55 protein-coding genes, 1 tRNA gene, 3 pseudogenes and 1 riboswitch (1 of these 60 cut by a window edge) are annotated in these 54838 nt (G+C 71.8%); of the genes and pseudogenes, 30 read left to right on the top strand and 29 right to left on the bottom strand.

Annotated elements, in window-relative coordinates; genetic code table 11:
* Positions 1-654, top strand: the end of a protein-coding gene (locus AB0N17_RS12240; RefSeq protein WP_366011142.1) for a UvrD-helicase domain-containing protein. Its footprint begins 1410 nt before the window's first position; only the last 654 of its 2064 coding nucleotides appear in the window; the start codon falls outside the window, past its left edge; the stop codon is at positions 652-654.
* 389 nt (positions 655-1043) lie between these two features.
* Complete coding sequence (locus AB0N17_RS12235; protein WP_366011141.1) at positions 1044-1628, top strand: hypothetical protein; 585 nt, start codon at positions 1044-1046, stop codon at positions 1626-1628.
* 43 nt (positions 1629-1671) lie between these two features.
* Here AB0N17_RS12235 and AB0N17_RS12230 read toward each other — a convergent pair whose 3' ends face one another.
* The gene (locus tag AB0N17_RS12230) at positions 1672-2370 is read right to left on the bottom strand and encodes a copper homeostasis protein CutC (RefSeq protein ID WP_366011140.1); all 699 of its coding nucleotides are present in this window, start codon (positions 2368-2370) and stop codon (positions 1672-1674) included.
* Between the two features lie 131 nt (positions 2371-2501).
* On the opposite strand from AB0N17_RS12230, the gene AB0N17_RS12225 reads away from it, so the two are divergent.
* The 4 genes from AB0N17_RS12225 to AB0N17_RS12210 all read left to right on the top strand — a co-directional run bounded on the left by AB0N17_RS12225 (position 2502) and on the right by AB0N17_RS12210 (position 6104).
* Positions 2502-3623, top strand: coding sequence for a hypothetical protein (locus AB0N17_RS12225; RefSeq protein ID WP_366011139.1), 1122 nt, complete (start codon positions 2502-2504; stop codon positions 3621-3623).
* Between the two features lie 5 nt (positions 3624-3628).
* Positions 3629-4246 carry a hypothetical protein gene (locus tag AB0N17_RS12220; RefSeq protein WP_366011138.1) on the top strand — a complete coding sequence of 206 codons (618 nt, stop codon included), beginning with the start codon at positions 3629-3631 and terminating at the stop codon, positions 4244-4246.
* Between the two features lie 119 nt (positions 4247-4365).
* A complete protein-coding gene (locus AB0N17_RS12215) occupies positions 4366-5010 on the top strand; it encodes a hypothetical protein (protein WP_366011137.1) in 645 nt (214 codons plus the stop codon).
* Positions 5011-5036: 26 nt separating this feature from the next.
* A complete protein-coding gene (locus AB0N17_RS12210; RefSeq protein ID WP_366011135.1) occupies positions 5037-6104 on the top strand; it encodes a GNAT family N-acetyltransferase in 1068 nt (355 codons plus the stop codon).
* Here the strand turns inward: AB0N17_RS12210 and AB0N17_RS12205 are convergent.
* On the bottom strand, positions 6086-6364 hold the full coding sequence (locus tag AB0N17_RS12205) for a DUF4031 domain-containing protein (RefSeq protein ID WP_366011134.1): 279 nt from the start codon (positions 6362-6364) through the stop codon (positions 6086-6088). The two genes, AB0N17_RS12210 and AB0N17_RS12205, sit on opposite strands and share 19 nt — an antisense overlap.
* A gap of 10 nt (positions 6365-6374) precedes the next feature.
* On the bottom strand, positions 6375-6758 hold the full coding sequence (locus AB0N17_RS12200; RefSeq protein ID WP_366011133.1) for a hypothetical protein: 384 nt from the start codon (positions 6756-6758) through the stop codon (positions 6375-6377).
* A 56-nt stretch (positions 6759-6814) separates the two neighbouring features.
* Between AB0N17_RS12200 and AB0N17_RS12195 the strand changes: the two genes are divergently transcribed.
* From AB0N17_RS12195 to AB0N17_RS12185, 3 genes are all read left to right on the top strand, one after another.
* On the top strand, positions 6815-7720 hold the full coding sequence (locus AB0N17_RS12195; RefSeq protein WP_366011132.1) for a MurR/RpiR family transcriptional regulator: 906 nt from the start codon (positions 6815-6817) through the stop codon (positions 7718-7720).
* 46 nt (positions 7721-7766) lie between these two features.
* Positions 7767-8690, top strand: coding sequence for an N-acetylmuramic acid 6-phosphate etherase (gene murQ, locus AB0N17_RS12190; RefSeq protein ID WP_366011131.1), 924 nt, complete (start codon positions 7767-7769; stop codon positions 8688-8690).
* A 102-nt stretch (positions 8691-8792) separates the two neighbouring features.
* Positions 8793-9020, top strand: coding sequence for a hypothetical protein (locus AB0N17_RS12185; protein WP_366011129.1), 228 nt, complete (start codon positions 8793-8795; stop codon positions 9018-9020).
* Here AB0N17_RS12185 and AB0N17_RS12180 read toward each other — a convergent pair.
* Positions 9001-9683: pseudogene (locus tag AB0N17_RS12180) on the bottom strand (class I SAM-dependent methyltransferase). The gene AB0N17_RS12185 and the pseudogene AB0N17_RS12180 overlap by 20 nt on opposite strands.
* A 38-nt stretch (positions 9684-9721) precedes the next feature.
* Here AB0N17_RS12180 and AB0N17_RS12175 point away from each other — a divergent pair.
* The gene (locus AB0N17_RS12175) at positions 9722-10291 is read left to right on the top strand and encodes a hypothetical protein (protein ID WP_366011127.1); all 570 of its coding nucleotides are present in this window, start codon (positions 9722-9724) and stop codon (positions 10289-10291) included.
* On the opposite strand, the gene AB0N17_RS12170 is transcribed toward AB0N17_RS12175, so the two are convergent.
* Positions 10288-11847, bottom strand: a complete 1560-nt coding sequence (locus AB0N17_RS12170) for a carboxylesterase family protein (protein WP_366011126.1) — start codon at positions 11845-11847, stop codon at positions 10288-10290. The two genes, AB0N17_RS12175 and AB0N17_RS12170, sit on opposite strands and share 4 nt — an antisense overlap.
* A gap of 71 nt (positions 11848-11918) precedes the next feature.
* The gene (locus tag AB0N17_RS12165; RefSeq protein WP_366011125.1) at positions 11919-13046 is read right to left on the bottom strand and encodes an NADH:flavin oxidoreductase; all 1128 of its coding nucleotides are present in this window, start codon (positions 13044-13046) and stop codon (positions 11919-11921) included.
* Positions 13047-13372: 326 nt separating this feature from the next.
* Here AB0N17_RS12165 and AB0N17_RS12160 point away from each other — a divergent pair, with 326 nt between their 5' ends.
* On the top strand, positions 13373-14041 hold the full coding sequence (locus tag AB0N17_RS12160; RefSeq protein WP_366011124.1) for a hypothetical protein: 669 nt from the start codon (positions 13373-13375) through the stop codon (positions 14039-14041).
* Positions 14042-14100: 59 nt separating this feature from the next.
* Positions 14101-14780 (top strand): annotated as a pseudogene (locus tag AB0N17_RS12155) (Uma2 family endonuclease).
* A gap of 89 nt (positions 14781-14869) precedes the next feature.
* On the opposite strand, the gene groL reads toward AB0N17_RS12155, so the two are convergent.
* From groL to thrC, 4 genes are all read right to left on the bottom strand, one after another.
* On the bottom strand, positions 14870-16492 hold the full coding sequence (gene groL, locus AB0N17_RS12150) for a chaperonin GroEL (protein ID WP_366011123.1): 1623 nt from the start codon (positions 16490-16492) through the stop codon (positions 14870-14872).
* Positions 16493-16801: 309 nt separating this feature from the next.
* Positions 16802-17005: a cold-shock protein gene (locus AB0N17_RS12145; protein ID WP_004929928.1), complete on the bottom strand. Its 204-nt coding sequence runs from the start codon at positions 17003-17005 to the stop codon at positions 16802-16804.
* Positions 17006-17436: 431 nt separating this feature from the next.
* Positions 17437-17712 carry a MoaD/ThiS family protein gene (locus AB0N17_RS12140; RefSeq protein ID WP_366011122.1) on the bottom strand — a complete coding sequence of 92 codons (276 nt, stop codon included), beginning with the start codon at positions 17710-17712 and terminating at the stop codon, positions 17437-17439.
* Entirely contained in the window at positions 17709-18992 is a 1284-nt protein-coding gene (gene thrC, locus AB0N17_RS12135) for a threonine synthase (protein ID WP_366011121.1), read from the bottom strand. Before thrC ends, AB0N17_RS12140 begins: the two co-directional genes overlap by 4 nt.
* 17 nt (positions 18993-19009) lie before the next feature.
* A riboswitch (SAM riboswitch) is annotated at positions 19010-19151 on the bottom strand.
* 129 nt (positions 19152-19280) lie between these two features.
* Between thrC and AB0N17_RS12130 the strand changes: the two genes are divergently transcribed.
* Positions 19281-20225: a glucosyl-3-phosphoglycerate synthase gene (locus tag AB0N17_RS12130; RefSeq protein WP_366011120.1), complete on the top strand. Its 945-nt coding sequence runs from the start codon at positions 19281-19283 to the stop codon at positions 20223-20225.
* An 84-nt stretch (positions 20226-20309) separates the two neighbouring features.
* Positions 20310-21737 carry a trehalose-6-phosphate synthase gene (locus AB0N17_RS12125; protein ID WP_366011119.1) on the top strand — a complete coding sequence of 476 codons (1428 nt, stop codon included), beginning with the start codon at positions 20310-20312 and terminating at the stop codon, positions 21735-21737.
* Here AB0N17_RS12125 and otsB read toward each other — a convergent pair.
* Genes otsB through AB0N17_RS12110 form a run of 3 tightly spaced genes read right to left on the bottom strand, consistent with a single transcriptional unit; the run spans position 21725 to position 24110 of the window.
* The gene (gene otsB / locus AB0N17_RS12120; RefSeq protein ID WP_366011118.1) at positions 21725-22558 is read right to left on the bottom strand and encodes a trehalose-phosphatase; all 834 of its coding nucleotides are present in this window, start codon (positions 22556-22558) and stop codon (positions 21725-21727) included. The two genes, AB0N17_RS12125 and otsB, sit on opposite strands and share 13 nt — an antisense overlap.
* 47 nt (positions 22559-22605) lie before the next feature.
* Positions 22606-22830: a DUF3263 domain-containing protein gene (locus tag AB0N17_RS12115; protein ID WP_366011117.1), complete on the bottom strand. Its 225-nt coding sequence runs from the start codon at positions 22828-22830 to the stop codon at positions 22606-22608.
* A gap of 35 nt (positions 22831-22865) precedes the next feature.
* Complete coding sequence (locus tag AB0N17_RS12110) at positions 22866-24110, bottom strand: extracellular solute-binding protein (protein ID WP_366011116.1); 1245 nt, start codon at positions 24108-24110, stop codon at positions 22866-22868.
* A gap of 142 nt (positions 24111-24252) precedes the next feature.
* Here AB0N17_RS12110 and AB0N17_RS12105 point away from each other — a divergent pair, with 142 nt between their 5' ends.
* From AB0N17_RS12105 to AB0N17_RS12095, 3 genes are all read left to right on the top strand, one after another.
* Complete coding sequence (locus AB0N17_RS12105) at positions 24253-25239, top strand: ROK family protein (RefSeq protein ID WP_366011278.1); 987 nt, start codon at positions 24253-24255, stop codon at positions 25237-25239.
* Positions 25239-26381, top strand: a complete 1143-nt coding sequence (nagA, locus tag AB0N17_RS12100) for an N-acetylglucosamine-6-phosphate deacetylase (RefSeq protein ID WP_366011115.1) — start codon at positions 25239-25241, stop codon at positions 26379-26381. Before AB0N17_RS12105 ends, nagA begins: the two co-directional genes overlap by 1 nt.
* A gap of 122 nt (positions 26382-26503) precedes the next feature.
* Positions 26504-27433, top strand: coding sequence for a 1-phosphofructokinase family hexose kinase (locus AB0N17_RS12095; protein ID WP_366011114.1), 930 nt, complete (start codon positions 26504-26506; stop codon positions 27431-27433).
* A 19-nt stretch (positions 27434-27452) separates the two neighbouring features.
* Here the strand turns inward: AB0N17_RS12095 and AB0N17_RS12090 are convergent, their stop codons facing one another.
* Together AB0N17_RS12090 and cdgB are read right to left on the bottom strand one after the other, a co-directional pair.
* Positions 27453-28406, bottom strand: coding sequence for a CBM35 domain-containing protein (locus AB0N17_RS12090; protein WP_366011113.1), 954 nt, complete (start codon positions 28404-28406; stop codon positions 27453-27455).
* Positions 28407-28523: 117 nt separating this feature from the next.
* Positions 28524-30182, bottom strand: a complete 1659-nt coding sequence (gene cdgB, locus AB0N17_RS12085; protein WP_366011112.1) for a diguanylate cyclase CdgB — start codon at positions 30180-30182, stop codon at positions 28524-28526.
* Positions 30183-30574: 392 nt separating this feature from the next.
* On the opposite strand from cdgB, the gene AB0N17_RS12080 reads away from it, so the two are divergent.
* Entirely contained in the window at positions 30575-31093 is a 519-nt protein-coding gene (locus AB0N17_RS12080) for a flavin reductase family protein (protein ID WP_366011111.1), read from the top strand.
* A gap of 82 nt (positions 31094-31175) precedes the next feature.
* Positions 31176-31634, top strand: a complete 459-nt coding sequence (locus AB0N17_RS12075; protein ID WP_366011109.1) for a GNAT family N-acetyltransferase — start codon at positions 31176-31178, stop codon at positions 31632-31634.
* Positions 31635-31741: 107 nt separating this feature from the next.
* Here AB0N17_RS12075 and AB0N17_RS12070 read toward each other — a convergent pair whose 3' ends face one another.
* The gene (locus AB0N17_RS12070) at positions 31742-32581 is read right to left on the bottom strand and encodes a sigma-70 family RNA polymerase sigma factor (RefSeq protein ID WP_366011108.1); all 840 of its coding nucleotides are present in this window, start codon (positions 32579-32581) and stop codon (positions 31742-31744) included.
* A gap of 107 nt (positions 32582-32688) precedes the next feature.
* On the bottom strand, positions 32689-33126 hold the full coding sequence (gene arfB / locus AB0N17_RS12065; protein WP_366011107.1) for an alternative ribosome rescue aminoacyl-tRNA hydrolase ArfB: 438 nt from the start codon (positions 33124-33126) through the stop codon (positions 32689-32691).
* Between the two features lie 172 nt (positions 33127-33298).
* Here arfB and AB0N17_RS12060 point away from each other — a divergent pair, with 172 nt between their 5' ends.
* Both AB0N17_RS12060 and AB0N17_RS12055 read left to right on the top strand, forming a co-directional pair.
* Positions 33299-33874, top strand: coding sequence for a TerD family protein (locus tag AB0N17_RS12060; protein WP_366011106.1), 576 nt, complete (start codon positions 33299-33301; stop codon positions 33872-33874).
* A 111-nt stretch (positions 33875-33985) separates the two neighbouring features.
* Entirely contained in the window at positions 33986-34516 is a 531-nt protein-coding gene (locus AB0N17_RS12055) for a GNAT family N-acetyltransferase (RefSeq protein ID WP_366011105.1), read from the top strand.
* Positions 34517-34596: 80 nt separating this feature from the next.
* Here the strand turns inward: AB0N17_RS12055 and AB0N17_RS12050 are convergent, their stop codons facing one another.
* A complete protein-coding gene (locus AB0N17_RS12050) occupies positions 34597-35982 on the bottom strand; it encodes a M1 family metallopeptidase (RefSeq protein ID WP_366011104.1) in 1386 nt (461 codons plus the stop codon).
* 53 nt (positions 35983-36035) lie between these two features.
* Here AB0N17_RS12050 and AB0N17_RS12045 point away from each other — a divergent pair, with 53 nt between their 5' ends.
* On the top strand, positions 36036-36536 hold the full coding sequence (locus AB0N17_RS12045) for a hypothetical protein (RefSeq protein ID WP_366011103.1): 501 nt from the start codon (positions 36036-36038) through the stop codon (positions 36534-36536).
* A 3-nt stretch (positions 36537-36539) separates the two neighbouring features.
* On the opposite strand, the gene AB0N17_RS12040 is transcribed toward AB0N17_RS12045, so the two are convergent.
* Complete coding sequence (locus tag AB0N17_RS12040; protein ID WP_366011101.1) at positions 36540-37262, bottom strand: pentapeptide repeat-containing protein; 723 nt, start codon at positions 37260-37262, stop codon at positions 36540-36542.
* A gap of 148 nt (positions 37263-37410) precedes the next feature.
* Here AB0N17_RS12040 and AB0N17_RS12035 point away from each other — a divergent pair, with 148 nt between their 5' ends.
* Positions 37411-38382 (top strand): zinc-binding dehydrogenase, encoded by a 972-nt coding sequence (locus AB0N17_RS12035; RefSeq protein ID WP_366011100.1) that lies wholly within the window; start codon positions 37411-37413, stop codon positions 38380-38382.
* Between the two features lie 71 nt (positions 38383-38453).
* Here the strand turns inward: AB0N17_RS12035 and AB0N17_RS12030 are convergent, their stop codons facing one another.
* Positions 38454-39860, bottom strand: coding sequence for an FAD-binding oxidoreductase (locus tag AB0N17_RS12030; RefSeq protein ID WP_366011099.1), 1407 nt, complete (start codon positions 39858-39860; stop codon positions 38454-38456).
* 10 nt (positions 39861-39870) lie between these two features.
* Positions 39871-40524 carry a rhomboid-like protein gene (locus AB0N17_RS12025; RefSeq protein WP_366011098.1) on the bottom strand — a complete coding sequence of 218 codons (654 nt, stop codon included), beginning with the start codon at positions 40522-40524 and terminating at the stop codon, positions 39871-39873.
* Here AB0N17_RS12025 and AB0N17_RS12020 point away from each other — a divergent pair.
* Entirely contained in the window at positions 40523-41434 is a 912-nt protein-coding gene (locus AB0N17_RS12020) for an aminoglycoside phosphotransferase family protein (RefSeq protein WP_366011097.1), read from the top strand. The genes AB0N17_RS12025 and AB0N17_RS12020 overlap by 2 nt on opposite strands.
* 34 nt (positions 41435-41468) lie before the next feature.
* On the opposite strand, the gene AB0N17_RS12015 is transcribed toward AB0N17_RS12020, so the two are convergent.
* A tRNA-Thr gene (locus tag AB0N17_RS12015) sits at positions 41469-41547 on the bottom strand.
* 175 nt (positions 41548-41722) lie between these two features.
* Here AB0N17_RS12015 and AB0N17_RS12010 point away from each other — a divergent pair.
* The 5 genes and pseudogenes from AB0N17_RS12010 to AB0N17_RS11990 all read left to right on the top strand — a co-directional run.
* Positions 41723-41947: pseudogene (locus AB0N17_RS12010) on the top strand (helix-turn-helix domain-containing protein); the annotation flags it as partial.
* A gap of 397 nt (positions 41948-42344) precedes the next feature.
* Complete coding sequence (locus AB0N17_RS12005) at positions 42345-43055, top strand: RNA-guided endonuclease TnpB family protein (protein WP_366011096.1); 711 nt, start codon at positions 42345-42347, stop codon at positions 43053-43055.
* A gap of 353 nt (positions 43056-43408) precedes the next feature.
* Positions 43409-44545: a sn-glycerol-3-phosphate ABC transporter ATP-binding protein UgpC gene (gene ugpC / locus AB0N17_RS12000; RefSeq protein WP_366011095.1), complete on the top strand. Its 1137-nt coding sequence runs from the start codon at positions 43409-43411 to the stop codon at positions 44543-44545.
* A 213-nt stretch (positions 44546-44758) separates the two neighbouring features.
* A complete protein-coding gene (locus tag AB0N17_RS11995; protein WP_366011094.1) occupies positions 44759-45220 on the top strand; it encodes a hypothetical protein in 462 nt (153 codons plus the stop codon).
* A gap of 106 nt (positions 45221-45326) precedes the next feature.
* Complete coding sequence (locus tag AB0N17_RS11990) at positions 45327-46058, top strand: nucleotidyltransferase family protein (RefSeq protein WP_366011093.1); 732 nt, start codon at positions 45327-45329, stop codon at positions 46056-46058.
* Positions 46059-46230: 172 nt separating this feature from the next.
* Here AB0N17_RS11990 and AB0N17_RS11985 read toward each other — a convergent pair whose 3' ends face one another.
* From AB0N17_RS11985 to AB0N17_RS11955, 7 genes are all read right to left on the bottom strand, one after another.
* A complete protein-coding gene (locus tag AB0N17_RS11985) occupies positions 46231-47922 on the bottom strand; it encodes a DoxX family membrane protein (protein WP_366011092.1) in 1692 nt (563 codons plus the stop codon).
* Between the two features lie 128 nt (positions 47923-48050).
* Positions 48051-48992, bottom strand: a complete 942-nt coding sequence (rlmB, locus tag AB0N17_RS11980) for a 23S rRNA (guanosine(2251)-2'-O)-methyltransferase RlmB (protein ID WP_366011091.1) — start codon at positions 48990-48992, stop codon at positions 48051-48053.
* A gap of 87 nt (positions 48993-49079) precedes the next feature.
* On the bottom strand, positions 49080-50495 hold the full coding sequence (gene cysS / locus AB0N17_RS11975) for a cysteine--tRNA ligase (RefSeq protein ID WP_366011090.1): 1416 nt from the start codon (positions 50493-50495) through the stop codon (positions 49080-49082).
* Between the two features lie 294 nt (positions 50496-50789).
* Positions 50790-51194, bottom strand: a complete 405-nt coding sequence (locus AB0N17_RS11970) for a PPOX class F420-dependent oxidoreductase (RefSeq protein WP_366011089.1) — start codon at positions 51192-51194, stop codon at positions 50790-50792.
* Between the two features lie 127 nt (positions 51195-51321).
* A complete protein-coding gene (gene ispF, locus AB0N17_RS11965) occupies positions 51322-51816 on the bottom strand; it encodes a 2-C-methyl-D-erythritol 2,4-cyclodiphosphate synthase (protein WP_366011087.1) in 495 nt (164 codons plus the stop codon).
* Positions 51806-52558, bottom strand: coding sequence for a 2-C-methyl-D-erythritol 4-phosphate cytidylyltransferase (gene ispD / locus AB0N17_RS11960; RefSeq protein ID WP_366011086.1), 753 nt, complete (start codon positions 52556-52558; stop codon positions 51806-51808). Before ispD ends, ispF begins: the two co-directional genes overlap by 11 nt.
* 285 nt (positions 52559-52843) lie before the next feature.
* Complete coding sequence (locus tag AB0N17_RS11955) at positions 52844-53326, bottom strand: CarD family transcriptional regulator (protein WP_003953493.1); 483 nt, start codon at positions 53324-53326, stop codon at positions 52844-52846.
* A 709-nt stretch (positions 53327-54035) separates the two neighbouring features.
* On the opposite strand from AB0N17_RS11955, the gene AB0N17_RS11950 reads away from it, so the two are divergent.
* Positions 54036-54713 (top strand): DUF461 domain-containing protein, encoded by a 678-nt coding sequence (locus tag AB0N17_RS11950; RefSeq protein WP_366011085.1) that lies wholly within the window; start codon positions 54036-54038, stop codon positions 54711-54713.
* The last annotated feature ends 125 nt before the right edge of the window (positions 54714-54838 follow it).

The raw sequence follows: 54838 nt of genomic DNA, 5'->3' as shown, positions 1-54838 counted from the left end.
GCCCAGGATCTGTCGCCGATGCAGTACCGGGCCGTGGGCCGCCGGTGCACGACGGGCAGCGCGACCGTCCTCGGCGACCTGGCGCAGGGTACGACGCCGTGGGCGACCCGCAGCTGGGCCGAGGCCCTCGCCCACCTCGGCAAGCAGGACGGGATCATCGAGGAACTGACGGCCGGTTTCCGTGTCCCCACGGACGTCATCACGTACGCCTCGCGCCTCCTGCCGCACATCGCGCCCGGCCTCACGCCGGTCGCGTCCGTCCGTGAGAACCCCGGCTTCTTCGAGGTCCGTACGGTCTCCGAGCCGGCCGACGTGATCACCGCCTGCGAGGAGTTGCTGCGCAACGAGGGCTCGACCGGCCTGATCGCCGCGGACGCGCGCGTGCCCGAGCTGGCCGAGGCGCTGACGGCGGCGGGGATCCCGTATCTCGCGCCCGGCGAGGAGACCACCCGCGAGACCCGCCTCACCCTGGTCCCGGCCTCCCTCGCCAAGGGTCTGGAGTACGACTACGTGGTCCTGGACGAGCCGCAGGCCGTGGTGGACGGCGAACCGGACGAGCGCACGGGGCTGCGCCGCCTGTACGTGGCGCTGACCCGAGCGGTGTCCGGCCTGATCGTGACGCACACGGCCCCGCTGCCGCAGCAGTTGAGCTGAGCGGGGACAGCCGCCGGGGTGGGTGAGCAGGGGCGCGCCTGAGCGGGGGTCCGGGTGAGTAGGGTGCTGTGCCGTTCTGTCATGTCCGCTTGGAAAGGCCGTCGTTGAGCACCCCGCCGCCCCCGCACCCCCAGTACCCACACCCTCAATACCCGCAGGCCCCGTACCCGCAGGCCCCGTACCCGCAGGCCCCGTACCCGCAGCCCCCCGCGCCGTACCAGCGGGCATCCGCTCCGGGACCGTACGCACAGGCCCCCCATCCGCAGGCCCCTCACCCGCAGGCCACCCACCCCCAGGCCCCCGCCCCGTACGCGTCCGCTCCCGCGCCCGGGTGCGAGGTGTGCGGGGCCTCGCCGGCCGGCCCGGTGACCGTCCGGGGGCATCAGGGCATGATCGTGATGATGCGCTTCCTGCGGCGCCGGGGCGTGCTGTGCCGCACCTGCGGTCTGGCGATCTTCCGCAAGATGCAGGCCGACACCCTGCTGCAGGGCTGGTGGGGTGCGATGTCGGTGGTGATCACGCCCATCACCCTGCTGATCAACCTCGGCGCGCTCTCCCGGATCCGGAAGCTCCCCGCACCCGTGACGGCCGCCCGGCGTCCGCCGCTGGATCCGGGACGGCCGGTGTTCAAGCGCCCGGCGGGGCTGTTCGGGCTCCTGCCGATCGCCGCGTTCGCGGGAATGCTGCTGGTCGCCCTTCCCGTCCTCGTCTTCGTCGGCGCGACGTCCGACGACAGCGGCTCCGACGGTGCGACCGGTTTCGCCCCGACGAAGGCCGCGGCGCCGGTGTCGGCAGGGGACTGTGCCCGCAACGACGGCACCCTGACCCACTGGGATCTCAAGAAGGTGCCCTGTGCCGCGGCCGACGCGCAGTTCCGCGTCAAGGCCCCGAAGGACGGTCTGTGCACGTCCGGCGAGTACGTCGCCGACGTCGGCACGGACCTGATCACGGTGTGCCTGCAGCCGGTGAAGTGAGAAGACGCGGTGCGAGAAGACGCGGTGCGAGAAGACGCGGACGCTAGGCGGCCGGGCCGTCCAGCGTCGCGCGCCACTCGGCGACCGCCTCCACCGAGACCGGCCCCCGCCAGCCCTCGGGGCGGGCCGCGCCGCCGATGTGGAAGCCGTCGATCCCGGCGGAACGGAGCTTCGGGACGTGTTCGAGGCGCAGTCCGCCGCCCACCAGGATCCGCTGCCCGTAGCCGGGCTCCCCGCCGTGCCCCGCCTCCGCGACGAGCGTGGGCAGGCCGGCGTCCACGCCGGTGGCGGAGCCCGCGGTGAGGTAGGTGTCCAGGCCGGGCAGGTCGGCGAGCTGCTTGCGCAGGGCGTGCCGGTCGGCGGCGCGGTCGATCGCCCGGTGGAAGGTCCACGGGCAGCCGTCGAGTGCCGCGACGACCTGTTCCACCGCGGCCAGGTCCACCGTGCCGTCCGCGTCGAGGAACCCGAGCACGAACTGGTCCGCGCCGGCCGCCCGCAGCTCCCCGGCCACGCGGACCAGCCGCTGGACGTCACCGGCCGCGAACCCGTCCGCCAGGCGGAGCATCACGCGCAGGTCGATGTCGACGGCGGCGCGGATCCGGGCGACCGTGGCGGGCGACGGGGTGAGCCCGTCGGCCGCCATCTCCGTGACCAGCTCCAGACGGTCCGCACCTCCGGCCTGGGCGGCGACCGCGTCCTCGGCGTCGAGGGCGATCACCTCCAGGACTGCACGCTTGCTCATGGCACCCCATTCGTCGGCACTCGTCGGTGGCGGTCGGTCGTACGGACCTACCCATAGAGGTCTAGTCCAATCCAAGACTACGCCCACACCGGACCGGCCCGGGCCGCCACGCGTGGCCATTGGGCTCGGTGATGAGCGCCGCGGCCGCCTGGGGAGCGGGCCGCGCCTTCCGCCACCGCACCCGGGGCTGGGCCGACACCGCCGCCAGGAACGGATGGTCGCAGGCGCTCCTGCTGTGGCTCTCCGCCTGGCTGTGGTCCCTGTGCGCGTACGCCGTGTTCATCGCCGTCGCGTTCTCCCGCACCGCCGCGGTGAGCGACGTCACCCGGCCCACGTGGACCCCGCTGCTGCTCGGCGCGAGCATGATGGGCCTGGAGATCGCCCTCGGGATCGCCATCGGCTCGGCCCTGCCCTCACGGGTGGTCGCGCCGTTCGCCGGCCTCCTGTGGTACGGCCTCTTCGTCTTCGTCGCGTTCGTCCCGGACACCCCGCTCGACAAGCTGTTCCCGGCGATAGACGAGTTCTGGAGCTCGGAGTTCGAGCCGAACACGACGCGCATGCTGATCGCCGTCGCCTGGTGTCTGTCCCTCGGCCTGGTCCTGACCGCGCTGCCCGCGCTACGGCGCCGCGCCGCGCTCGCGCCCCGGCCGGTGGCCCTGGGCGCGCTCACCCTGGTGGCGCTGGCCGCGGGCAGCACCCTGGTGGCCTTCCGCACGCCCGTGCCCGACTCCTACTGGGCGGTGCGCAAGGAGCAGCCCGCACACCCGCTGTGCGCCGTCAGCGGTCGCACCACGGTGTGCCTGTGGCCCGAGGACCGCCATCTCCTGCCGCAGGCCCGCGCCGCCGCACAGACCGTCGACTCGGCGCTCGGCCCCCTGACCGGGTTCAACCGCGCGTTCTACGCGAGCGGTCTGCACCGCCCGGCGGGCGACACCGCCGAGCTGTCCGTGATGTCGCCCGCGGAGAGCCAGGCCGATCTGACCGACGCCCTGTTCTCGGCGGCCCTGCCACAGCCCACGTCGCCGGACTGCCCGCCTCACCTGCTCCGGGAAACCGGCGGCTACCCGGACACGTTCCTCTTCGAAGCCGTCGTCCGCGCCCGCATCGGCGTACCCGGCGAGTACTACGGCGAGAAGTTCGGCCGCGCCATGACCCGGGTCACCAGCGCCCCGCGCGCGCAACGGGACGGCTGGATCCAGCAGGCGGCGGGGCGGATCCGCGCCTGCCGGCCCCTGCCCGCGCTCCCCAGGTGAACCCCGTGCCCACCGTCCTCGCCTTCGTCCGCTGCCGGGGCCTGCCCCGGGCCGCCGGGCTCGCCCTGCTCGTCGCCCTGGTGGCCACCGCCTTCGCGGGACAGCGTCTGGCGGTGCCCGAGTTCCGGTACCTGGTCGACTTCAGCGTGCCGGTGGCCGAAGTCGTCCCGCTCGCCCACGCGGTGATCCTGGCGACCACGATGTTCTCGCCCATGGCGGACCTGGAGCGGACGGCGGCCCAGCCGATGAGCCGCCACCGGGGCATCTACCTGGTGGCACTGCTGCTGCTGGCCCTCGGGCTGAGCGCGCTGCCGCTGCTCGCCGGTGCCACGGGACAGGTGATCGCGTCGGCCGCCCGCAACGTCGTCGGCTACCTCGGGCTCGCCATGATCGGCGCCCGTCTCTTCGGCAGCGGCCTCGCCTGGCTGCTGCCGCTGGGCATGTTCGGACCCACGCTGCTGCTGGGCGTACGCAGCGACAACACCCCCGAGCCGTGGGCATGGTCGCTGCACCCGTCGTCCAGCGCCTCGGCCGCCGCCCTGGCCGTGGCGCTGTGGGTGGTCGGCGTGTGCGTGGCCGCGACGGGACAGCCTCGGCAGACGGAGCGGGCCGAACAGAGCTAGCGTTTTACCGTTCGGATCAGGCCGGGGCCACGGAAGTGCCCTCGGACCGGACCGGACCGGGCCGAGGGAAAAATGTCGTGAGCAGGCCGGAGCAGCCCCGTCACGGAAGAATGGCCCCCATGGCCGACCCAGACGCCCTCCGCCTCCGTTTCGTCCGCGCCCTGGAAGCGGCCCGTGGCCCGGGCGGTGGTCCCGACCCGGCGCCCTACGCCGACAACCTGCTCGCCCGCTGGCAGGAGCCGCAGCGCCGTTACCACACGCTCGCCCACCTCACCGCCGTCCTCGACCGCGTCGACGTGCTGCAGGAGTACGCGGCCGACCCGGACGTCGTCCGGCTGGCCGCCTGGTTCCACGACGCCGTCTACCTCCCCGAGCGGTCCGAGAACGAGGAGCGCTCCGCACGGCTGGCCGAGCGCGCCCTGCCGGAGGCCGGCCTGCCGGACGCGAAGACGGCCGAGGTCGCCCGGCTGGTCCGGCTCACCGTCGGCCACGACCCGGCCGGCGACGACCGCGACGGCCAGGTGCTGTGCGACGCGGACCTCGCGATCCTGGCCGCGCCCCCGTCGGCGTACGCCGGCTACACCGCCGAGGTCCGCGAGGAGTACCACTTCGTCCCGAGCGACGCCTTCCGCGCGGGCCGCTCGGCGATCCTGCGCCAACTCCTCGCCCTGCCCCGCCTGTTCCGCACCCCGTACGGGCAGGAGCACTGGGAGGCCACGGCCCGCTACAACCTCACCTCGGAGCTGGAAATGCTGTCGCCCTGAGCGGACCGTCCCCCTAGGGTGCGGCCATGCGACCGATAAACGGGGATGACGTGAACAAGGCCGTCGCGGAGTGCCTGACGGCACTGCGACCGGCGGTGGAGCGGGACTGGACGGCGACCGGGGCCGGGCAGGTGGAGTGGAACTGCCATGTGACGGCCTTCCACGTCGCCGAAGCCCTCGTCTCGTACGCCGGCCAACTCGCCGGACGCGCCGAGGACTCGTACGTGCCCTTCGAGATCACCCTCGACGAGGGCACCGACAACGCGGGGCTGCTGCACGTGATCGAGACGGCCGGGGCCCTGCTCGCCGCCACCGTGCGCACCGCCCCGCCCGGCGCCCGCGCCTTCCACCCCTACCCCTTCGGCAGCGCCGACCGCGAGGGCTTCGCGGCGATGGGCGTCACCGAAATACTGCTGCACACCCACGACATCGCCGAGGGGCTCGGCCTCACCTTCGAGCCCTGCGCCGACCTCGCCGAGTCCGTCCTGGCCTGGCTCTTCCCGCACGTGCAGCCCGGCCCCGCGCCCTGGCCGACCCTACTGTGGGCCACCGGCCGCGGCGAACTGCCCGGCCGCGCCCCGGTCACCGACTGGCGCTGGCGCAACAACCTGGTCATCCCCGCCGGACGTGTCACCCTCACCGGCGTCCGCCCGGCCGCCGCCCGCGATCTGAGCCTCGGCGGCGACGGCGGCTTCGACTGGATCGACGGCGGCCCGTACCAGGGCACGCGCGATGCCTCCGGGATGCTCCTCAAGGCCTACGAAGCGGGCGTCCACCGGCCGGAGTTCGGGGTCTTCGCGCTCGTACGCGCGGAGGACGGCCGGGCGCTCGGCGCCATGGGCTTCCACGGCCCCCCGGACGAGGACGGCCTCGTGGAGATCGGCTACGACCTCGCCGAGGGCGCCCGGGGCCAGGGGTACGCCACGGAGGCGCTGCGCGGGCTCTCCGCCTGGGCGCTGGCCCGTGACGACGTGCGGATCCTGCTCGCGAAGATCGACCTGGACAACGGCGCGTCCCGGGCCGTGGTCGCCCGCGCCGGCTTCCGTCAGGTCGGCGCGGACGACAAGCTCGCCGCCTACGAACTGCGTCGCTGAGCGAGCCCCTTGGGCCGGCGCAGGCCGGACGCCCGCAGCAGCCGCACCACCTCGCGGCTGTCGACCTGCACCGCCCCGGCGGCCACCGCGTCCGCGTACCGGTGCGACGGAACGTCGTAGTGGTCGCGCTCGAAGGCCCGCCGGGGCACTCCCAACCCTGCGGCGAACCCGTGCAGTTCGTCGTACGACACATCGCTGACCAGGTGCGACCACATGCGCCCGTGCCCCGGCCAGGTGGGCGGGTCGATGTACACCGTCACGCGCGCCCCCTCACGAGGACGCCGTCCCGCCCGTGGCCGCGCCCAGCGAGCCCACCGCCGCGACCTTCACGCCCGCCTTGACGCACACCCAGTACGGGTCGGGCCCCAGTTCCGGCTCCACGTCCAGGGCGTGCGGGTCGCCCGAGCCGCACACCGGGCACAGCGGCCAGCGGCCGTACCGCTCCAGCAGCGCGTCCTGCACGTCCTGGGCGACCAGCCCGGCGACGAAGGCCGCGCCGTCCGGCCACTGCTCCACCCACCAGCGGCGCTGGGAGACGGACTCCTCGACCAACGAGACGACGTCCGCCTCGGCGACCTGGCCCGCGACGAGGTCGGCGAGCACCAGGGCGCGGGCGGCATGCAAGGCCTGCTCAAGGGGACTGACGGGTTCCATGGAACCCATTGTGCGCACTCTTGACCGGAACACCGGGCCGAAAATATCTTTCACATGTGACCCAGGATGTGAAGGAAATTTTCGGTGGCCCGGGCGGCTCCCTCGCCGCCAAGGTGCGCACCCTCGCCCCCTCCATGACGCGGTCCATGCAGCGCGTCGCCGAGGCCGTCGCGAGCGACCCGGCCGGCTGCGCCGCCCTCACGGTCACCGGCCTCGCCGAACTCACCGGCACCAGCGAGGCCACGGTCGTCCGCACCGCCCGCCTCCTCGGCTACCCCGGCTACCGGGACCTGCGCCTCGCCCTCGCCGGCCTCGCCGCCCAGCAGCAGTCGGGCCGCGCCCCCGCGATCACGACCGACATCGCGGTGGACGACCCCCTGGCCGACGTGGTGGCCAAACTCGCCTACGAGGAGCAGCAGACCCTCGCCGACACGGCCGCCGGGCTCGACACCGCCCAGCTGGGCGCGGCCGTCACCGCGCTGGCCGGCGCCCGGCGGACCGACGTGTACGGCATCGGAGCGTCCGGGCTGGTCGCCCAGGACCTCACCCAGAAGCTGCTGCGGATAGGGCTGATAGCCCACGCCCACAGCGATCCGCACCTGGCGGTGACCAACGCGGTGCAGCTCCGTTCGGGTGACGTGGCGATCGCGATCACGCACTCCGGATCCACGGGGGACGTCATCGAGCCGCTGCGGGTCGCCTTCGAGCGCGGGGCGACGACGGTCGCCATCACCGGGCGCCCCGACTCCCCGGTGACCCAGTACGCCGACCACGTCCTGACCACGTCCACCTCCCGCGAGACCGAGCTGCGGCCGGCCGCGATGTCGTCACGGACCAGTCAGCTGCTGGTGGTGGACTGCCTGTTCGTGGGCGTCGCGCAGCGGACGTACGAGAGTGCGGCGCCCGCGCTGGCCGCCTCCTACGAGGCGCTGGCGCACCGGCACCGCAGCACCCCCAGGTGACCACCAGCACGCGCATCGGCACCCGACTCGGAGAGAGCCACCCCCCATGACCTCCCACGACCTGCGTACCGAACTGGCTTCCCTGACCACCGAAGCCTTCCGTCCCGAACTCGCCGACATCGACCAGCTGTCCACCCTCGACATCGCCCGCCTGATGAACGGCGAGGACACCGGCGTACCCGCCGCCGTCGCCACCCAGCTCCCGCGGATCGCCGCCGCCATCGACGCCATGGCCGCCCGCATGAGCCGCGGCGGACGCCTCGTCTACGCCGGCGCCGGAACCGCCGGCCGGCTGGGCGTGCTGGACGCGTCCGAATGCCCGCCCACCTTCAACACCGACCCCGCCCAGGTCGTCGGCCTCATCGCGGGCGGTCCCACGGCCATGGTCACCTCGGTGGAGGGCGCCGAGGACTCCAGGGAACTGGCCCGCCAGGACCTGGACGCGCTGAAACTCGGGCCCGATGACACCGTTGTCGGCATCTCCGCCTCCGGCCGCACCCCGTACGCCGTCGGCGCCGTCGAGCACGCCCGCGCGCTGGGCGCCCTCACCGTCGGCCTGGCCTGCAACGCGCACAGCGCGCTCGCGGCCGCCGCCGAGCACGGCATCGAGGTCGTCGTGGGTCCCGAGCTGATCACGGGCTCCACCCGGCTGAAGGCGGGCACGGCCCAGAAGCTCGTCCTGAACATGCTCTCGACCCTCACGATGATCCGGCTCGGCAAGACGTACGGGAACCTGATGGTCGACGTCCGCGCCTCCAACGACAAACTCCGGGCCCGTTCCCACCGCATCGTCTCCCTCGCCACGGGCGCGGGCGACGAGGAGATCGAGAAGGCCCTCACCGAGTCCGGCGGCGAGGTGAAGAACGCGATCCTGGCCCTCCTGGCCGACGTGGACGGCCCGACGGCCGCCCGCCTTCTGGAGGAGTCCGGCGGCCATCTGCGCGCCGCGCTCGCACACGCGGCCGACTGACCCGCACGCTCGGGGCGTACGACGTACCTCTTCGGTTTCCCGCGCCGCCCCCGTGTGGGCGCAAACGCGTGACACACGGGGGCGGCCGGTCGTTGCCCCGGCATGACGACGATGAAGCTCCTGGCCACGGCCGCCCTGGCAGCCGCCTCCGCCGCCGTGCTGGCCGCGCCCGCCCACGCCGACAACCAGCACTGGACGGCCACCGGCACCGCGAAGTGCGCCGGTGAACTGGCCGTCGTCCCCGCGCTCAAGGCGGTCTCCCCGCTGCCGCTGACCGGCGCGCCCGCCCACGCATGCGGCGAGGGAAGCATCATCCACCACGGCCGCTGAACCCTGACGGCGCGCGCCAGACCAGGGTGTACCTCCAGAACAGCCGCCGCCGAAGCCGGGCCCCGGGGAGGAGCCGGCGCGCAGTACGGGAGATCTCGCCGAAGGTCATCTCCGGCTCCCGGGTGGGCGCGGTCATGGACACGGGCCCCGAGGGTTGCGCCCGCCCGCGGTTCTTCCTCCACCCCGTCGCCGCGTTGAGCGGTATCGAGACCAGCCCGAGCAGGTGATCGACGGGGCTCGCGTCCCGCGCACACCCGACGACGACCAGGGTGCCGCCAGGGGCGAGCTCCCGCCGCAGCCGGGCGAGGGTCTCGGTGAAGGGGAGGTGGTGGAGCACGGCGACACAGGTGATGACGTCGTAGGGTCCGGCGGGAAGGCCGTCCGGGGCGGAGGCGAGGGTGTAGGAGACGGGGAGTTCCGCGTCCGTCGCATCCCGTGCCCTGTCGAGGATCCCGGCGTCGGCGTCGACCCCGACGACGCCTCCGCCCGCCGGGCCAGCAACCGCACCAGGTCCCCGCTCCCGCACCCCACGTCCAGTCCGGCACGGAAGCCGCGGGGCACCTGCCGCAGCAGCCAGGGGTGGTAGTGGCCGTTGTGGTCCCAGGGGTGGCCGGCGTTGAACCGCTGCAGGGCGTCCACCAGCCGTCTCGGCAAAGCGATCACGGGCACAGTCCTACACGAACGCGGTACCGTCGAACACCATGAACCACGCCCAGCTCGCCGCCCTCGGCAGGGCGCTCCGGCTCCTCGGGGAGCACGGGGAGGCCCTGACCGCCGACACCCCGGACGCCCGGCTGCACGAGATCAAGGCCGATCTGCGCAGGGCGCTCGACCTGCTGGACGAGAGCGTCGCCTCGAACGCGCCCGCCACCCGCTGCCCCGAGCACCCGCAGGGCCCCGTGGACGAGAGCGCGCCCGATCTGTGCCTCCTCTGTGAGACCCGGCGCCGGGCCGCCCGGCGGTCGGAGTTCCAGGGCGGCGGCAGGCCCGCCGAGCCCGTGGCCACCGCACCGTCCCGCTACGGCGTCCGCGGTGACCGGCCGCAGCCCCAGCAGCGGTGGCTGCCGGAGCTGTGGAACGGGCAGGAGTGGCAGCTCTGCGGGACGCCCCGGCGGGACCGGCGCGAGGCCGAGCTGTATCTCGCCGCCCAGCGGCGCTCGTCGCGGCCCGCGATGGCCTACCGGCTCGTGCACGAGTTCACCGACTACGAGGTGCTGCGGGTGTGGGGGAACCCCGTGTACGTCGACATCGAGCCGATGGGGAACCTTTAGCTCCCCGGCAGCCCCAGCGGCGCGAACTCGTACCCCTCCCAGATCCCCGTGCTCCGCTGCTCCGGGTACCCGGTGACCGTCGTAGGCGTGTCCAGCACCTGGACCAGGCTGGCCTCCGTGTCGTAGTGCGGCCAGCCGGGGTCGCCCGTGCGGGCGAAGGCGGTCCAGGCGCCGCGGATGAAGGACGACAGCCGCTCCGCCTCCGGTGTGGGGGTGCCGGACGGGAAGAGGAGGGCTCCCAGGTCCGCGCCGAACGTGCCGAACAGCAGCGGGACGTCCAGGGCGTGGCAGGCGCCCAGGGCCACCGTGCTCGGGGCCGGCCAGGTCAGTTCGTAGACGTGGGCCCGGCCGCCGCCCCTCAGCTGGGCCTCGGCCAGGTGCAGGCTCGGCATGGCGAACAGCCAGTCCGTCTGGACCCGTTCGAAGAGGTCCTGCGGTGAGGCCCCGGGGAAGGCCGACCGGTACGCCGCTTCGCCCGCCGCCCCGCCCGGCGCGTACAGCCGCAGGACCGACGTCGCCATCTCGTCCGTGATCTTGCCGTGCAGGCCTGCCATGACCAGGAACAGGCGGTACTCGTCGCGGTTGTGGCCGACCAGGAGGTCGATGTCGCGGGCCGCACCGGAGGCCAGGGCCTGCCAGGGGGTGGTGGGGAGGACGTCGCCGTCGACCACCGGGGAGAACGGCACCGAGGTGGGCGCCACCTGGCCCCATGTCTCGGTGTACTGGTTCATCTTCAGGCCCAGCGTCCGGCCGGCCTCCGTCAGCTCCAGCGGGTCGACCGTCGCGAGGCCGGCCGCCTCGGGGGTGCGGCCCGCCTCGGCGGCGAGGGCCGTCGCGAGGACGCGGGCGAGGTCGGCGGAGAAGAACGTGCCGGGCACGCTCTGCGCCACCGCCCGCCGGAACAGGCCGCGTGCCCTCGGCATCGCCAGCAGGGAGGCGATGGAGCCGGCGCCCGCCGACTCGCCGAAGACCGTGACCTGGGCGGGGTCGCCGCCGAAGGCCGCGATGTTCTCCTGGACCCAGGTCAGGGCCGCCACCTGGTCCAGCAGGCCCCGGTTGGCGGGGGCGCCCTCCCACAGGGCGAAGCCCTCCATGCCCACGCGGTAGTTGAAGGTGACGAGCACCGCGTCGCCTTCGCGGGCGATGTGCTGCGGGTCGTAGCCCGCCTGGCCGCCGTGCCCCAGCTTGTACGCGCCACCGTAGATCCACACCATCACCGGGCGGGCGGCGGACCGGTCCGGGTCCGGGGTCCACACGTTCACCGTCAGCCAGCCGTCGCCCTGCGGGGCCGCGCCCTGCGCCGTACGGCTCAGGAGACCGGACTCCTGCGGGGGCGGCGGGCCGAAGGCGTACGCCTCCCGGGTGCCGTCCCAGGGGGCGGGCGGGCGCGGGGCCTGGAAGCGGGCCGCGCCGACGGGGGGTGCGGCGAAGGGGATGCCCCGGAACACCGACAGGCCCTGCTCGCGCAGGCCGCGCACCGCGCCGGAGGCGGTGCGCACCACGGGGCCGTCGGTGTCCGGGACGCCGGTCTCAGGGCCGTGGGGCTCGCTCGTCATCATGCTGCTCCTCACTGGTCATCAGGGGAACGGACGAAAGCGATCACAAGTGCCCGGCCGGACGCGGGGGTTCAGCTGAGCGTCTTGAGCGCCGCGGCGTCGTACGGCTTCAGCTCGTCGAAGCGGTCGGCGAGGACCTTGGCCGCCCACTCCGGGTCCTGGAGCAGCGCACGGCCGATGGCGACCATGTCGAACTCGTCGGCCTCCAGGCGGTCCAGGAGGTTGTCGATGCCCTTGACCTCGGAACCCTCGCCCATGAAGGCGCCGATGAAGTCGCCGTCGAGGCCGACCGAGCCGACGGTGATGACCTGCTTGCCGGTGATCTTCTTCGTCCAGCCGGCCAGGTTGAGGTCCGAGCCGTCGAACTCCGGGAGCCAGTAGCGGCGGGTGGAGGCGTGGAAGACGTCGACGCCGGCCGCGGCGAGCGGGGTGAGGATCGCCTCCAGCTCCTCGGGGGTCTCGGCGAGGCGGGCGGTGTAGTCCTGCTGCTTCCACTGCGAGTAGCGGAAGATCACCGGGAACTCCGGGGACACGGCCGCGCGGACCGCGGCGACGATCTCCGCGGAGAACTTCGTGCGGGCCACCGGGTCGCCGCCGTAGGCGTCGGTGCGGCGGTTGGTGCCCTCCCACAGGAACTGGTCGAGGAGGTAGCCGTGGGCGCCGTGCAGCTCCACGCCGTCGAAGCCGATGCGCTCGGCGTCCGCGGCGGCCTGGGCGAACGCGGCGACGACGTCGTCCAGGTCCGCCTGGGTCATGGCCTTGCCGGTGGGCTCGGCACCCGCGGTGACGAGGCCGGACGGGCCGACGGCGGGGGCGTCCGGGAAGGGGTTCTGGCCCTGCTCACGGACCATGCCGATGTGCCACAGCTGGGGCACGATGGTGCCGCCCGCCGCGTGCACGTCCTCGGCGACCTTCGCCCATCCCGCGAGCTGCTCCTCGCCGTGGAACCGGGGCACCCGCGAGCTGTTGCCGGCCGAGTCGTGGCCGACGTAGGTGCCCTCGGTGACGATGAGGCCGACGCCGGCGGCGGCGCGGCGGGCATAGTAGGAGCGGACGTCCTCGCCGGGGACGCCGCCCGGGGAGAACATGCGGGTCATCGGCGCCATCACGATCCGGTTGGGGACGGTGAGGCCGTTGAGGGCGATCGGCCGGGAGAGGATCTGGGCCGCGCGGGAGGTGGCGGCGGGGGTGACGGTCACGTGGGGGGCTCCTCGTGAGTGGCGGTGTTAACCAGTCGGTATGTGAGCACGCATTGTTGCAGCTTCTTAAGTAATCGCCTATGCGCTGCCCCACATTCCGTCTCCGGGAAGTCCTTCACGTGACACCGCTCACGCTCGCGTAGACCTGGTCGGCGTTCGTCGCGAACCTCAAGCGTTGAGCCTCTAGCGTCCCCGCATAACGAACAGCCCCCGTCAGGTGCTACCAACACCTGCGGGGGCTTGACCGCCGAGATCGGAGCAACGATCCCGTGGCTGAAGCCCAGTTTAGTGCTGCCCTCCCGCTCACGCACGCGTCCTCCCACCCGATGGCCAATCCGGGCTACGGCAAGCGCTCCGTGCCGGACCAACACCGGCGCACCAAACACGACTTCACGCACCTGCCGCCCCGCGAAGCGACGACGGACGGGGGCTCGCGCTGGATCACCCGATCGTGGTGGTCCCGTACCGCACGTGACGACGCCTGGTGGGCGGCGTTCACTCGCGGCGCCGTACCGGATGACCCGCACCCGCCCGAACGGCCCGGCCCCAGCCGCTCCCGTGCTCACATCCTCCTCGCCGCCCTCGGCCGCACGGCCCCTGTCCTGTCCCTCTCCGCCGCCGACTGCGCCGCGCTCGCCCCGCTGCTCACGGAGTGGTTCGCGCGAGGGGCCACCGACGAGGCCGTACTCCGCGCGCTGACCGAGGGCCTGCCGACGCCGGTCCACCATCCGGCCGCCCTGGTGCGTCGCCGTCTGGTCGACAAGCTCCCGCCGGAACCAGTGGTCCGCCCGGCGCCCCGGCGGGTCCTGGAGTGTGCCGAGTGCGGGAGGCCGGGGCGGCCGGAGGCACTGACGGGGGGTGTATGCGGCGCCTGCCGGGGCGAACGCGCTCCCGCACAACCCCGTACGCCCCTGCCTGCCCTCGCAGTCCACGCCCGCGCAGGTGAGATCCGGGCTGCGATGTCCGTACGACGACAAGAGAGGACACCCGTATGACGGCTTCCACGGTCCGACATGACCACTCAGGGGCACGATGGAGGGCAGGAGGCGACGCCATGACCCCTGACACCGAAGAACGCCCGCAGATGTCCGTCGAGGACTTCGAGGAACTTGTCCGCAAGGCTCCCAGGGAGCTGCGGAACCGGCTGGAGTTCCTCGGCGGGAAGCTATGCATCCGGCACGGGCCGCTCGATGTCGAGGAGTTCGAGGAGCTGGCCGAGGCCGCACCCGAAACCGTGCGGCTTGAGTACATCAACGGAAAGGTGGTCGTAAAGGCCATGCCGGACGGCAACCACGGCGAGATCTTCATGGGGCTGCTACGTCAGTGCATGCAGCAGCGCCCCGAGCTGAACCTCATGCCCGAGAGGGGCGTCAAGGCCGAGGCCTACCGCAAGGGCCGCGCCATCTCGGACGGTTTCCTCGCACCCGTAGGCCACTTCAGGGGGCACGGCAACTGGTCCTCGACCGACGGCGCCCTCATGGCCGTGGAGATCACCTCCCACGACCGCGACACCGACCAGCGTGACCGCATCGACAGCCCGTGGGTTACGCGGCGGCCGAGATCCCCGTCTACCTCCTCATCGACCGCGACAGCAGCACGGTCAGCGTGTACAGCGAACCGAAGGACGGGCGTTACCTGCAGTGCTCCACCCGCCCCTGGGGTGCGACCGTCGAGCTGCCGCCTCCGGTGGGCATCACCCTCGACACGTCGGAACTCAAAAACTACGCCGACTGAGCCCGCGAACGCCCGAGGGCGGCACCCCCAGCCAGAAGCTGGACGTACCGCCCTCGGTCCGAAGGACAGGCGATCAACCGTCAGGTCGATCAGAAGTCCATGTCACCGCCCGGCATGCCGCCGCCGGCCGGCGCGGCGGCCTTCTCCGGCTTGTCGGCGATGACGGCCTCGGTGGTGAGGAACAGCGCGGCGATGGAGGCGGCGTTCTGCAGGGCAGAGCGGGTCACCTTCGCCGGGTCGATGATGCCCTCGGCGATCATGTCGACGTACTCGCCGGTCGCGGCGTTCAGGCCGTGGCCGACCGTCAGGTTGCGCACCTTCTCGACGACGACGCCACCCTCGAGACCACCGTTGACGGCGATCTGCTTGAGCGGGGCCTCCAGCGCGAGCTTCACGGCGTTGGCGCCGGTCGCCTCGTCACCCTCGAGCTCCAGCTTCTCGAAGACCTGGGAGGCCTGCAGCAGGGCCACGCCACCACCGGCGACGATGCCCTCCTCCACGGCGGCCTTCGCGTTGCGGACGGCGTCCTCGATGCGGTGCTTGCGCTCCTTGAGCTCCACCTCGGTGGCGGCACCGGCCTTGATGACCGCGACACCGCCGGCGAGCTTCGCCAGGCGCTCCTGCAGCTTCTCGCGGTCGTAGTCCGAGTCGCTGTTCTCGATCTCGGCGCGGATCTGGTTCACGCGGCCGTTGACCTGCTCCGAGGAGCCGGCACCGTCGACGATGGTGGTCTCGTCCTTGGTGATGACGACCTTGCGGGCGCGGCCCAGGAGGTCCAGGGTCGCGTTCTCCAGCTTGAGGCCGACCTCCTCGGAGATGACCTCGCCGCCCGTGAGGATGGCGATGTCGCCGAGCATGGCCTTGCGGCGGTCGCCGAAGCCCGGGGCCTTGACGGCGACGGACTTGAAGGTGCCGCGGATCTTGTTGACGACCAGGGTCGACAGGGCCTCGCCCTCGACGTCCTCGGCGATGATCAGCAGCGGCTTGCCCGACTGCATGACCTTCTCCAGGAGCGGGAGCAGGTCCTTGACGGAGCCGATCTTGGAGTTGGCGATGAGGATGTACGGGTCCTCGAGCGACGCCTCCATGCGCTCCATGTCGGTCGCGAAGTAGGCGGAGATGTAGCCCTTGTCGAAGCGCATGCCCTCGGTGAGCTCGAGCTCCAGGCCGAAGGTGTTGCTCTCCTCGACGGTGATGACGCCTTCCTTGCCGACCTTGTCCATGGCCTCGGCGATGAGCTCGCCGATCTGGGTGTCGGCGGCGGAGATGGACGCGGTGGAGGCGATCTGCTCCTTGGTCTCGACGTCCTTCGCCTGCTCCAGCAGGGCGGCGGAGACGGCCTCGACGGCCTTCTCGATACCGCGCTTCAGAGCCATCGGGTTGGCGCCGGCGGCGACGTTGCGCAGGCCTTCCTTGACCAGGGCCTGGGCGAGCACGGTCGCGGTGGTCGTACCGTCACCGGCGACGTCGTCCGTCTTCTTGGCGACTTCCTTGACCAGCTCGGCGCCGATCTTCTCGTACGGGTCCTCGAGCTCGATCTCCTTGGCGATGGAGACACCATCGTTGGTGATCGTGGGGGCGCCCCACTTCTTCTCGAGGACGACGTTGCGACCCTTGGGGCCGAGCGTCACCTTGACGGCGTCCGCGAGCTGGTTCATGCCGCGCTCGAGGCCGCGCCGCGCCTCCTCGTCGAACGCGATGATCTTGGCCATGTGAAGTGGTCCCTCCAGGACTGGGGGTGATTCCTTCGGACCGCGCCCGCGCCCGCGACGGACGGCTCGCCGGCCTGTGGTTCCTTGCCCCACGTGGCCTGCGGGCCTCACCGACCCGGTCCTTCTTTGTCACTCTCACCTTCAGAGTGCTAACGCAATGATTAGCACTCGGCATGGTCGAGTGCAAGCGCCTCGGGCCTCCCGGAGGGGCGCTCAGCCGCCCGCGAACACGCCCGCGCGCGAGGGCACCGGGCACGGCGAAGGGCCCGCACCCTGTGCCGGTGCGGGCCCTTCGTCGACAAGAAACGTTCAGGCGCTGAGGCGAACCATGTCGGCCTGCGGGCCCTTCTGGCCCTGCGAGATCTCGAACTCCACCCGCTGGCCCTCTTCCAGGGTGCGGTAGCCGTCCATCTGAATGGCGCTGTAGTGGACGAAGACGTCCGCACCACCGTCGACCGCGATGAAGCCGTACCCCTTCTCCGCGTTGAACCACTTGACGGTGCCCTGAGCCATGCCTAACTCCCCTATTACTGGCCCTTGCACAGATCCACACTTCGCGGACCCGGGTCAGACCTCACCCCCCAATCGACGGGGGCGTGCGCCGGAACGCGTCGACCGCGGCTGAATGTATCTGTCCAACTGCCGTCTGCAACAGGTCAATCGGACGAGAATTCTGGACGCGAACGGTCCGGAATGTGGCGAAAATTCATGCATCTTCAGGGCAAGTCGGGCCCCGCAAAAGCCACAAAAGCCGCATAGGACCCGCACACTTTGGCTACTTCTTGTCGGGCCCGCGGCATGAATACAGGGCTCCCGACTGGTCCGACCGAGAGCGCGTTCCCCAACTCTACCGCGCTCAATCACACAGAATGGCCCCCTCCGTTTCTCTCCCGGAGGGAGCCATTCGATGAACAATCGGTAACCGCGGTTACCGAAGGTAATTCTCAGCCGCCGGCGACGGCCGGAATGATCGAGACACCGGCGCCGTCCGGGGTCGCGGTCTGCAGCCCCTGCTCGAAGCGGACGTCGTCGTCGTTGACGTACACATTGACGAAACGGCGCAGCTTGCCCTGGTCGTCCAGCACGCGGGCGGCGATGCCGGCGTGGTTCTTCTCCAGGTTCTCGATGACCTCGGCGAGGGTCGCACCGTCGGCGGCGACCTCGGCCTGGCCACCGGTGTAGGTGCGCAGGATGGTGGGGATGCGGACGGTCACGCTCATGCGAGGCCAGCCTCTCGGAAGGAGTCCAGGGTCGGGCGGATGGTGGCGGTCAGGCCGGTGCCGGCCACCGCGTCGAGGGTCTTCAGGCCGTCGCCGGTGTTGAGGACCACCGTGGTCTTCGCCGGGTCCAGCACGCCGTCCTTGAGCAGCTTGCGGGTGACTCCGACGGTCACCCCGCCCGCCGTCTCGGCGAAGATGCCCTCGGTGCGGGCCAGGAGCTTGATGGCGTCGACGACTTCCTCGTCCGTGACGTCCTCCACGGCACCGCCGGTGCGGCGCGCGATGTCCAGGACGTAGGGGCCGTCGGCCGGGTTGCCGATGGCGAGGGACTTGGCGATGGTGTTCGGCTTCTGGGGGCGTACGACGTCGTGGCCGGCCTTGTAGGCGGTCGACACCGGCGAGCAGCCCTCGGCCTGCGCGCCGAAGATCTTGTACGGCTTGTCCTCGACCAGACCCAGCTTGATCAGCTCCTGCAGACCCTTGTCGATCTTCGTGAGCTGGGAGCCGGAGGCGATCGGGACGACGATCTGGTCGGGCAGCCGCCAGCCGAGCTGCTCGCAGATCTCGTACGCCAGGGTCTTGGAGCCCTCCGCGTAGTACGGCCGCAGGTTGACGTTGACGAAGCCCCAGCCCTCGCCGGCCGCGTCGCCGATCAGCTCGGAGCAGAACCGGTTCACGTCGTCGTAGTTGCCCTGGATGCCGACGAGTTCGCCGCCGTAGACCGCGGCCATGACGACCTTGCCCTGCTCCAGGTCGTGCGGGATGAACACGCAGGAGCGGAAGCCGGCCCGGGCGGCGGCGGCGCCGACGGCGCCGGCCAGGTTGCCCGTGGAGGAGCAGGAGAGCGTGGTGAAGCCGAAGGCGCGGGCGGCCTCGAGGGCCTGCGCGACGACGCGGTCCTTGAAGGAGTGCGTCGGGTTGCCGGAGTCGTCCTTCACGTACAGCCCGCCGGTGACACCCAGCTCGGCGGCGAGGTTGTCGGCCTTGACGAGCTTGGTCCAGCCCGGGTTGATGTTGGGCTTGTCGGCCACGTCGGCGGGGACGGGCAGCAGCGGCGCGTACCGCCAGATGTTCGCGGGGCCCGCCTCGATGCGCCGGCGCAGTTCCTCGGTGTCGTAGGCGGAGAAGTCGTAGGCGATCTCCAGCGGGCCGAAACACTCCTCGCAGGCGAACACGGGCCCGAGGGGTACCCGGTGACCGCACTCACGACAGCTCAGTGCCGCGGCGGGACCGAGGTCGACGGTGGGGGTGCTGGAGTCTGCAACAGTCTGCACAGCCATGGAGGCGAGGCCCTTTCTCCTCATCTTCCTCACGACGCACTTCGCCGTGAGACGGATTTGGCACCTTCCCTAGCCGGGAGCCTCGCTGGAGAACGAGAACCGACTGGAGGGTTGCCGGGGCTTCATCGGGCCGTGTCCCTCTGCCCCTCTGGATGAGCGGTATGGAGTTGTGGGCGCGCGGTCGACCCCGACATGCGATGGTCACCGGCGTTGTTCAAGACTGTAACCGACGGCCAGGAGAGTTGAGATAGTCGTCCGAACCGCGAGACACGTGAGGAGCCGCTGACTGTGCTGGAAGAAGTCGAGCGCTGGCTGGCCACCCGCTCCTGGTCGGTGACCGATCGCCCGCTGCCCGGGCTCGTGGCGGCCAAGCAGCGCACGGGCCAGTCGATCAGCGTGGTGCTGCCCGCCCTGAACGAGGAGGAGACGGTCGGCGACATCGTCACGGTCATCCGCCGCGACCTCGTGGAACGGACTCCGCTCGTCGACGAGATCGTCGTCGTCGACTCGGGCTCCACCGACCGCACCTCCGAGGTGGCCGCCGCCGCGGGCGCGCGGGTCGTTCACCGGGACGAGATCCTGCCGCGCCTTCCCGCCGTCCCGGGCAAGGGTGAAGTCCTGTGGCGCTCGCTGCTCGTGACCGGCGGGGACATCATCTGCTTCATCGACGCCGACCTGAAGGACTTCTCCGCCGACTTCGTCTCCGGGATCGTCGGCCCGCTGCTCACCGAACCGGACGTGCACCTGGTCAAGGCGATGTACGACCGCCCGCTGGGCGGGGCGGCCGGGCAGGGCGGCCGGGTCACCGAGCTGATGGCCCGCCCGCTGCTGAACATGCACTGGCCGCGGCTGGCCGGTTTCGTGCAGCCGCTGGGCGGTGAGTACGCGGCCCGCCGCTCCCTGCTGGAGCAGCTGCCGTTCCCCGTCGGGTACGGGGTGGAGCTGGGCATGCTGGTGGACGCGCTGCACCTGGTGGGGCTGGAGGCGCTGGCCCAGGTCGATGTCGGGGTCCGCAGGCACCGGCACCAGGACGGCCAGGCGCTGGGCCGGATGGCGGCCGCGATCTACCGCACGGCCCAGCTGCGGCTGGCCCGGGGCCATCTGGTCCGGCCGTCGCTGACCCAGTTCGAGCGGGGCGCGGACGGCTTCGAGCCGCGCACCTACTCGGTGGACACCGAGGAGCGGCCGCCGATGGTGGAGATCGCGGAGTACGCCGAGCGCAAGGTGGCGTGAACCGGCCGTGTCCGGTCGTATACATCCGCGTGCCGGACGCAGCCGTACGTTTGAGCGTTTCCGGGCCGGGCTAGGTTGAGGACCATGGCTTCCCCGCACGGTGCTCAGGTGCTGGTCGCGTCCAACCGCGGCCCGGTTTCGTACACGGTGGACGAGAGCGGCTCGCTGCGCTCCAGGCGGGGCGGCGGCGGGCTGGTCTCGGGGCTGTCGGCGATCGGCTCCGACGCGGACTCGGTGTGGGTGTGCGCGGCGCTCGGCGACGGCGACCGGGAGGCGGTGCGGCGCGCGGACGGCGGGCTGCTGCCGGCCGGGGACACCGGCGGGCAGCGGGTGCGGATGCTGGACATCGACGCCGCCGTCCACGCCGACGCCTACAACGGCATCGCCAACTCGGTGCTGTGGTTCGTCCACCACATGCTGTACCAAACCCCGCTGGAGCCGGTCTTCGACGCGGAGTTCCGGCGCCAGTGGGCGGCGTACGAGGCGTACAACCGGGCGTTCGCCGAGGCGCTGGCCGAGGAGGCGGCCGAGGGCGCGGCGGTGCTGGTGCAGGACTACCACCTGTGCCTGGTGCCCGGGATGCTCCGTGCGCTCCGCCCCGACCTGCGCATCGGCCACTTCTCGCACACCCCGTGGGCGCCCCCGGAGTACTTCGGGCTGCTGCCCGACGACGTCGCGGCCGAACTGCTGAACGGCATCCTGGGCGCGGACCATGCGGCGTTCCTGACCAGGCGCTGGGCGGACGCGTTCACGGAGTGCTGTCACGCCGTGCTGGGTCCCGGGGCCGTGCCCCGGGAGGTCGGTGTGCACGGGCTCGGCGCGGACGCCGGCTTCCTGCGCAAGCGAGCTCATGAGCCCGATGTGGACGAGCGGATGGCGGCCCTGCGCGAGGAGATCGGTGAGGGCCGCAGGGCCATCGTGCGTGTCGACCGCACCGAGCTGTCCAAGAACATCGTGCGCGGTCTGCTGGCGTACCGGCAGCTGCTGGACGACCACCCCGAGTGGCGCGAGAAGGTCGTCCACCTGGCCTTCGCCTACCCCTCCCGCCAGGACCTCGCCGTGTACCGGGAGTACACCGCCGAGGTCCGGCGGGTGGCCGAGGAGATCAACTCCACCTACGGCACGCCCGGGTGGACCCCGGTCGTGCTCCACGTCAAGGACGACTTCGCGCGCTCCCTGGCCGCCTACCGGCTCGCCGACGTGGCGCTGGTCAATCCCATCCGGGACGGCATGAACCTGGTCGCCAAGGAGGTGCCGGTCGTCTCCGACGAAGGCTGTGCGCTGGTGCTGTCGCGGGAGGCGGGAGCGTACGAGGAGCTGGGCACCGACGCGATCGTGGTGAACCCGTACGACATCGGGGGTACGGCCGACGCGCTGCACACCGCGTTGAGCATGCCGGCGGGCGAGCGGGCGGAGCGGTCGAAGCGGCTGGGTGCCGCGGCGACCGCGCTGCCGCCCGCCCAGTGGTTCCTGGATCAGCTGCGGGCGCTCGGGCGGGCTCAGTCCAGCTGAGCCGCCAGTGTCCGCAGCAGTCTTACGACGCCTGCCGGGCCGTCGACCACCACGTCGGCGCGCTCGGCCAGTTCCGTGACCTCCGTGCTGCCGCTGCAGACCAGGAGGCCGGGGACGCCCTCGGAGCGGAGTTTGTCGACGGCGGCGAAGGCGGGGAGGTCGCCGAGGTCGTCGCCCGCGTAGAGGACCGACTCGGCGCCGGTCTCACGGACGTACTCGCTGAGCGCGACGCCCTTGTCCATGCCCGGCGGGCGCAGCTCCAGGACCATGCGGCCGGGTTCGACGATCAGGCCGTGGCGGGCGGCGAGGTCGGTGAGGGGCTGCCGCAGGGCCTCGAAGGCGGCCTGGGGGTCGTCGGCGCGGCGGGTGTGGACCGCGACCGCCCGGCCCTTCTCCTCGATCCAGGTGCCGTGCCAGGCGCCGACGCGGTCCAGCAGGCCCGGCAGCTCGGCGCGGACGGCCGCGACGCCGGGGTGCGGGGCGGGGGCGGTGACCGTGCCGGTGACCGCGTCCCAGTGTTCGGCGCCGTAGTGGCCGAGGACGGTCAGGTGCTCCAGGCCGGGGACGCCGGCGAAGCCGCCGTGGCGGACCGCGACGCCGGCCGGGCGGCCGGTGATCACCGCGACGGAGGCGACCTTGGGGGCGAGGGCGGTGAGTGCGGGTACGGCCTCGGGGTGGGCGCGGGCCTGTTCGGGGTCGGCGACGATGGGGGCGAGGGTGCCGTCGAAGTCCAGGCCGACGACCGCGGTGCCCGGTTTCGCCAGGAGTGCGGCGAGTCCGTCCCGGCCGGCTGGAGTCGCTGGGGTCGGCAGAGGGTCCATACAGCGAAGGTATCCAGTGCGGGCCCCGGTCACGCCTCGCTCGCCCCTCAGCGCTCCGCGCGCCGGGCCTGTCTGACCCGGCGGAGTCTGTTGACCGTCACCGGGTCGTGCGCCAGCGCTCTCTCGTCGTCCAGGAGCGCGTTCAGCAGCTGGTAGTAGCGCACCGGGGCCAGGCCCAGCTCCTCGCGGATGGCGCGCTCCTTCGCGCCGGGGCCGGTGAAGCCCCGGCGCTCCAGCGCGAGGATGGCCTGTTCGCGGCTGCCCAGTTCCATGTGCCCCACCGTAACGCGGCGCACTGACAGCCGGGTCAGTTCGCGTTGCTGCTGTCGGCCGCCGTGGCCGAAGCCTGGAGGCGGGTCAGCACGCCTGCGGGGCTGCCGGCCGGGGTGACGGCCTGGCCGATGTTCTGCTTCACGGCCGCGCTGACCGAGGCCCAGGAGGTCTTGCCGACGGGGTACAGCTCGGATGTGGGCAGCTGGTCGAGGAAGGGGTGCAGCGCCTTGTCCTTGGCCGCGTCGGAGTCGCTCATGGCGGTGGAGGCGGACCCGGTGACCGGCAGCAGGCCGTACTCGCGGGAGAAGGCGAGGACGTTCTTCTCGCTGTAGACGAAGTCGAGGAAGTCGCCGATCTGCTCGGCGTGCCCGTTCTGCTTGAAGGCCATCATCCAGTCGGCGACGCCCATGGAGGCCCTGGCCTTGCCGGTGCGGCCCGGCATCGGGACCATGCCGAACCTGACGCCCTTCGCGGTGGCCTGCTGGATCAGCGTGGGGTGCCCGTTGAGCATGCCGACCTGGCCGTCGGCGAAGGCGGCGAAGGCGTCCGCGCGGTTGAGCTTGCCGGGCGCGACGGGGCCGGTCAGGCCCTTGCCGACCAGGTCGTCCTTGAGCCAGGTGAAGGTCTCGACGTTCTGCGCGGAGTCCAGGGTGTAGGTGCCGACGTCGTCGGTGTAGCCGTTGCCGCCGCTGAGCAGCCACTGCATGGTCTCGGCCTGGGCCTCCTCGGGGCCGAGGGGCAGCGCGTAGGGGTACTTCACGCCCTTGGCCTTGAGCGCGGCGGCGTCGGTGGCCAGCTCGTCCCAGGTGGTGGGCGGGGTGATGCCGGCCTTGGCGAAGAGGGTCTTGTTGTAGAAGAGCACGCGTGTGGAGGCGGCGAAGGGGATGCCGTACTGCGTGTGGTTCCACTCGCCGGCGTCGGAGAGCGGGCCGAGGAAGTCCGCCTGGGTGCGTATGGAGAGCAGGTCGGAGGCCTGGTAGAGCTTGCCGGCGGCCGCGTAGTCGGCGTAGGCGCCGATCTGGGCGAGGTCGGGGGCGTGCCCGGCGTCGACCATCTCCTTGACCTTGCGGTCGACGTCGTTCCAGGAGTAGACGGTGACGTCGACCTTCACGCCGGGGTGCTGGGCCTCGTAGTCCTCGGCCAGGCCGTCCCAGTACTTCTTGGAGCTGTTGGCGGCGGAGTCGCCGTAGTCGGCCGCGACCAGTCTGAGGGTGACGTCGGAGGAGCCCGTGCTCCCGCAGCCGCCGAGCACCGCCGTCATGCCCAGTGCGGACACCACCGCGATCGTTCCTGCCGTACGCCGACGCACCCTCAAAGCCCCAACCCTGCTGTCTGACCGTTCAATATATGGACACATAAGGTCTACACCACGTGAGTGGACTAGACCTCTCACGGGTCGGAGGGCCACACTAGGAGCCGTGGTGAGACATGTCATCGCCCTGGACGTGGGCGGTACCGGGATGAAGGCCGCCCTGGTCGGCGACGACGGCGCGCTCCTCCACCGCGCCCGCCGCGCCACCGGCCGCGAGCGCGGGCCGGACGCGGTGGTCGGGACGATCCTCGACTTCGCCGCCGAGCTGCGCGCGTACGGCGTCGAGCACTACGGCGCCCCGGCCGCCGCGGCCGGGATCGCGGTCCCCGGCATCGTCGACGAGGAACAGGGCGTCGCCGCCTACGCGGCCAACCTGGGCTGGCGGGACGTGCCCCTGCGCGACCTGCTGGCGCGGCGGCTCGGCGTCCCCGTCGCCCTCGGCCACGACGTGCGCACCGGCGGGCTCGCCGAGGGCCGCATCGGCGCGGGCAAGGGCGCCGACCGCTTCCTGTTCGTGCCGCTCGGCACCGGGATCGCCGGTGCCATCGGCATCGACGGCCGGGTGGAGTCGGGCGCGCACGGCTTCGCGGGCGAGATCGGGCACGTCGTCGTACGCCCCTCCGGCACTCCCTGCCCCTGCGGACAGCGCGGCTGCCTGGAGCGGTACGCCTCCGCCTCCGCCGTCAGCGAGGCCTGGGCGGCGGCCTGCGGGGACCCGGAAGCGGACGCCGCCGACTGCGCCAAGGCCGTCGCGTCCGGTGACCCGAACGCCGTCCGGGTCTGGCAGGAGGCGGTGGACTCGCTCGCCGACGGGCTGGTCACCGCGCTCACCCTGCTGGACCCACGCACGCTGATCATCGGTGGTGGTCTGGCCGAGGCCGGGGAAGTGTTGTTCCAGCCCCTGCGGGACGCCGTCCGGCAGCGGGTCACCTTCCAGAAACTGCCCACCATCGTCCCCGCGGCCCTGGGCGACACGGCCGGCTGCCTCGGGGCGGGACTCCTGGCCCGCGACCTGCTCGACTCCACCGCCCTCGACTCCACCGCCGTCGACCCCACCGGCCTCGACCCCACCGACCCCTCGGAGGTAACCGCCTGATGGCTCCCAGCTTGGTTCTCGCAGGTGCTCGGGTGGTGCTGCCCGGCGCAGTGGTGGACGGCGGGCGCGTGTCCGTCGAGGGCACGCGGATCGTCGCCGCGGCCGCCGAGAGCGCCGAGGTCGTCGACGTGACCGGCCACTGGCTCGTACCGGGGTTCGTCGACATCCACAACCACGGCGGCGGCGGAGCCTCCTTCTCCGGTACCCCCGAGGACATCCTCACGGCCATCCGCACGCACCGCCGGCACGGCACCACCACCCTGGTCGCCTCCACCGTCACCGACGAGATGGACCTGCTGGTACGGCAGGCCGGCCTGCTGAGCGAGTTCGCCGAGCAGGGCGAGATCGCGGGCATCCACTTCGAGGGCCCGTTCATCTCGCCGTGCCGCAAGGGCGCGCACTCCGAGGAACTGCTGCGCGACCCGGAGCCTGCCGAGGTCCGCAAGCTGATCGACGCGGCCCGCGGCAGGGCGACGATGGTGACCCTCGCGACCGAGCTGCCGGGCGGCATCGACTCCGTACGGCTGCTCGCGGAGCACGGCGTCATCGCGGCGATCGGGCACACGGACGCCGGCTACGAGCAGACGGTGGAGGCGATCGACGCGGGCGCCACGGTCGCCACCCACCTCTTCAACGCCATGCCCGCGCTGAACCACCGCGCACCCGGCCCGATCGCCGCCCTGCTGGAGGACGAGCGGGTCACGGTCGAGCTGATCAACGACGGCACCCACCTGCACCCCGCCACGCTGGAGCTGGCGTTCCGTCACGCGGGCGCGGACCGGGTCGCTTTCATCACGGACGCGATGGACGCGGCCGGCGCCGGCGACGGCCGCTACATGCTCGGCCCGCTGGAGGTCGAGGTCAGCGACGGCGTGGCCCGGCTGGTGGAGGGCGGTTCGATCGCGGGCTCCACGCTCACGCTGGACCGCGCGTTCAAGCGGGCGGTCACCGTGGACGGGCTGTCGGTGCGGGACACCGTGACGGCCCTCTCGGTGAACCCGGCGCGGCTGCTCGGCCTGTCCGACCGGATCGGCTCGCTGGAGCCCGGCAAGGACGCGGACCTGGTGCTGCTGGACGCGGACTTCGACGTGCGGGGCGTGATGCGCCGGGGCGAGTGGGTGGTCGCTCCCCAACTGGCCTGATCCGTCCGTCTTTTCCCCGGACGGCGGCCGACCTGTGACTGGGCCGGCCGCCGTGTCTTTGGCATGATCGTGGCCCCGGAAACCGATGACAGACGCACGGACATCGAGGGAGGTCGGCCCGGGTGATCCTCACGGTCACACTGAACACCGCTCTCGACATCACCTATCGCGTACGGTCGCTGCGGCCGCATGCCTCGCACCGCGTCTCGGACGTCATCGAGCGGCCGGGCGGCAAGGGTGTGAACGTGGCCCGCGTACTGGCCGCGCTCGGGCACGAGACGACGGTCATGGGCTTCGCGGGCGGCGCGACCGGGCAGGTGGTGCGCGAACGGCTCGCGGACACGGCCGGGGTGACGGACGCGCTGGTGCCGGTGGCCGGGGCGACCCGGCGCACGATCGCGGTCGTGGACGAACGCTCGGGTGACACGACGCAGCTGAACGAGCCGGGTCCGCAGATCACACCGGCCGAGTGGGGCGCCTTCCTGGACCGCTACGAGGAACTCCTGTCCCGCGCCTCGGCGGTGGCCCTGTGCGGCAGCCTGCCGCCGGGGGTGCCGGTGGGCGCGTACGGGAACCTCGTCCGCGGCGCGCGCACGCTCGGCGTCCCCGTCCTCCTGGACACCAGCGGCGAACCCCTGCGCCGCGGCGTGGCCGCCCGCCCGGACATCGTCAAGCCGAACGCCGACGAACTGGCCGAACTGACGGGTTCCCACGAGCCGATGCGCGCCACCCAGGACGCCCGCCGGCGCGGCGCCCACGCGGTCGTGGCCTCCCTCGGCGCGGAGGGCCTCCTGGCCGTCACCCCCGAGGGCCGCTGGCGCGCCGCCCCGCCCGCCCGCGTCCACGGCAACCCGACCGGCGCGGGCGACTCGGCGGTCGCGGGCCTGCTCTCCGGCCTGGTGGAGCAACTCCCCTGGCCGGACCGGCTCGCCCGCGCGGTCGCCCTCTCGGCGGCGACCGTACGGGCGCCTGCGGCGGGCGAGTTCGACCGGGGGGCGTACGAGGAGCTACGGGGCCGGGTGGCGGTGACCGGGGAGGCCACCGCGGCCTAGGGTCTTTCGAGGACGGGCCCTAGCTGTCGGACTTGACCTGACCCGGCTTCAACTTGACGTTGCTGATCAGGGCGTTGCACTTGTCGCCCGCGCCGCAGGAGACGGACAGCGTGTTGGTCCCCTTCTTCAGGGTCGGCCACACGAAGGAGTGGGTCCAGCCGCTGGCGAAATCGCCGTCCTTGGCGTGCCGGTAGTTCAGCATGTCCAGCTTGCTGCCGAACGGGGTGCCGTTGACGGTGACCGACATCGACTGGTCGCTGCCGGCCGCGCTGTAGTACACGAAGAGGGTGTACGGGCCGTCCGACGGGACGTCGACCTTCCAGGTGACCGAGGCGCCGGGCTGGTTCAGCCCCGTCATGTAGCTGCCGTCGGAGGAGCTGGCGCCCTTGACGTCCGAGGCCGTCGTCGCGCCGCCGGCCGGCTCCAGGGCCGAGGCGTCGGACTTCATCGCGCCGCTCGCCGCCGAGTTGCTCGCCGACGGGCTCGGCGAGTGGTCCTGGGACTGGGTCGGGGCGGTGCCCACCTGGCTGGAGTTCTTGCCGTCGTCCGAGTTGCCGTTGATCATCGCGACGCCGATGCCGATCACGACCGCGGCGACCACCGCGATCGCGCCGATCAGCAGGCCCTTGGTGTTCGGGCCGCGGCGGCCGGGCGCGGGCTGGGCGGCCTGCCGGCCGGCCGGGGCGCCGCCGGGCAGCGTCTCGGGGGCCTGGTAGTAGGCGTTCGGCTGGCCGTACCCGCCCTGCTGCGGCGCCTGCTGGCCGTAGGCGCCCTGCGGGGGCACGCCCTGGCCGTAGGTGGCCTGCTGCTGGCCGTACTGGCGCTCGCCGACCGTACGCACCCTGCTGACCGAGTTCGGGTAGCCGTAACCGCCGGACGGCGGCTGTGCTCCTCTGGCCTGGCCGTCGGCGTACAGGTAGCCGAACGGGTCGTCGTCCTCGGGCGTGCTCGGGCCGTTTTCGCCGGGCGTCATCCCTTGGTCTCCTCAGCGGGTGCGGGTGGATGCGATACACGTCTGGAAGGGCGAGCCTACCCGGTCCGGTGGAGCCAAACGGGTGACTCGAATCGCATCAAGTCCCTGACCTGCGACTCATCCGGCGCGTCGATGCTGTTTGGGACGAGATCGTTTCTCTACGTACATCCGCTCGTCGGCTGACTTCAACACTTCGTCCGCCGTCATTCCGCAGTGTGCCCAGCCGATGCCGAAACTCGCGCCCACCCGGACGGCCCGCCCCTCGGCGCGGATCGGCTGGATGATCTCGTTGCGCAGCCGTACGGCGAGGTCCTGGGCGTCCGCCCGGCCGAGGCCGTCGGCGAGGATCACGAACTCGTCGCCGCCGAGCCGGGCGACCGTGTCGCCGTCGCGGACCTGGCGGGACAGCCGCCGGGCGACCTCGATGAGGACCGCGTCGCCCGCGTTGTGCCCGAACCGGTCGTTGATCGACTTGAAGCCGTCGAGGTCGCAGAAGAGGACCGCGAGCCCCTTGGTGCCGTCGTCACGGTCGTCCTCGGGGGCCGCGGTGTGCACATGGTGGTCGTAGCCGTCGTACGCCTCGCCCGTGCCCGGGGTGAAGTCGAAGCCGTGGCCGGCGGGGCCGTCGAAGGCGGGGTGGCCGTAGGCCGCGTCCAGGGACTCCAGGTCGCCGTGTTGGGCCGGGCGCCGGCACAGGCGGGCCGACAGCCGGGAGCGCAGCTCGGCGGAGTTCGGCAGGCCGGTCAGGGAGTCGTGCGAGGCGCGGTGGGCGAGCTGCAGCTCACGGCGCTTGCGCTCCTCTATGTCCTCGACGTGGGTGAGGAGGAAGCGGGGGCCGTCGGCGGCGTCGGCGACGACGGAGTTGCGCAGCGACACCCACACGTAGCTGCCGTCGCGGCGGCCGAGGCGCAGTTCCGCCCGGCCGCCCTCCGCCGAGGTCCGCAGCAGCGTGCCGATGTCCTCGGGGTGGACCAGGTCGGAGAAGGAGTAGCGGCGCATCGCGGAGGCCGGGCGGCCCAGCAGGCGGCACAGGGCGTCGTTGGTGCGCAGTATGCGGCCGTGCTGGTCGCCGCCCATCTCGGCGATGGCCATGCCGGAGGGGGCGTACTCGAACGCCTGCCGGAAGGATTCCTCGCTGGCGCGCAGCGCCTGCTGCTCGCGCTCCAGGCGGACCAGGGCACGCTGCATGTTGGCCCGCAGCCGGGCGTTGCTGATCGCGATGGCGGCCTGGAAGGCGTACATCTGCAGGGCCTCGCGGCCCCAGGCGCCGGGGCGGCGGCCGTTGCGCGGGCGGTCCACGGAGATGACCCCGAGCAGTTCGCCGGAGGAGCCGCCCGAGACGCCGGGCGTGTACATCGGCGCGAACAGGCGGTCGGAGGGGTGCCACTCGTCCTCGAAGCGGGGCGCCGGGCCGTCCGTGTACCACTGCGGGACGTCGTCGTCGTCGAGGACCCAGCCCTCGGTGTGCGGTATGAAGACGAGGTCGCCCCAGCGCTCGCCCATGGTCAGCCGCCGCTCCCAGGAGTCGCGGGAGCCGGCCCGGCCGGTGATCAGGGCCTCGGCGGCGGAGTTCCCGGAGAACGCGGCGACGACGAGGTCGCCGTCGGGGCGTACGAGGTTCACGCACGCCATCTCGTAGCCGAGGGCGTTCACCGCGCCGTCGGCCACGGTCTGCAGTGTGTCCGCCAGGCTGCGCGCCGTGTTCATGTCGGCCATGACCTGGTGCAGCTGCCGCAGGGACGCAAGGCGGACATACGGCTCCGACTCGGTCTCCATGCTCGCCCTCCCCCCGAGACCTCGCAGCGAATCAAGGGTTGTCTTCGGCGCTTCTTTACGCGGACTTCTCACGATGATGGTTCGGCGTCCCAGCCACTGAATCACAGCGCGCTGCCCACTCGGTACACAGGGTCAACGATTCCTGCCCCTTGTGACTCAAGTCACAGGAGAACGTGAACAATTGAGTGGAGTTCTTGCAATTGAGCTGTGCGCTTCCCGAACGCAGGCTTTGTGAGTGTGCGCACATCATGCACACACTGGTCCTCCGTTGGTCCTAGGACCCGGCTCGGGCGAAGGCCCGATGCCAGCCGCGCGAACCGGAGACTAGCGTTTCCGGCGTGCTGAAGACTCCCTCCCCCACCGCCGTAGCAGCTTCCGGGCATCCTGTGGGGGTGAGCAACGACGAGTTCCGGGCCGCGATGTCCCGGCTGGCCGCGGGCGTGGTCCTGGTCACCGCGCAGGAACCGCCGCTGGATCCGGACGACCCGACCGCGCCCGGCGTGGAGGACGTCGGCATGACCGCGACCGCCTTCATGTCGGTCTCCCTCGACCCGCCGCTGGTCCTGGTCAGCCTGCGTGAGGACTCCCGCATGGACGACCTGCTCGACGAGCAGCCCCTGTGGGCGGTGTCGGTCCTGACCGAGAGCCAGCGGCACATCGCCGGCCGCTTCGCCATGAAGGGCCGCATCAGCGACCGTCTGCTCTTCGAGGACATCCCCTACGTGCGCGGCGAGGTCACCGGCGCCCCGCTGGTGGGCGGCGCGCTGGCCACGCTGGAGTGCAGGACCGAGCAGCGCGTGAGGGCCGGGGACCACACCCTGGTCATCGGCCGCGTCCTGACCGCGAGCGTGCCGAGCGCCGAGGGCGGCCCGCTGCTCTACTTCCGCGGCCGCTACCGGCAGCTGGGCTGAGCCGTCAATTCGGCGGCCCCGGAATTCCGCGGCCGGGGAAATCCCGTGGCTCCCGGGAAACGCGCATGCCTAGGGTGCCGGGATGACACTCCGTCTGGAACACGTGACGCCCGCGAATTTCGACACCGCCGTCGCTATCCGCGTACACCCGAGCCAGGAACAGAACGTCGCCCCCGTCATCAAGTCCCTCGCCGAGGCGTACGTCCACCCCGCCGGGGTCGCCTGGCCCCGCCTCATCGTCGACGGCGACCGCGCGGTGGGCTTCCTGATGGCCTTCTTCGACATCGACTGGCACGGCGACGGCAGCGTGCACCGCTCGGGGCTGTGGCGCCTGAACATCTCGGCGGACGCCCAGGGCCGGGGGTACGGCAGGTTCGCCGTCGACGCCGTCGCCGCGGAGATCCGCCGGCGCGGCGGCAAGGAGCTGTACGTCAGCCGGCACCCCGGCCCGACCGGCCCCGGGGCGTTCTACCGCCGCCTCGGCTTCCGCACCACGGGCGAGGTCGACGCTGGGGAGACGGTGGGCGTGCTGGACCTGTGAGCCGCCCGGGGACGGCTCACCCAGGACCTCTCCTTCGGGCCGGACCGGGTTCCGCCGGCGCCGACCGGTCGGCCCCGCGCCGCCGGCAGGGCCCCGACGGAGCGGACCTAGGCCGCCTCCACCGTCATCCCGGCCAGCCGGGCCGGGTCGGTGACGATGTCGACGACCGAGATGCGCTCGGCGACGAAGGCGAAGGTCAGGACCCGCTCCAGGCGGCCGTCGACGTACACGGCCAGGCCGGTCGCGCCGTCCACCAGGGCCGGGGTCGCCACGCGCGCCAGCTGCGCGAAGCTCGTCGCCCCGGCGGCGACCCGGGCCGCGCCGCCGGTCGTGCCGGCCTCGCTGCGGGCCACCACGTCCGGGGCGAGCACCGCGAGCAGCCCCTCGAAGTCGCCGTCCCGCGCGGCGGCGAGGAAGGCGTCCACCACCTCCCGCTGCCGCGTCAGATCGGCCTCCGGCGCCTCGACGCCCCGCACCCGGCGCCGGGCCCGGCTGGCGAGCTGCCGCGCCGAGGCCGGGGTGCGGCCGAGGATGCCGCCGATCTCCTCGAAGGGCACCCCGAACAGATCGTGCAGCACGAACGCCAGCCGCTCGGCCGGCGAGAGCGTGTCGAGGACGACGAGCAGGGCCAGTCCGACCGAGTCGGCGAGCAGGGCGCTGTGCGCGGGGTCCGGATCGGCGGAGGGCGCCGGATGCCAGGTGTCCAGGGGCTGCTCGCCCCGGGAGCGGCGCGAGCGCAGCATGTCGAGGCAGACCCGGCCGACGACGGTCGTCAGCCAGCCGCCGAGGTTCTCCACTTCCCGGGTGTCGGACCGGCTCAGCCGGAACCACGCCTCCTGCACGGCGTCCTCGGCCTCGGTGGCGGAGCCCAGCATCCGGTAGGCGACGGCCCGCAGATGCCCGCGGTACGCCTCGAACCGCTCGGCGAGAAAGTCGTTGTCGGTCATCGCGGGTGCGGCCTCTCCGTCGTCTCCAGGTGCTCCTGCATCACCCTGACGTCACGGAACCCCCGGATGTGACAGGACGACCGGTCGGAACACGGTGAGCCGCCGGCCTAGCCCCAGTCCCGTCCCGAGCGGCCCCGCTTCGTCTCGGCGCGCTGCTTCTTCTCCCGCAGCCGGCGTTCGTTGATGCCCCGCGGGATGCGGGTCGCCTTGCGCGGCTTGGGCGGGGGCGCGGTGGCCTCGGCGAGGAGGGAGGCGAGGCGTACGGCGGCGGTCTCGCGGTTGCGCCACTGGGAGCGGTGCTCGGAGGCGCGGACGGTGACGACGCCGTCGACGAGCCGGCCGGCCAGCCGCTGCAACGCCCGCTCCTTCCACACCGGCGGGAACGCCTCGGTGCGGGCCAGGTCGAAGCGCAGCTCCACCTGCGAGTCGCTGGTGTTGACGTGCTGTCCGCCGGGCCCCGACGATCTGGAGAAACGCCACATCAGCTCGGCCTCGGGGAGCGAGACGGAGCCGCGGACGACATAGGGACCGGACATGCATTCCATCTTCCCGGCCCTGTCCGGTCCACGTCACCTGGATTTCCGGCTCGGCCGACTCGGTAAAAAAGGTAAAGGGATCCGGAACCGGCGGGACCCCCCTCGACGTTCTTCCCGGTGACGGTAGCTTCGTCGGCACACACCAGTTGTGCAGGGATATCTAGGGAAGGGACTCCCAACAATGGCTGTAAGCCTGTCCAAGGGTGGCAACGTCTCGCTCACCAAGGAGGCTCCGGGCCTGACCGCCGTCACCGTGGGCCTCGGCTGGGACGTCCGCACCACCACCGGCACGGACTTCGACCTGGACGCCTCGGCCATCGCGGTCAACGCCCAGGGCAAGGTCTACTCGGACGCCCACTTCGTCTTCTTCAACAACAAGCAGACCCCGGACAACTCGATCGTCCACACCGGTGACAACCGCACGGGCGAGGGCGCGGGCGACGACGAGGCGATCAACGTCAACCTGGCCGCGCTCCCGGCCGACATCGACAAGATCGTCTTTCCGGTCTCCATCTACGACGCCGAGAACCGCGGCCAGAACTTCGGCCAGGTCCGCAACGCGTACATCCGCATCGTCAACCAGGCCGGCGGCGCCGAGATCGCCCGCTACGACCTCTCCGAGGACGCGGCCACCGAGACGGCCATGGTCTTCGGCGAGCTGTACCGCAACGGCGCCGAGTGGAAGTTCCGCGCCGTGGGCCAGGGCTATGCCTCGGGCCTGGTGGGCATCGCCCAGGACTTCGGCGTGAACGTCTGACGGACGCCGCACCGGGCCCCGGCCGCCGTCCGACGGGACCGGCGGCCGTGCCCGCGCGGACGGGCGGATAACCGGAGGCCGCCCACAGCACCTCGGCGATAGCTTTCCCCCGTGCTTCTCGAGCCCCTCCCCGCCGGCCGGGACATCCCGGCCCCGCTGCTTACGGAACTCACCGCGCTGTACGCGTCCAACCACGAGTTCCACCGGATCAGCGGCGACTTCCCCGACCCGGACGACGTGCGGCCCGATCAGGTCGCGGCCACGCTGGCCGAGGACCTGGCCGTGCCGGGCGCCGAGGTACTGCTCGCCCGCGCGGGGGACGGGCGCCTCGTCGGGCTCGCGGTCACGCTCGCCCACCATCCCGACCCCGCCGACCCGGACCCGTGGATCGGGCTGCTGATGGTGGACGCGGCCGAGCACGGCAGGGGCTACGGCCGCACCCTCGCGGGCCTCGTCGAGGACCGTTTCCGCGCGCGGGGCCGCGAGGCCGTACGGCTCGCCGTCCTCGCCGGCAATCCCAGAGCCCTGGCCTTCTGGACGGCTCTCGGCCACCAGGTGATCGACCACCGCCCCGACCGCGCCCTGGGCCGCCCCTGCGCCGTGCTCCGCAAGGCACTGACGGGGGCGCCGCGGGCGCGGTGAGGAAGGACGGCCGAGGGGCGGTGAGGGCGTGCGGCCGGGGACGGTGAGGGCAGGCGGTCCGGGACGGTAAGGGCGGGCGGTCAGGGGTGGGACGGCTTGCGGTCTCCGTACAGCCAGTCCTTCCAGATCTCCGTGAAGTCCTTGTGCGGAGCCTTCTTCTCCACGAACGCCGTGAAGTCGGCGGTGCTCGCGCTGCCGTGCCGGCGGGCGGCGGCCCAGCCCTGGATGATGTCGTAGAACGTGTCGTCGCCGACCTTCTGCCGGATCTTCTGCAGGACCATCGCGCCGCGCTGGTAGACGGGGCTGTCGGAGATGTGGGCGGCGCTCGACGGCTTCGCGGGCGGGTAGGCCCATATCTCCTCGTGGTCGCCGTTGTAGTGGTCCATGAAGGTCTGCTGGGCGCTCTTGTCGCCGAAGTCCTCCTCGTACAGCCACTCCGCGTAGGTGGCGAAGCCCTCGTTGAGCCACATGTCCTGCCAGGACTTCGGGGTCACCGAGTCGCCGTACCACTCGTGGGCGAGCTCGTGCACCAGGGTGCCGATGTCCGGGGCGCCGGGGAAGAAGGGCCGGTTCTGGGTCTCCAGGGCGTATCCGGCGTCGTCGGGCCGGTCGATGATCACGCCGGTGGAGGAGAAGGGGTAGGGGCCGAAGTTGGTCTCCTCCCACTTGATGATCCCGGGGAGCTTCGCGAGCACCTTCGCGCCGGCCTTCGCCTGGGTCGGGTCGACGGCGGTGACGATCGGCAGCCCGTGCGGGCCGGTGCTGCGGGTGATGTCGAAGTGTCCGATGGCGACCGTGGCGAGGTAGCTCGCCATGGGCTGGGCCGTGTGCCAGCGGTAGGTCGTACGACCGCCCTTGCTGGAACGTTCCGTCAACTCACCGTTGGACACGGCCTGGAGGTCCTCGGGGACGGTGACCGCTACGTCGTACGTCGCCTTGTCGGAGGGGTGGTCGTTGCCCGGGAACCAGGCCATGGAGCCGACCGGTTCACCGAGGGCGAGGGCGCCGTCGGCGGTGGGCAGCCAGCCCTCCTCGGAGCCGTCGGGGTCGGTGAGGGTGCGCGGGGTGCCCGAGTAGCGGACGGTCGTACGGAAGGTCTCGCCCTTGCGGAGGTCGTCGTGCGGGCGGACGGTGAGTTCCTGACCGGCCCGGTTGAACAGGGCCTTCCTGCCCTCGACGGTCACCGAGTCGACGTGCAGCCCGGCGAGATCGAGGTCGAAGGCGGACAGGTCCTGGGTGGCGCGGGCGGTGATGACCGCGGTGCCGGTGAGACGGCGGCCGGCGGGGGTGTAGCCGAGGGTGAGGTCGTAGTGCCCGACGTCGTAACCGCCGTTGCCCGCCTTCGGGAAGTACGGGTCGCGTACGCCGGACCCGCCCGGGGTACCGTGCACACCGCCGCCGCAGGCGGTGACGGTGACGGCGAGGAGGGCCGCTGCGGCCGGGACAAGGCGCACGGATCTGGACATGTCAGTGATCTTATGTGCAGGGGTCCGCCCGCCGGCGTGACACCATCTCTCCCGTGCTCGACATCGGCTACGCCCTCTCCAACCGGTTCCCGGACCCTCCCCAGACCGACTACCGCCGCGCGGACGTCCACGCCCTACGGCACGACCTGTTCTGCGGAGACGTCTATCTCGCGGACACCAAGACGGACCGGGAGCTGTCCACAGCCTGGGGATGGGTGCCGGTGCTGGACTTCGCGTGGGCGCTGTGCGACATCGCGGAGCGGCTGGACCGGGATCCGCTGGGCTCCCGCGCGGCCCGGCCGCAACGGGCGGAGCTGGACTTCACCGAGTCCACCGACCGGATGCTGTTCGAGCGCCGCTTCGGCTGGGTGGACATCACCTCCGACTGGACGCCGGCCGAGGAGCCCCCGCTGCACTTCTCCCACACCGAACTCCGCCGCGAGGCCCGCGACTTCCTGCACGACCTGATCGCGGACCTCACCGACCTCCACGAGGACCTGGCCGACAACCCCGCGCTCTGGACCCTCCAGGCCCGCTTCCCCCGGGTGCCGTAGCCCCTACTCCACCCGGATGCCCAGGGCCGCCGCCAGCGCCGGCGCCAGATCCAGCAGCTGACCGGTGCTGATCACCGCACCGGAGAGCCGGTCCATCCCCCGGACGACCTCCAGGGGAGCGGCACCGCGCAGATCCACGTCCTTCAGCGTCGCACCGCCGAAGTCGGCCCCCTTCAGCGCGCAGTCGACGAACTCCACCCGCTCCAGGCGGGCGCCCGCGAAGTCGGGCTCGACCAGGACACAGGACTCGAAGACGACGTCCTTCAGGCGGGCCTCGCGCAGATTCAGGTAATCGATCTTGCCGCCGCGGATCACGACCCGCTCCAGCACCGCGCCGTGCAGCTGCGTACCGCCGAGGCGGGGGTCGATCAGCTCGACGTCGCGGAGCGTGGACTCCGCGAGATGCGTGCCGACGCCCCGCAGCCCGGTCAGGACCGAGTCCAGCACCCGGGCCCGGCCCAGCACCGTCTCGTCCACCACGCAGCCCGTCAGCGCACAGTCCATGAACCGGGCACCCGCGCCGTCCTGCCCGGACAGGTCCGCCGCCTTGAACTCCAGGCCGTCGTAGTCCCCGTCGGGCTCCAACTCCCCGTCGGCCCACGCCTCCAGGGCGGGCAGCCGCACCTCAGGCCGGCGCGCACCCTTCACCGCCGCGCGGCCCGCCGCCCCCGCCCCGTCCGCCGCCGCCCGCTCCGCGGCCCGGCCGCCCATCGCTCTCCTCGCCATGCCCCCATGCTGCACCCCGCCACTGACAATCCCCGCTGACCTGGGCGAACCCCGCGCACAGCCCGGCGACACCGGCGCCCCTTGACCTCAACCATGGTTGAGGTCAGAGGGTGGGACCGCCGAGACAGTCGTCCTCCCGGGGGTCCCCATGCACGCCGTCCGCCTGTACGCCTTCGGACCGGCCGAGAACCTGACCTACGAGCGCACCGACGACCCGGCGCCCGGCCCGGGCCAGGTGCGGATCACGGTCGCCGCGGCCGGGGTGCACCTGCTGGACGCGGCCCTGCGGGCCGGACACCGGGGCCCGGCGCCCGAACCGCCCGCCCTGCCGACCGTGCCGGGCCGCGAGGTCGCCGGGGTCGTCGACGCCCTCGGTGAGGGAGTGGACGACCGGTGGCTCGGCAGACGGGTCGTGGCCCACCTGGGCTTCGCCCCCGGCGGCTACGCGGAACTCGCCGTCACCGACGCCGACCGCCTGCACGAGATCCCGGAGAAACTGGGCTTCGCCGAAGCCGTCGCCATGATCGGCACGGGGCGCACGGCACTGGGGATCCTCGGGTTCGCCGAGCCGGGCCCGGACGACGTGGTGGTCGTACCCGCCGCGGCCGGCGGCATCGGCACCCTGCTCGTGCAGTACGCCAAGGCCACCGGAGCCCTGGTGGCCGGGCTCGCGGGCGGCCCGGACAAGACGGCCCGGGTCCGGGCCGAGGGCGCCGACCTCGCCGTCGACTACACCCGCCCCGACTGGCCCGCCGAGCTCCGCGCCCGGCTCGGCGACCGCCCCGCCACGCTCGTCTACGACGGCGTCGGCGGCGCGGTCGCCCGGGAGGCCGTCGCCCTGCTCGGGCCCGGCGGCCGGCACCTCGTCTTCGGCTGGTCGGCGGAGGGCATCGGGGAGGGACACGGCCACACGGTCGACGGCGTCTCCGAGAACGTCCTCGGCCCGGAGATGCTCCGCCGGGCCGGCGGCCTGCGCGCGCTCGAACTGCGGGCCCTCCACGAAGCCGCCCGGGGCCGGCTGCGGCCGGCCGTCACCCGCTTCCCCCTCGCCGAGGCCGCCACCGCACACCGGGCGCTGGAACACCGCGGCACGATCGGCAAGGTGGTCCTGGAACCCTGAGACACCCATCCCACCCTCCACCCCGGCGCCCTCCACACGTCCCGGCACGCGGGCGCCCCCCACCGCCCGGGTCAGTGCCGGCCCGCCACCCGGTCCGCCAGCCTGGCCAGACGGGAGGACTCCATGGCCGGATGGAGACGTTCACGCTGGTCGGCCGTGCGGTAGGTGGCGTACATGGCCTGGACACCCAGCCAGCGCAACGGCTCCGGCTCCCACTTGCGCACCTTGTGATTCACCCAGGGCAGCTCCGTCAGCTCGGTCCGACCGCCCTGCCCGGAATCCTGCTGCACCAGGTCACGCAGGGTGCGGGCCGCCAGATTGGTGGTGGCGACACCGGAACCGACGTAGCCACCCGCCCAGCCCAGGCCCGTGGAGCGGTCCAGAGTGACGGTCGCGCACCAGTCACGCGGCACACCGAGGACGCCCGACCAGGCGTGCTCCACCCGCACACCCGCCAGAGACGGGAAGAAACGGGTCAGGATCTCGTGCAAAGCCTCGACCGTCGCCCGCTGAGTACGGCCGTCGTTGTCGGTACGGGACCCGAAGCGGTACGGCACCCCGCGCCCGCCGAGCGCGATCCGCCCGTCGGCGGTGCGCTGCGCGTACATGTAGGCGTGCGCCATGTCGCCCAGCGTCTCCCGCCCGTCCCAGCCGATCGCCGCCCACTGCTCCTCCGTCAACGGCTCCGTGGCGATCATCGAGGAGTTCATGGGAAGCCAGGTGCGCCTCTGGCCCTTCAAAGACGCCGTGAAGCCCTCCGTACAGCGCAGGACATAGGGGGCCCGGACGGTGCCATAGGGGGTGACCGCGTGCTTCGGACGGACCTCCGTCACCGGGGTCGACTCGTGGATGGTGACGCCCAGCGCCTCCACCGCCGCCGCCAGCCCCTTGACCAGCTTCACCGGGTGCAGCCGGGCCCCGTGCGGAGTCCAGGTCGAACCGACCGCGTCCGCGACCCGGATCCGCCCGGCCGTCTCCCGGGCGCAGTACAGCTCCCGGTCCTTCTCGCCGTACGACAGCTCATGCTCGTGGAACGCCCTCAGCCGCGCCAGTTGAGCCGGTGTGGTCGCCACCTCCAGCACCCCACCCCGGTGCACATCCGCCTCGATGCCCTCCGCCTCGGCGACCGCGATCACCTCCGCCACGGTGTCGTTCATCGCCCCCTGCAGCCGCACCGCGGCCTCCCGGCCGTGCAGCCGCGCGTACCGGTCGCGCCCCGCGATCCCGTTGTACAGCCAGCCACCGTTGCGCCCGGAGGCGCCGTACCCGCAGAACTTCTGCTCCAGAACCGTGATCCGCAGGAAGGGGGCGGCCTTCTTCAGGTAATAGGCCGTCCACAGCCCCGTGAACCCACCGCCCACGATGACGACATCGGCCGACGCGTCCCCCGACAGCGGCTCCCGCACCACCGGAAGGCCGTCGTCCGCGTACCAGAAGGAAATGCCACCGTTGACGACACTGCTTGCCGAGCTGCTCATGGCCGGGACGTTAACCCCTGAGAGCGGCCAGTGTCTCCTTCGGATTCCATGCTTTTCCACGGCCCCGCGTCAACGGATAGCAGGCCAGCCCGATCAGCACCGAGGCGAAATGACCCAGGTCGGTGAAGGTCGGCCCCTCCGCCAGCGGCAGCCCGAAGACCAGCAGCACCACCAGCAGATACCCGTACCGCCACGGCGGCGCGAACCGGTACGTGAGCACCGCGACGACCCCGGCCAGCGCATAACTCACCCCGATGTCCAAGGTGTTCACCGCCGAGTGCGGCGCCATCCCGTCCCGGATCGCCCGCAGCAACGCCAGCTCACTGATCAGCGACGCCAACACGTGCGCCGGCACACACACCGCCAGCCAGCGGGCCGTACCCAGCCAGCGCTCGGCCTGCGCATGGAACACCGTGTACAGCAGGACGTACGGAAGCCAGTGACCGCCGTCGATCCACATCGCGCTCGCCACCAGCACCCGCACCGGGTTGCGCGACAGCTCGTGGATGTTGGTCGACCGCTGCCGCAGGAAGTGCTGCTCGAACTCCGGCGACATGTGGTGCAGGGCGACGGTCGTCATGAACAGAATCGCCAGCCACACGTACGTGCCGGGAGCACTGCGGACGTACGCCCACACCGCGCCCAGACCCCGGGACATTCGCATGAGCCGATTCACGCACGTCAGTATCGTCCGACCCGTGATTGACATCCCCGGGTCACTGGCCGAGGCGCAGCAGACGTTCAACGGCGCGGCGGGACGCGCCTTCATCGCCGGGCTGCCGGACCTCGCGGCCACCTTCCTCGACCGCTGGCGGCTCCGCCTCGACGGCCCCCCGATGAACGGCGTCAGCGCCCTGGCCCTGCCGGTCGTCCGCGCCGACGGCACCCGCGCCGCCCTCAAGCTCCAGCTGCGGGACGAGGAGAGCAAGGGCGAGCCGCTCGCACTGCGGACGTGGAACGGCGACGGGGCCGTACGGCTCCTGGACCACGACCCGGCCACCGGCACCATGCTCCTGGAACGCCTCCACTCCTCCCGGATGCTCACGGACATCGCCGACACCCGCGAGGCCGTCCTGACCGTCGCACGGCTGCTGGCCCGCCTGACATCCTTCCCGGCACCCCCCGGCCTGCGCCGGCTCGGCGACATCGCCGGAGCCATGCTGGAGCGGGCCCCGTGGGCGCTGAAGCGCATCCCCGACCCCGCCACCCGCCGCACGGTCGCCGACTGCGCCGCCGCCGTGCGCGAGGTCGCCGACGAGCCCGGGGACCGGCTGCTGCACTGGGACCTGCACTTCGAGAACGTCCTGGCCGCCGACCGCGCCGACTGGCTCGCCATCGACCCCGAACCGCTCGCCGGCGACCCCGGCTTCGAGCTGTGGCCCGCCCTGGACAACCGCTTCGAGGCGGCCGAGGTCCGCCGGCGCTTCGACGTGATGACCGAGGTGCTCGGCCTGGACCGGGAGCGAGCACGGGCATGGCCCCTGGGCCGCCTGCTGCAGAACGCCCTGTGGGACGCGGAGGACGACCGCCCGATCGAGGCCCGTCAGCTGGAGATCGCCCGCAGGCTGGCATGAAAAAGCCCAGGTGGGACTGGGTCCCACCTGGGTCTGGAGCCCCCTGTCGGATTCGAACCGACGACCTGCGCATTACAAGTGCGCTGCTCTCGACCGGGCTGAGCTAAGGAGGCACGCGCACCACGACGCCGTACGCGAAAGCGGCTCCACTGTACACAGCGCCCGTCTCCCCAGGCCACGAAGTTCCGCCGTCCACGCGACCCCAAATCTGCGCGTAACCATCCGTGCACCTGTTCGTTGATCGGTCTGACGTGCTGTTCCGAAGATCGGATCGTCGGGGGAGGGTCCATGGAGAAGGCTGCCGAGAAGCCGAAGCCGGTAGCAGTGCGGGGCGAGGAGGCCGAGCGCATCAAGCGCGAGGTCCTGGGCATCGGTGAACGCCACAAGCACCACACCCGCGAGGCGTCCAGGCTGCAGTCCCACGCCAAGGCCCCGGAGTCCCACCACCGCCTGTATCGGTTCCGCTTCTATCCGACCAAGGAGCAGGCCGAACAGCTGCAGCGGACCTTCGGTGCGTGCCGGTGGGTCTACAACGAAGGACTGGCCCTGCGCTCCGAGGCCTGGGAGCGGTATCGGGTGAATGTGGGGTTCGCGGAGACGTGTCGGGCTCTGACGGGCTGGAAGCGGGCGGAGGGGACGGCGTGGTTGAAGGAGGTTTCGTCGACCGTTCTGCAGCAGGCGCTTCGGCATTTAGATCAGGCGTTCGGCCGGTTCCTGAGGGGCGGGGCGAAGTATCCGAGGCGGAAGAAGAAGGGTCGGTCGCGGGATTCGGCGACCTATGTGCGTACGGGTTTCAAGTGGGTGGAGGATCCTGAGCGACCCGGTACGGGATTGATCACGCTGGCCAAGCAGTCGCAGCCGTTGGACATTCGCTGGTCGAGGGCGTTGCCTGCGGGGGTGGGTGGTGCCGGTGCGGTTGTCGGTGACGCGGGATCGGGCGGGCCGGTATTTCGTGTCGACACTGGTGGAGGAGCGGATTGCGCCGTTGCCTGTGGTGTTCGTTGCGGGGACGCGCGAGCCGAGGGCGGTGGGGCTGGATGTGGGGCTGGCGTCTTTGGTCACTCTGGACGACGGTACGAAGTTCGATCATCCGCGGTTGTTGAAGCGGTATGCGGAGAAGCTGGCGCGGTTGCAGCGGGAGCTGCACCGGAAGGTGAAGGGGTCGGAGAACCGGAAGAAGGTCAGACAGAAGATCGCGCGTCTGTACGCGCTGATCGGGGACGTGCGCAGGGACATGCTGGACAAGCTCACCACCCGCCTCGTGCGCGAGAACCAAGTGCTCGTGGTGGAGGATCTGTGTGTCGCGAACCTGACGCGTGCGGCCCGTGGCAAGGGGCGCCGCAGGAAGGCGAAGCTGAACCAGGCGATCTTCGACGCCAGCTGGGGTGAGCTGGTGCGGCTGCTGCGCTACAAGTGCGAGTGGTACGGGCGGCAGCTGGTGTTCGTGGACCGGTTCTTCCCCTCGACTCGGCGTTGTTCGGCGTGTCATGCCATGGGACCGAAGATGGACGTATCGGTCAGGACGTGGACGTGTGGCGAGTGCGGTGCGCTGCACGACCGGGATGTGAATGCGGCGGTGAACCTCCGGCAGGAGGGGTTGCGGTTGCTGGCCGCCGTGTAGGGGGTTGATGCGGTACGGACCGACGGGCCGTCGGCCGGAATGCCTGTGGAGTCCATGTAAGACCGGGCGGGCGCAGCCCTCAGGGCTGTGTGCGGTCGGCGGAGGGCGATGAAGCGGGAAGCCTTGGGCAGGGCCAAAAGTAAGCTGCTCTGCCCTGCGATGGGCGAGGCCACAAGGCGGTTGCTCGGCCCCGTTCGAAAATTTCCGCGAAGTTCACTACGGCCCGGCTACTGACAGAGCGAGTGAACGCCAGGTACCGTCTCGATCCAGTTCACACGTGTGGACTACACCAACCACCTTCCTACAACGGATCGTCCGGCACGTTCCTGCCGGTAGAAGGGGGCCCATTCACCATGGCCACTGTCACGTTCGACAAGGCGACCCGGATCTACCCGGGTTCCACCAAGCCCGCCGTCGACTCTCTCGAGATCGCGATCGAGGACGGCGAGTTCCTCGTCCTGGTCGGCCCGTCCGGCTGCGGTAAGTCCACCTCCCTGCGGATGCTCGCGGGCCTGGAGGACGTCAACGGCGGCGCCATCCGTATCGGTGACCGCGACGTCACGCACCTGCCGCCCAAGGACCGGGACATCGCCATGGTGTTCCAGAACTACGCGCTCTACCCGCACATGACGGTCGCCGACAACATGGGCTTCGCGCTCAAGATCGCCGGTGTCAACAAGGCGGAGATCCGGCAGAAGGTCGAGGAGGCCGCGAAGATCCTCGACCTCACGGAGTACCTGGACCGCAAGCCGAAGGCGCTCTCCGGCGGTCAGCGCCAGCGTGTCGCCATGGGCCGCGCGATCGTCCGTGAGCCGCAGGTCTTCCTCATGGACGAGCCGCTGTCCAACCTGGACGCCAAGCTCCGTGTCTCCACCCGTACGCAGATCGCGTCCCTGCAGCGCCGTCTCGGCATCACCACCGTCTACGTCACCCACGACCAGGTCGAGGCCATGACGATGGGCGACCGCGTGGCGGTCCTCAAGGACGGTCTGCTCCAGCAGGTCGACTCTCCGCGGAACATGTACGACAAGCCCGCGAACCTCTTCGTCGCCGGCTTCATCGGCTCCCCGGCCATGAACCTGGTCGAGGTCCCGATCACCGACGGCGGGGTGAAGTTCGGCAACAGCGTCGTCCCCGTCAACCGCGAGGCGCTGAAGGCCGCCGCCGACAAGGGTGACCGTACGGTGACGGTCGGCGTCCGTCCCGAGCACTTCGACGTGGTCGAGCTGGGTGGCGGTGCCGCCGCCTCCCTGACCAAGGACAGCGCGGACGCGCCGGCCGGTCTGGCGGTCTCCGTGAACGTCGTGGAGGAGCTGGGCGCCGACGGCTACGTCTACGGCAGCGCCGAGGTCGGCGACGAGCAGAAGGACCTGGTGGTCCGCGTCAACGGGCGTCAGGTCCCGGAGAAGGGCTCCACCCTGCACGTCGTGCCGCGGCCGGGCGAGACCCACGTGTTCTCGACCTCCACGGGTGAGCGGCTCTCCGACTGAGCAGCGCGTTCGCCGTGAGGTGAGGTGAGGTGAGGGGCCCCGCGGAGTGCCGCGGGGCCTTTCACGTGGTCGGACGCCGTCGCGATATACCCCGGCAGAGGGGTCATTCCGGGCGGGGCGCGTCAACCCCTTACCCAGAAAGAGGCGCGTTCTCATCCCCCGTAAGAGTGACTCATTGTCGCCATGTCACTACCGGGCGCTACCCTCACACGCGTGAAGCACTCCACCACCCCTCAGACGCGACGCGGCCACCGGGGCGGCCCTGCCCGCCGGATCGGCCGCACTCTCGCCCTCGTCCTGCCCGTCGTCCTGGTGCTCTCCGGGACCCTCGCGGTCACCCGGGTCAACTGGACGGGGAGCCCCTCCAGCTCGGTGCTGGCCGCCTCCGACGTCACCTCGGCGGAGGTCTCCTCCAAGGCGGTCTCCCACGCCCCGCAGGACGTGCTGCGCGACCGGCTGATGAACGAGCTGCAGAGCCAGAACCCGGGGGTGGTCCTGACCCACCTCCAGCAGGCCGTCAACGGGCACCCGTCGCTGGCCCGGCACTGCTCCTCCATCGCCCGCGCTCTCGGCCGCGCCGCGGTGCGCATCTACGGCGCCCCGCGCGCCCAGTCCTACGCCCGCCCGGTGTGTGACACGGCGTTCGCCTCGGGCGTCCTGGCCGCGCACAGCTGACGGCGGCCGTCGGCGGCCGTCGGCCGGCCGGGACGGCCGGCAGCGGCTCGCCGGGGAGCCTGTCGCCGGGGAAATCCCCGGCCGGGGCGCCGCGTACAGTTCGGGCATGACCGATCCGAGCGCCGCGTCGCGCCCCACTCAAGCCGTGATCCTGGCCGGTGGCCAGGGATCCCGGCTGCGTCCGTACACCGACGACCGGCCCAAGCCGATGGTCGAGATCCCCGGCACGGGCACCCCGATCATCGGCCACCAGCTGACCTGGCTCGCCGAGGAAGGCGTGACGGACGTGGTGGTCTCGTGCGGCCACCTCGCCGACGTCCTGCAGAAGTGGCTGGACTCGGCCGACCTGCCCGTCTCGGTCACCACCGTCGTGGAGACCGAGCCCCTCGGCCGCGGCGGCGGCCTCAAGTACGCCGCCGCGCATCTCCCGCGCCCCGACCGGCCCTGGTACGCCACCAACGGCGACATCTGGACCCGCTTCTCCCTGCGGGACATGGCCGACTTCCACACCGAGCGGGACGCCGTCGCCACGCTGGCGCTGGCGCGTCCGCGCATCCCCTGGGGCGCGGTGAAGACCGACGGGTTCGGGCACATCACCGACTTCATCGAGGCACCGCCGTCCACGTTCGAGATCAACGCGGGCGTGTACGTCTTCTCGCCGGAGTTCGCCGGGATGCTGCCCGAGCGGGGGGATCACGAGCGGACGACGTTTCCGGGGCTGGCCCGTGAGCGGAGGCTGTTCGGGTTCCCGATTCCGCAGGGGGCCTACTGGCGGGCGATCGACACCGCCAAGGACCTGACGGAGGCGGCGAAGGAGCTGGCCGCTCTGGGGCGGTAGCCGCTCTGGGGCGGTAGCCGCTCTGGGGCGGTAGCCGCTCTGGGGCGGTAGCCGCTCTGGGGCGGTAGCCGCTCTGGGGCGGTAGCCGTCTGGTCCGGGTGAGTACGGCCGTCTCATGCCGAGAGGGCCCCGCATCGATGTGATGCGGGGCCCTCTGCTGTCGTCAGGCTGGTTACCCGAGCAGCCCGCCCACCAGGCCCGGCTGGCCCGAGGAAGAGCTGCCGCCGGAGCTGCTGGTGCCGCCCGTCGAGGTGCCGCCGGAGCCGGCCGAGCCACCCGTGGTCGTCGGGCCCGCCGTGGTGCTCGGGGCGCCGCCCGTCGGGGCGGACTGGCGCGGCGGGATCTGACCCGTGGTGCCCTGGGTCTGGCTGGGGGTCGTGATCGTGCCGCCCGTCGTCCGGCCGGCGCCCGGAGTCGTCGCCGCGCCGGAGGGGCTCGCGCCGGCCGTGGCGCCGCCCGTCGGCGAGGTGGAGGCCGCCGGGGTCCTCTGGTGCCGCTTGCCGGGCTCCTGCGGGAGCGACGAGCCGGGCAGGTTGTTGCGGGGGGCCTCGCCGGGGCCGGGGACGACCACCCTGCTGGAGTCGCGGACGGCGCCGCCCAGCAGGGAGCCGGCGAGGAGGGTGACGCCGACGGTGATCGCCGTGAGCAGCGCGCCGCGGCGCAGCACGTAGCGGCGCAGTTCCCAGATGTCGGAGCGGGGGCCGAGGCGGCGCCAGGCGCCGGCCGCGAGCCGGCCGTCCACGGAGTAGACGGGAGCGCCGGCGATGATCAGCGGGGACCAGGCGGCCAGGTAGATGATGTCCGGGGCGTCGTAGGCGGGGACCGTCTTCCAGCTGACCGTGACGATCAGGGCGGCCGAGAGCAGGGCGCCGAGGACCGCGGCCACGCGCTGCCAGCAGCCGAGGACGGTCAGGACGCCGACGACGACCTGCAGGAAGGCGATGACCAGGCCGGAGCCGACCGGGTGGTGCAGGGCGAACTGGCGCAGCGGCTCGGCCACGTCCCACGGGTGCAGGGTGTTGAGCCACTTGACCATCGAGCCGCGCTTGCCGCCGTCGAAGTAGACGGGGTCGCACAGCTTGCCCATGCCGGCGTAGATGGAGATGAAGCCGAGGAAGATCCGCAGGGGCAGCAGGACGACGCCCAGGTTCATCCGGCGGCCGGGGTAGTAGGCGTGCCGGGCCGGGTCGTCGCCGTGTCGCCTGGCGGGGCGCGGGCTGTCGGGGTCGGACGGGTCGGCGTACTCGTCGTAGCCCTCGTACTCCTCGTACGGCTCGTACGGGTCCAAGTCGGCGCCGGGGTACGGGGGTTCGTCGTAGGCGCCGCTCACCGTGCGCATGTGCGGCAGGAGGCGGGTGCCGCCCTCGGCGTCGGACGCGGTGCGCTGGTGGCCGACGACGGGGGTCTCGACGGTCTGGTCGAACTGGTCGTAGGTGTCGGCGTAGCCGGTCTGGACGCGCGGGATGACCTGGGTGGCGCCGGCCTCGGGCTCCTCGGCGTGGCGGACGCTGCTGCCCCGCACGGCCTGGAGGAGCCGGTGGGCGCCGGTGTCGTCGGGGGCGGACTTGCCGCTCCACACGACGGGCCGGCGGCGGCCGGCGGTGGCCGACCGGCCCGCCGTGCCCATGACGGGCATCCGGCCGGGGTCCTGGGCGGCACTCAGATGCCGGGCGATCCGCGGGGATTGCGTCCGCCTCGCCGACGCGCCCAACTGCACGCGGAAGCTGGCGTGATTGACGATGACCTGCGCCGGATCGCTCGGCACCTTCACCATGCTCAGCGCGGGAGCGTCGTCGGGCCCGGACTGGAATCCCGACGAGCGGTCCCCCGTGGGTGTGCGGGGTGTTCTGGTGTCCACACTCATCTAACCGAGTGACGTGGAGTTAGGACACGTCTTTGACCGGGCGGATGTGTCCGGACCGCGTCAAAGCCACGCCGAACGGCACAGGAGCGCCTGAATTACCCCGCACGGGTGAAGTGCCGGACGCGTGTTCAGGCGCGTCGGCGCGCCGCCTCGTACAGCACGATGCCCGCCGCCACACCGGCGTTCAGCGACTCCGCGCCACCCGGCATCGCGATGCGCACCCGGTGGTCGCAGGTCTCGCCGACGAGGCGGGACAGGCCCTTGCCCTCGCTGCCGACCACGATGACGACCGGGCCGTCGAGGGCCTGCAGGTCGCTGAGTTCGACCTCGCCGTCCGCCGCGAGGCCGACGACCGTGATGCCGGCCTTCTTGTAGGCCTCCAGGGCGCGGGTGAGGTTGGTGGCCCGGGCGACCGGGGTGCGGGCGGCCGTACCGGCCGAGGTCTTCCAGGCGCCCGCGGTCATGCCGGCCGAGCGGCGCTCGGGGACGACCACGCCGTGGCCGCCGAAGGCGGAGACCGAGCGGACGACCGCGCCGAGGTTGCGCGGGTCGGTGACGCCGTCCAGGGCGACGATCAGCGGGTCCTCACCCTCGTCGGCGGCGGCGTCGGCGAGGTCCTCGGGGTGCGCGTACTCGTACGGCGGGACCTGCAGCACGAGGCCCTGGTGGTTCAGGCCGTTCGTCATGCGGTCCAGCTCGGGGCGCGGGGCCTCCATCAGGTTGATGCCACCGCGCTCGGCGGCGAGCTGGAGGGCCTCGCGGACGCGCTCGTCGTTGTCGATGAACTGCTGGACGTAGAGGGTCGAGGCGGGGACGCCCTCGCGGAGCGCCTCGACGACCGGGTTGCGGCCGACGACCAGCTCGGAGGTCGACTTGCCGCCGCGGCCGCGGACCGCGGGGCGGCGCGCGGCCTGCTTCGTCTTGGCGGTGGCGATGCGGTTCTTCTTGTGTCCCTTGCGCATCTCGGCGGGCGGGGTCGGGCCCTTGCCCTCCAGGCCCTTGCGCCGCTGGCCGCCACTGCCGACCTGCGCGCCCTTCTTGCCGGACATGCGGCGGTTGTTCGCGGCCATGACCTACCTGTTCTCTACGAAGGTGTGTGTACGTCTATGCAGTGTGCCGCCCGGGGGGCCGGGCGGCACAATCGATCAAGGGCCGGGCTACCGGGACCCGAGGGTCCAGCGCGGACCCTGCGGGCTGTCCTCGATCACCAGGCCGGACTGGGCCAGCTGGTCACGGATGGCGTCGGCGGTCGCCCAGTCCTTGCGGGCGCGGGCGGACTCGCGCTGGTCGAGGACGAGCCGGACGAGGCTGTCCACCACGCCGTGCGCGCTTTTGTTGAGCACGGTGTCGCCCTGGTCGGACGTGCCCGCCCACTGCTCGTCCAGCGGGTCGAGGCCGAGGACGCCGAGCATGGCCCGCACCTCGGCGAGCCGGGCCACCGCGGCCTCCTTGTCGTCGGCGGCCAGCGCGCTGTTGCCCTGCCGGACGGTGGTGTGCACGATCGCCAGGGCCTGCGGGACGCCGAGGTCGTCGTCCATCGCCTCGGCGAAGGCGGGCGGGACCTCGGCGGCCGGCTCGACGGTCTTCCCTGCCAGCTCGGTGACGCGCTGCACGAAGCCCTCGATGCGACCGAACGCGGACTCGGCCTCGCGCAGCGACTCCTCGCTGTACTCGATCATCGAGCGGTAGTGCGGGGTGCCCAGGTAGTAGCGCAGCACGATGGGGCGCCACTGCTTGACCATCTCGGACACCAGGACGCTGTTGCCGAGCGACTTGGACATCTTGTCGCCGGCGAGGGTGACCCAGGCGTTGTGCACCCAGTACCGGGCGAAGTCGTCGCCGTAGGCCTTGGCCTGGGCGATCTCGTTCTCGTGGTGGGGGAAGATCAGGTCGATGCCGCCGCCGTGGATGTCGAAGGCGGAGCCCAGGTACTTGTGCGCCATGGCGGAGCACTCCAGGTGCCAGCCGGGGCGGCCGGGGCCCCAGGGCGTCGGCCAGGTCGGCTCGCCGGGCTTGGCGGACTTCCACATGGCGAAGTCGCGCGGGTCCCGCTTGCCGGTCTCGCCCTCGGCGGAGGGCTGGAGCAGGTGGTCCAGCTCCTGCCGGGACAGTTCGAGGTACTGCGGGAGGGACCGTACGTCGAAGTAGACGTTGCCGTCGGCGGCGTAGGCGTGGCCGCGCTCGATGAGGCGCTGCATCATCTCGACCATCTCGGTGATGTGGCCGGTGGCGCGCGGCTCGTACGTCGGCGGCAGGCAGCCGAGGGCGGTGTAGCCGTCGTTGAAGGCCCGCTCGTTCTCGTACCCGATCGACCACCACGGCCGGCCCTGCTCGCGGGCCTTGGTGATGATCTTGTCGTCGATGTCCGTGACGTTCCTGATGAACGTCACCTCATAGCCGCGGTACTGGAACCAGCGGCGCATGATGTCGAAGTTCAGGCCGGAGCGGATGTGGCCGATGTGCGGGGCCGCCTGCACGGTGGCACCACACAGGTAGATCGAGACGCAACCCGGCTTGAGCGGGGCGAAGTCACGGATCTGCCGGGCGCTGGTGTCGTACAGGCGAATAGTCACGACTCCAGGGTAGTGGGCGCGGACCAGTGCCCGGTCACTTCACCCCGGGAATTCCCGGCCTCACAGTCCCCCGGCCACCAGCCCGCCCGCCCCGCCCTCACAGCCTCCCGACCACCTTCTGCGGCGTGATCCGCACGACCACCCGCTCGGCGTCCTGGGCGGAGGCAGTATTACGCCGTCCGACAGCGGGCTCCGCCCGCGGGCCGCGCACTTCCGGCCGACACCCGTCACCCCGAAGCCGCCCCCGAGGCCCGGACCGGCGCTCCGAAGACCACCCGGCCCGAGCCCCCGCCCTCACAGCCTCCCGACCACCTTCTGCGGCGTGATCCGCACGACCACCCGCTCGGCGTCCTGGGCGGAGGCAGGATTGAAGTCCGCGTACTTCTGGCCCGTGTACTTCTCGCTCAGTTCGTCGATGAGTTCCGGGGCACCCTGCGTCGTCAGCTCGGCGGTGCCGCGGATCTCCGCGTACTCGTAGGGCTCGTCGGGGTTCACGACGACGACCGTCACCCGGGGGTCGCGGTCCAGGTTCTTCTTCTTGCGGCGGTCGACCGTGGTGGAGAAGAGGAGCTGTTCGCCGTCCCGCTTCACCCACACCGGGGACATCTGTGTGCTGCCGTCGGGCTGGATGGTGCCGACGACGATGAACACCTTGCCGTCGAGCACGGACTTGAGCTGGTCGGACAGGGCGGCGGGCATGGGTACCTCCGGAAAGCCGTGGTCAGCGGTGACCCGTCGGTCACGGTCACGCTGCGGTGACTCTCCGGGTACCCTCGCACGCTCCCGGCTCACCCGCACCGCGAGCGCGGCCCGGGCGGCGGTCCGCTCAGCCGGTGCGGATCACCAGGGCCGTCGCCACCGCCATCAGGCCCTCCTCGCGGCCCGGGAAGCCGAGGCCGTCCGTCGTCGCGCCGGAGACCGAGACCGGGGCGCCGGCCGCCTCAGAGAGGATCTTCTGGGCCTCGTCCCGGCGCTTGCCGATCTTCGGGCGGGGTCCGATCACCTGGACGGCGACGTTGCCGACGGTGAAGCCGGCCTCGCGGACGATCCGGGCCGCCTCCGTGAGCAGGGTCACCCCGGAGGCGCCGGACCACTCGGGTCGGCCGGTGCCGAAGTGCTGCCCCAGGTCACCGAGGCCGGCGGCGGAGAAGAGGGCGTTGCAGGCCGCGTGGGCGACCACGTCGGCGTCCGAGTGACCGGCCAGCCCGGGGCCCTCGCCCTCCCACTTCAGGCCCGCGCACCACAGCTCGCGGCCCTCCTCAAAGGCGTGGATGTCGGTGCCGATCCCGACCTGGGGAAGCAGCGGTGCCTCAGAAGCCATCGTTGAGCCTCCTGCGGGCCAGGACCGCCTCGGCGAGGACGAGGTCGAGCGGGCGGGTGACCTTGAAGGCCTCCTCGTGGCCGGGGACGGCGACGACCGTCAGGCCCAGCTGCTCCACCATGCTCGCGTCGTCGGTGACGTTCTCGGTGACCGTCTCGTGCGCCCGGACCAGGGTCGCGCGGTCGAAGCCCTGGGGCGTCTGGACGGCTCGCAGGCGGGCCCGCTCGGGCGTGGCGACGACCGGCTCCGGGTCGCCGGCGGTGGCCGCGGGCTCGACCTCCTTGACCGTGTCGGCCAGCGGGAGCGCGGGGACGACCGCGGGCGCACCGTCGCGTACGGCCTCGATCACCGCGTCGACCGTGTCCACGGGGACGAGCGGGCGGGCGGCGTCGTGGACGAGGACGACGCCGTACTCCGGCGGCAGGGCGTCAAGGCCGAGCCGGACCGATTCCTGCCGGCTGTCCCCGCCGGGGACGACCAGGAAGTCGGTGCGGTCCGGCAGCGCGTGCGCGTCGAGCAGGGACTTGACCTCGGCGGCGCCGTCCGGCGGTGCCACGACGATCACCAGGGAGACGTGGCGGGACGCGGCGAGGGCGCGGACCGCGTGGATCAGCATGGGCGTGCCGTTCAGCGCGCGGAGCGCCTTGGGGGCGCCCGGACCGAGGCGTACGCCCCGGCCGGCGGCGGGAATCACGGCGGCGACGGGGTTCTGCGCGGGTGAAGGGCGCGATTCGTCAGACATCGGTTCCTGTCAGGTTTGTGTGCTCGACCTAGGTGGGTATGGCCTGGAGGAGTGCCGGGCGCGGCGCCTTGACCGGACCCTTTCCGTGACCCTGGTCGAGCCGACCGCCCGGGCCCGGCACCTCAAGTATCGGGGGGTTGATCCACCGGCTTCCCCGGGAAACACGCTGCGGGGACGAACATGCCGCAGCGCCCGGCGACAGGTCAGTGTCATCGGGCACCGCGGCATTTCATGTGCTGAGCTGTGCTGAGCGTGCCGGCAGCGAGGGATCGCCACCCGGGCGCGTCAGGAGGCGAGCACCTCGTCGAGCAGGGCCTCGGCCTTGTCCTCGTTCGTGTTCTCCGCGAGAGCCAGCTCGCTCACCAGGATCTGGCGGGCCTTGGCGAGCATGCGCTTCTCACCGGCGGAGAGTCCACGCTCGCGCTCGCGACGCCACAGGTCACGCACGACTTCCGCGACCTTGATGACATCGCCGGAGGCGAGCTTCTCCAGGTTTGCCTTGTAGCGACGAGACCAGTTCGTGGGCTCCTCGGCGTACGGCGCGCGCAGCACCTCGAAGACCCGGTCCAGCCCGTCCTGACCGACCACATCACGCACGCCGACGAACTCCGCATTGTCCGCTGGCACACGTACCGTCAGGTCACCCTGGGCGACCTTCAGCACCAAGTAGGTCTTGTCCACGCCTTTGATCTGGCGAGTTTCGATGGCCTCGATCAGCGCGGCCCCGTGATGGGGATAGACCACGGTGTCGCCAACCTTGAACGTCATGTGACAGGTACCCCTTCCGTGGCTATCCAGGGTAACACGGAAACCGACGGTTCTGAATGGCGTTTTCGCAGGTCAGGGCATATCTCGGGGCTTGACAACAGCAACAGGAACGTGCTGCGAGAGGCCTGCGGAACCGGGTATTCGCAGGTCGGAGGGGCTGTTCGGGCGGGGCGAAACGCGTACGTTACCGACCTCAGGAGCCTTCTCCAAGTGGACGAACGTCCCGGTTTGTCCGGTTCCAAGCGTACGACTTCCGCTACTCCGTTCGGTGACCGGAGGGGATGCGGGCCGAATCCGGAATTGATCAACAGCCGCCGGACGGGGTCCGTGATCTGGTCGTGATGCGGTCTGTGATGACGTCCCCGATGGGGCCCGTGTTCTGCTCCGTGTTCTGCTCCCCGATCCGCTCGCCGATGTGCTCCGTGATCTGCTCTCTGATCAATTCGAGAGTGGTCGCACATTCCTTCACGTAAATTTTGCGAGCAGTTATGTGAATGCCGGACGAGCCCCCCGGCAAAGCGACAGGAGGGGCACTTGTGACCCCAGGGGTGAAGGGCGGGCGGTACCCCCAGCTGGAGGGAAGCCGGTTGCTTGGGGGAGGGTCGGGTGCGGCGGCGGTGGAACGGCTCGGTAACCTGAGGCCGCTGACAGACACTTAGGGCGGCTTTATTAGGGGAGCCGCCCGTGCGTTCAAGGAGTTGCCGCCGCCGTGAGCAGCAGCCTTCGACGCGGCGCCCTCGCCGCCTCCGCCATCGTCTTCTCGATCGCCTCGCTCGCCGCCTGTGGCGCCGGCAACAACTCGCAGACCCTGGAGGTCAAGCCGGACAACGCGGCTACCAGCGTCGGGGTCATCAAGGTCCAGAACGCCACGATCATCACGCAGCCCGACCTGAAGTCCACCGGTCCGGCCGTGATCTCCGCGACGGTGTTCAACTCGGACACGCACCCGCAGACGCTGCAGTCCATCGCCATCCCGGGGAGCAGCGCGACCGTCAAGCTGACGCCCGCGAAGGGCCAGAGCCTGACGGTCCCGGCGAACGGCTCCCTGACCCTCGGCGGCAAGGACAACGCCTCCGCCGAGATCCCCAACGGCCGTGAGTCCGTCCAGGACGGCAACGCCCAGAAGATCACGTTCACCTTCAGCAAGACCGGTGACGTGAGCCTGGAGGCCTTCGTGGTGCCAGCGACCAGCTACTTCGACAAGTGGGGTCCGAGCCAGATCCCGTCCGGCCCGGCGACGGCCTCCCCGGCCCCGGGGGCGTCCGCCTCCGGCAGCGGCAAGCCCGCTAAGCGCGGCAAGGCGACCCCGTCGAGCTCCGCGAGCAACACGGCGAACACGGGCGCGACCCCGAGCGACTCGGCCTCGCAGTCGGCCCTCGGCAACTGAGCAGCCGTACACACGACGAAGGGCGGCACCCCGGCCGGCGAAGGCCTGGTCCGTCAGCACCCGGGTCAGCGCACCGCACAGGGCCGCCCGATCGCCCGGTGCCACCAGCAGCCCGTTCTCCTCGT

Source organism: Streptomyces sp. NPDC051133 (genome assembly GCF_040682635.1).
Classification (GTDB): Bacteria; Actinomycetota; Actinomycetes; order Streptomycetales; family Streptomycetaceae; genus Streptomyces.
Note: the sequence above shows the minus strand (reverse complement) of the source record. Positions and strands in the feature narration are given on the sequence as shown.

Excerpts from the sequence above, each read along its gene's own strand:
- AB0N17_RS12170 (WP_366011126.1), bottom strand. The coding sequence starts at position 11,847 with ATGACGAGCGAGCCCCACGGCCCTGAGACCGGCGTCCCGGACACCGAC.
- ispD (WP_366011086.1), bottom strand. The coding sequence starts at position 52,558 with ATGTCTGACGAATCGCGCCCTTCACCCGCGCAGAACCCCGTCGCCGCC.
- AB0N17_RS12235 (WP_366011141.1), top strand. The coding sequence starts at position 1,044 with ATGATCGTGATGATGCGCTTCCTGCGGCGCCGGGGCGTGCTGTGCCGC.
- AB0N17_RS12140 (WP_366011122.1), bottom strand. The coding sequence starts at position 17,712 with ATGAGCGTGACCGTCCGCATCCCCACCATCCTGCGCACCTACACCGGT.
- AB0N17_RS12035 (WP_366011100.1), top strand. The coding sequence starts at position 37,411 with ATGCACGCCGTCCGCCTGTACGCCTTCGGACCGGCCGAGAACCTGACC.
- otsB (WP_366011118.1), bottom strand. The coding sequence starts at position 22,558 with ATGGACCCTCTGCCGACCCCAGCGACTCCAGCCGGCCGGGACGGACTC.
- AB0N17_RS12225 (WP_366011139.1), top strand. The coding sequence starts at position 2,502 with ATGAGCGCCGCGGCCGCCTGGGGAGCGGGCCGCGCCTTCCGCCACCGC.
- ugpC (WP_366011095.1), top strand. The coding sequence starts at position 43,409 with ATGGCCACTGTCACGTTCGACAAGGCGACCCGGATCTACCCGGGTTCC.
- AB0N17_RS12040 (WP_366011101.1), bottom strand. The coding sequence starts at position 37,262 with ATGGCGAGGAGAGCGATGGGCGGCCGGGCCGCGGAGCGGGCGGCGGCG.
- AB0N17_RS11985 (WP_366011092.1), bottom strand. The coding sequence starts at position 47,922 with ATGAGTGTGGACACCAGAACACCCCGCACACCCACGGGGGACCGCTCG.
- AB0N17_RS12145 (WP_004929928.1), bottom strand. The coding sequence starts at position 17,005 with ATGGCTCAGGGCACCGTCAAGTGGTTCAACGCGGAGAAGGGGTACGGC.
- arfB (WP_366011107.1), bottom strand. The coding sequence starts at position 33,126 with ATGGAATGCATGTCCGGTCCCTATGTCGTCCGCGGCTCCGTCTCGCTC.
- murQ (WP_366011131.1), top strand. The coding sequence starts at position 7,767 with ATGACCTCCCACGACCTGCGTACCGAACTGGCTTCCCTGACCACCGAA.
- nagA (WP_366011115.1), top strand. The coding sequence starts at position 25,239 with ATGGCTCCCAGCTTGGTTCTCGCAGGTGCTCGGGTGGTGCTGCCCGGC.
- AB0N17_RS11955 (WP_003953493.1), bottom strand. The coding sequence starts at position 53,326 with ATGACGTTCAAGGTTGGCGACACCGTGGTCTATCCCCATCACGGGGCC.
- AB0N17_RS12025 (WP_366011098.1), bottom strand. The coding sequence starts at position 40,524 with ATGCGAATGTCCCGGGGTCTGGGCGCGGTGTGGGCGTACGTCCGCAGT.
- AB0N17_RS12175 (WP_366011127.1), top strand. The coding sequence starts at position 9,722 with ATGAACCACGCCCAGCTCGCCGCCCTCGGCAGGGCGCTCCGGCTCCTC.
- AB0N17_RS11990 (WP_366011093.1), top strand. The coding sequence starts at position 45,327 with ATGACCGATCCGAGCGCCGCGTCGCGCCCCACTCAAGCCGTGATCCTG.
- AB0N17_RS12200 (WP_366011133.1), bottom strand. The coding sequence starts at position 6,758 with ATGGAACCCGTCAGTCCCCTTGAGCAGGCCTTGCATGCCGCCCGCGCC.
- AB0N17_RS12090 (WP_366011113.1), bottom strand. The coding sequence starts at position 28,406 with ATGACGCCCGGCGAAAACGGCCCGAGCACGCCCGAGGACGACGACCCG.
- AB0N17_RS12215 (WP_366011137.1), top strand. The coding sequence starts at position 4,366 with ATGGCCGACCCAGACGCCCTCCGCCTCCGTTTCGTCCGCGCCCTGGAA.
- AB0N17_RS12050 (WP_366011104.1), bottom strand. The coding sequence starts at position 35,982 with ATGTCCAGATCCGTGCGCCTTGTCCCGGCCGCAGCGGCCCTCCTCGCC.
- groL (WP_366011123.1), bottom strand. The coding sequence starts at position 16,492 with ATGGCCAAGATCATCGCGTTCGACGAGGAGGCGCGGCGCGGCCTCGAG.
- ispF (WP_366011087.1), bottom strand. The coding sequence starts at position 51,816 with ATGGCTTCTGAGGCACCGCTGCTTCCCCAGGTCGGGATCGGCACCGAC.
- thrC (WP_366011121.1), bottom strand. The coding sequence starts at position 18,992 with ATGGCTGTGCAGACTGTTGCAGACTCCAGCACCCCCACCGTCGACCTC.
- AB0N17_RS12160 (WP_366011124.1), top strand. The coding sequence starts at position 13,373 with ATGGCCAATCCGGGCTACGGCAAGCGCTCCGTGCCGGACCAACACCGG.
- AB0N17_RS12210 (WP_366011135.1), top strand. The coding sequence starts at position 5,037 with ATGCGACCGATAAACGGGGATGACGTGAACAAGGCCGTCGCGGAGTGC.
- AB0N17_RS12020 (WP_366011097.1), top strand. The coding sequence starts at position 40,523 with ATGAGCCGATTCACGCACGTCAGTATCGTCCGACCCGTGATTGACATC.
- AB0N17_RS11970 (WP_366011089.1), bottom strand. The coding sequence starts at position 51,194 with ATGCCCGCCGCCCTGTCCGACCAGCTCAAGTCCGTGCTCGACGGCAAG.
- AB0N17_RS12070 (WP_366011108.1), bottom strand. The coding sequence starts at position 32,581 with ATGACCGACAACGACTTTCTCGCCGAGCGGTTCGAGGCGTACCGCGGG.
- AB0N17_RS12060 (WP_366011106.1), top strand. The coding sequence starts at position 33,299 with ATGGCTGTAAGCCTGTCCAAGGGTGGCAACGTCTCGCTCACCAAGGAG.
- cdgB (WP_366011112.1), bottom strand. The coding sequence starts at position 30,182 with ATGGAGACCGAGTCGGAGCCGTATGTCCGCCTTGCGTCCCTGCGGCAG.
- AB0N17_RS12075 (WP_366011109.1), top strand. The coding sequence starts at position 31,176 with ATGACACTCCGTCTGGAACACGTGACGCCCGCGAATTTCGACACCGCC.
- rlmB (WP_366011091.1), bottom strand. The coding sequence starts at position 48,992 with ATGGCCGCGAACAACCGCCGCATGTCCGGCAAGAAGGGCGCGCAGGTC.
- AB0N17_RS12185 (WP_366011129.1), top strand. The coding sequence starts at position 8,793 with ATGACGACGATGAAGCTCCTGGCCACGGCCGCCCTGGCAGCCGCCTCC.
- AB0N17_RS12230 (WP_366011140.1), bottom strand. The coding sequence starts at position 2,370 with ATGAGCAAGCGTGCAGTCCTGGAGGTGATCGCCCTCGACGCCGAGGAC.
- AB0N17_RS12030 (WP_366011099.1), bottom strand. The coding sequence starts at position 39,860 with ATGAGCAGCTCGGCAAGCAGTGTCGTCAACGGTGGCATTTCCTTCTGG.
- AB0N17_RS12115 (WP_366011117.1), bottom strand. The coding sequence starts at position 22,830 with ATGGAACTGGGCAGCCGCGAACAGGCCATCCTCGCGCTGGAGCGCCGG.
- AB0N17_RS12125 (WP_366011119.1), top strand. The coding sequence starts at position 20,310 with ATGGCTTCCCCGCACGGTGCTCAGGTGCTGGTCGCGTCCAACCGCGGC.